Annotated in this window: 58 protein-coding genes and 1 tRNA gene (1 of these 59 cut by a window edge); 27 read left to right on the top strand and 32 right to left on the bottom strand. The window is 69.5% G+C overall.

What is annotated here, in order from left to right; all coding sequences use genetic code 11:
* The 3 genes in view from BLQ49_RS15530 to BLQ49_RS15520 are tightly spaced (at most 53 nt apart) and all read left to right on the top strand, a layout consistent with a single transcriptional unit that may run on beyond the window.
* Positions 1-959: the 3' portion of a phosphatase PAP2 family protein gene (locus BLQ49_RS15530; RefSeq protein ID WP_091717530.1), read on the top strand. It extends 73 nt beyond the left edge of the window; the window shows 959 of its 1,032 coding nt (coding positions 74-1,032); its start codon lies off the left edge, out of view; it ends in the stop codon at positions 957-959.
* Between the two features lie 53 nt (positions 960-1,012).
* Positions 1,013-1,942, top strand: a complete 930-nt coding sequence (locus BLQ49_RS15525; protein ID WP_091717161.1) for an oxidoreductase — start codon at positions 1,013-1,015, stop codon at positions 1,940-1,942.
* 52 nt (positions 1,943-1,994) lie between these two features.
* Positions 1,995-3,470: a protein adenylyltransferase SelO gene (locus tag BLQ49_RS15520; protein WP_091717159.1), complete on the top strand. Its 1,476-nt coding sequence runs from the start codon at positions 1,995-1,997 to the stop codon at positions 3,468-3,470.
* 16 nt (positions 3,471-3,486) lie between these two features.
* Here the strand turns inward: BLQ49_RS15520 and BLQ49_RS15515 are convergent, their stop codons facing one another.
* A complete protein-coding gene (locus tag BLQ49_RS15515; RefSeq protein WP_091717157.1) occupies positions 3,487-3,702 on the bottom strand; it encodes a hypothetical protein in 216 nt (71 codons plus the stop codon).
* Positions 3,703-3,951: 249 nt separating this feature from the next.
* Between BLQ49_RS15515 and osmF the strand changes: the two genes are divergently transcribed.
* From osmF to BLQ49_RS15480, 7 genes are all read left to right on the top strand, one after another.
* Positions 3,952-4,860: a glycine betaine ABC transporter substrate-binding protein OsmF gene (gene osmF / locus BLQ49_RS15510; protein ID WP_091717155.1), complete on the top strand. Its 909-nt coding sequence runs from the start codon at positions 3,952-3,954 to the stop codon at positions 4,858-4,860.
* 102 nt (positions 4,861-4,962) lie between these two features.
* Complete coding sequence (locus BLQ49_RS15505) at positions 4,963-6,186, top strand: ABC transporter permease (RefSeq protein WP_342028192.1); 1,224 nt, start codon at positions 4,963-4,965, stop codon at positions 6,184-6,186.
* 11 nt (positions 6,187-6,197) lie between these two features.
* A complete protein-coding gene (locus BLQ49_RS15500; RefSeq protein ID WP_091717526.1) occupies positions 6,198-7,130 on the top strand; it encodes an ABC transporter ATP-binding protein in 933 nt (310 codons plus the stop codon).
* Positions 7,127-7,870, top strand: a complete 744-nt coding sequence (locus BLQ49_RS15495; protein WP_091717154.1) for an ABC transporter permease — start codon at positions 7,127-7,129, stop codon at positions 7,868-7,870. Before BLQ49_RS15500 ends, BLQ49_RS15495 begins: the two co-directional genes overlap by 4 nt.
* Positions 7,871-8,127: 257 nt before the next feature.
* Positions 8,128-8,346 carry a hypothetical protein gene (locus BLQ49_RS15490; protein ID WP_143012265.1) on the top strand — a complete coding sequence of 73 codons (219 nt, stop codon included), beginning with the start codon at positions 8,128-8,130 and terminating at the stop codon, positions 8,344-8,346.
* Positions 8,347-8,794: 448 nt separating this feature from the next.
* Positions 8,795-9,361 (top strand): hypothetical protein, encoded by a 567-nt coding sequence (locus tag BLQ49_RS15485; RefSeq protein ID WP_244507613.1) that lies wholly within the window; start codon positions 8,795-8,797, stop codon positions 9,359-9,361.
* Between the two features lie 57 nt (positions 9,362-9,418).
* A complete protein-coding gene (locus BLQ49_RS15480; protein ID WP_091717151.1) occupies positions 9,419-9,868 on the top strand; it encodes a hypothetical protein in 450 nt (149 codons plus the stop codon).
* Positions 9,869-10,091: 223 nt separating this feature from the next.
* On the opposite strand, the gene pcaD is transcribed toward BLQ49_RS15480, so the two are convergent.
* Genes pcaD through BLQ49_RS15465 form a run of 3 tightly spaced genes read right to left on the bottom strand, consistent with a single transcriptional unit; the run spans position 10,092 to position 11,466 of the window.
* Positions 10,092-10,883 (bottom strand): 3-oxoadipate enol-lactonase, encoded by a 792-nt coding sequence (gene pcaD, locus BLQ49_RS15475; protein ID WP_091717149.1) that lies wholly within the window; start codon positions 10,881-10,883, stop codon positions 10,092-10,094.
* 22 nt (positions 10,884-10,905) lie between these two features.
* Positions 10,906-11,166: a YciI family protein gene (locus tag BLQ49_RS15470; RefSeq protein ID WP_280140981.1), complete on the bottom strand. Its 261-nt coding sequence runs from the start codon at positions 11,164-11,166 to the stop codon at positions 10,906-10,908.
* A 24-nt stretch (positions 11,167-11,190) separates the two neighbouring features.
* Entirely contained in the window at positions 11,191-11,466 is a 276-nt protein-coding gene (locus BLQ49_RS15465; RefSeq protein ID WP_091717145.1) for a muconolactone Delta-isomerase family protein, read from the bottom strand.
* Between the two features lie 222 nt (positions 11,467-11,688).
* On the opposite strand from BLQ49_RS15465, the gene BLQ49_RS15460 reads away from it, so the two are divergent.
* Positions 11,689-12,744: an enoyl-CoA hydratase/isomerase family protein gene (locus BLQ49_RS15460; protein ID WP_091717143.1), complete on the top strand. Its 1,056-nt coding sequence runs from the start codon at positions 11,689-11,691 to the stop codon at positions 12,742-12,744.
* 819 nt (positions 12,745-13,563) lie between these two features.
* Here BLQ49_RS15460 and BLQ49_RS15450 read toward each other — a convergent pair.
* Together BLQ49_RS15450 and BLQ49_RS15445 are read right to left on the bottom strand one after the other, a co-directional pair.
* Positions 13,564-13,824: a hypothetical protein gene (locus BLQ49_RS15450; RefSeq protein WP_091717141.1), complete on the bottom strand. Its 261-nt coding sequence runs from the start codon at positions 13,822-13,824 to the stop codon at positions 13,564-13,566.
* A 186-nt stretch (positions 13,825-14,010) separates the two neighbouring features.
* Positions 14,011-14,382: a hypothetical protein gene (locus BLQ49_RS15445; RefSeq protein ID WP_244507612.1), complete on the bottom strand. Its 372-nt coding sequence runs from the start codon at positions 14,380-14,382 to the stop codon at positions 14,011-14,013.
* 383 nt (positions 14,383-14,765) lie between these two features.
* On the opposite strand from BLQ49_RS15445, the gene BLQ49_RS15440 reads away from it, so the two are divergent.
* Positions 14,766-15,179, top strand: coding sequence for a Ros/MucR family transcriptional regulator (locus BLQ49_RS15440; RefSeq protein WP_244507611.1), 414 nt, complete (start codon positions 14,766-14,768; stop codon positions 15,177-15,179).
* 204 nt (positions 15,180-15,383) lie between these two features.
* Entirely contained in the window at positions 15,384-15,809 is a 426-nt protein-coding gene (locus BLQ49_RS15435) for a GFA family protein (RefSeq protein WP_091717137.1), read from the top strand.
* Positions 15,810-15,823: 14 nt separating this feature from the next.
* Here the strand turns inward: BLQ49_RS15435 and BLQ49_RS15430 are convergent, their stop codons facing one another.
* The 5 genes from BLQ49_RS15430 to BLQ49_RS15410 all read right to left on the bottom strand — a co-directional run bounded on the left by BLQ49_RS15430 (position 15,824) and on the right by BLQ49_RS15410 (position 19,704).
* Positions 15,824-16,900, bottom strand: coding sequence for a YeiH family protein (locus BLQ49_RS15430; RefSeq protein ID WP_425284008.1), 1,077 nt, complete (start codon positions 16,898-16,900; stop codon positions 15,824-15,826).
* Positions 16,901-16,952: 52 nt separating this feature from the next.
* Positions 16,953-17,273: a SorB family sulfite dehydrogenase c-type cytochrome subunit gene (gene sorB, locus BLQ49_RS15425; protein WP_091717133.1), complete on the bottom strand. Its 321-nt coding sequence runs from the start codon at positions 17,271-17,273 to the stop codon at positions 16,953-16,955.
* 12 nt (positions 17,274-17,285) lie between these two features.
* On the bottom strand, positions 17,286-18,488 hold the full coding sequence (gene sorA, locus BLQ49_RS15420) for a SorA family sulfite dehydrogenase catalytic subunit (RefSeq protein ID WP_091717131.1): 1,203 nt from the start codon (positions 18,486-18,488) through the stop codon (positions 17,286-17,288).
* A gap of 661 nt (positions 18,489-19,149) precedes the next feature.
* A tRNA-Arg gene (locus tag BLQ49_RS15415) sits at positions 19,150-19,226 on the bottom strand.
* A 103-nt stretch (positions 19,227-19,329) separates the two neighbouring features.
* Positions 19,330-19,704: a response regulator gene (locus BLQ49_RS15410; RefSeq protein WP_091717128.1), complete on the bottom strand. Its 375-nt coding sequence runs from the start codon at positions 19,702-19,704 to the stop codon at positions 19,330-19,332.
* 370 nt (positions 19,705-20,074) lie between these two features.
* On the opposite strand from BLQ49_RS15410, the gene BLQ49_RS30785 reads away from it, so the two are divergent.
* Positions 20,075-20,332, top strand: coding sequence for a response regulator (locus BLQ49_RS30785; RefSeq protein ID WP_342028191.1), 258 nt, complete (start codon positions 20,075-20,077; stop codon positions 20,330-20,332).
* Between the two features lie 68 nt (positions 20,333-20,400).
* On the opposite strand, the gene BLQ49_RS15400 is transcribed toward BLQ49_RS30785, so the two are convergent.
* Together BLQ49_RS15400 and BLQ49_RS15390 are read right to left on the bottom strand one after the other, a co-directional pair.
* Positions 20,401-20,730, bottom strand: a complete 330-nt coding sequence (locus BLQ49_RS15400) for a CsbD family protein (RefSeq protein ID WP_091717126.1) — start codon at positions 20,728-20,730, stop codon at positions 20,401-20,403.
* Between the two features lie 417 nt (positions 20,731-21,147).
* On the bottom strand, positions 21,148-21,735 hold the full coding sequence (locus BLQ49_RS15390; RefSeq protein ID WP_091717122.1) for a PAS domain-containing protein: 588 nt from the start codon (positions 21,733-21,735) through the stop codon (positions 21,148-21,150).
* A 193-nt stretch (positions 21,736-21,928) separates the two neighbouring features.
* Between BLQ49_RS15390 and BLQ49_RS15385 the strand changes: the two genes are divergently transcribed.
* On the top strand, positions 21,929-22,180 hold the full coding sequence (locus tag BLQ49_RS15385; RefSeq protein ID WP_143012264.1) for a hypothetical protein: 252 nt from the start codon (positions 21,929-21,931) through the stop codon (positions 22,178-22,180).
* 97 nt (positions 22,181-22,277) lie between these two features.
* Here BLQ49_RS15385 and BLQ49_RS15380 read toward each other — a convergent pair whose 3' ends face one another.
* A complete protein-coding gene (locus BLQ49_RS15380; RefSeq protein ID WP_143012263.1) occupies positions 22,278-23,567 on the bottom strand; it encodes a D-serine ammonia-lyase in 1,290 nt (429 codons plus the stop codon).
* Positions 23,568-23,650: 83 nt separating this feature from the next.
* Positions 23,651-24,016, bottom strand: coding sequence for a tautomerase family protein (locus BLQ49_RS15375; protein WP_091717118.1), 366 nt, complete (start codon positions 24,014-24,016; stop codon positions 23,651-23,653).
* A gap of 402 nt (positions 24,017-24,418) precedes the next feature.
* Between BLQ49_RS15375 and BLQ49_RS15370 the strand changes: the two genes are divergently transcribed.
* Positions 24,419-26,635 (top strand): TonB-dependent receptor, encoded by a 2,217-nt coding sequence (locus tag BLQ49_RS15370; protein ID WP_091717116.1) that lies wholly within the window; start codon positions 24,419-24,421, stop codon positions 26,633-26,635.
* Positions 26,636-26,654: 19 nt separating this feature from the next.
* On the opposite strand, the gene BLQ49_RS15365 is transcribed toward BLQ49_RS15370, so the two are convergent.
* From BLQ49_RS15365 to BLQ49_RS30305, 7 genes are all read right to left on the bottom strand, one after another.
* Positions 26,655-27,983: an LLM class flavin-dependent oxidoreductase gene (locus BLQ49_RS15365; protein WP_244507610.1), complete on the bottom strand. Its 1,329-nt coding sequence runs from the start codon at positions 27,981-27,983 to the stop codon at positions 26,655-26,657.
* A gap of 8 nt (positions 27,984-27,991) precedes the next feature.
* Entirely contained in the window at positions 27,992-29,317 is a 1,326-nt protein-coding gene (locus BLQ49_RS15360) for an MmgE/PrpD family protein (protein ID WP_091717114.1), read from the bottom strand.
* Positions 29,317-30,111: an amino acid ABC transporter ATP-binding protein gene (locus BLQ49_RS15355; protein ID WP_091717112.1), complete on the bottom strand. Its 795-nt coding sequence runs from the start codon at positions 30,109-30,111 to the stop codon at positions 29,317-29,319. Before BLQ49_RS15355 ends, BLQ49_RS15360 begins: the two co-directional genes overlap by 1 nt.
* A 12-nt stretch (positions 30,112-30,123) precedes the next feature.
* The gene (locus tag BLQ49_RS15350; protein ID WP_091717518.1) at positions 30,124-30,867 is read right to left on the bottom strand and encodes an amino acid ABC transporter permease; all 744 of its coding nucleotides are present in this window, start codon (positions 30,865-30,867) and stop codon (positions 30,124-30,126) included.
* Between the two features lie 29 nt (positions 30,868-30,896).
* Positions 30,897-31,640 carry an amino acid ABC transporter permease gene (locus BLQ49_RS15345; RefSeq protein WP_091717110.1) on the bottom strand — a complete coding sequence of 248 codons (744 nt, stop codon included), beginning with the start codon at positions 31,638-31,640 and terminating at the stop codon, positions 30,897-30,899.
* A 40-nt stretch (positions 31,641-31,680) separates the two neighbouring features.
* Positions 31,681-32,526 (bottom strand): transporter substrate-binding domain-containing protein, encoded by an 846-nt coding sequence (locus BLQ49_RS15340; RefSeq protein ID WP_091717108.1) that lies wholly within the window; start codon positions 32,524-32,526, stop codon positions 31,681-31,683.
* A gap of 141 nt (positions 32,527-32,667) precedes the next feature.
* Positions 32,668-32,916 (bottom strand): DUF333 domain-containing protein, encoded by a 249-nt coding sequence (locus BLQ49_RS30305; RefSeq protein WP_244507609.1) that lies wholly within the window; start codon positions 32,914-32,916, stop codon positions 32,668-32,670.
* 321 nt (positions 32,917-33,237) lie between these two features.
* Here BLQ49_RS30305 and BLQ49_RS30300 point away from each other — a divergent pair, with 321 nt between their 5' ends.
* The 4 genes from BLQ49_RS30300 (at position 33,238) to BLQ49_RS15315 (ending at position 35,764) form a co-directional block, all read left to right on the top strand.
* Positions 33,238-33,525: a GCG_CRPN prefix-to-repeats domain-containing protein gene (locus tag BLQ49_RS30300; RefSeq protein WP_091717104.1), complete on the top strand. Its 288-nt coding sequence runs from the start codon at positions 33,238-33,240 to the stop codon at positions 33,523-33,525.
* 128 nt (positions 33,526-33,653) lie between these two features.
* Complete coding sequence (locus BLQ49_RS15325) at positions 33,654-34,103, top strand: hypothetical protein (protein ID WP_143012262.1); 450 nt, start codon at positions 33,654-33,656, stop codon at positions 34,101-34,103.
* Between the two features lie 235 nt (positions 34,104-34,338).
* Complete coding sequence (locus BLQ49_RS15320; protein WP_425284005.1) at positions 34,339-35,259, top strand: alpha/beta hydrolase; 921 nt, start codon at positions 34,339-34,341, stop codon at positions 35,257-35,259.
* A gap of 235 nt (positions 35,260-35,494) precedes the next feature.
* The gene (locus tag BLQ49_RS15315; RefSeq protein ID WP_091717097.1) at positions 35,495-35,764 is read left to right on the top strand and encodes a LuxR C-terminal-related transcriptional regulator; all 270 of its coding nucleotides are present in this window, start codon (positions 35,495-35,497) and stop codon (positions 35,762-35,764) included.
* A gap of 85 nt (positions 35,765-35,849) precedes the next feature.
* On the opposite strand, the gene BLQ49_RS15310 is transcribed toward BLQ49_RS15315, so the two are convergent.
* The 10 genes from BLQ49_RS15310 to BLQ49_RS15260 form a co-directional block, all read right to left on the bottom strand.
* On the bottom strand, positions 35,850-36,779 hold the full coding sequence (locus tag BLQ49_RS15310; RefSeq protein WP_091717096.1) for a glycosyltransferase family 2 protein: 930 nt from the start codon (positions 36,777-36,779) through the stop codon (positions 35,850-35,852).
* Positions 36,780-37,118: 339 nt separating this feature from the next.
* The gene (locus tag BLQ49_RS15305) at positions 37,119-37,454 is read right to left on the bottom strand and encodes a hypothetical protein (RefSeq protein ID WP_091717094.1); all 336 of its coding nucleotides are present in this window, start codon (positions 37,452-37,454) and stop codon (positions 37,119-37,121) included.
* A 304-nt stretch (positions 37,455-37,758) separates the two neighbouring features.
* Positions 37,759-39,372, bottom strand: a complete 1,614-nt coding sequence (locus BLQ49_RS15295; protein ID WP_091717090.1) for an Ig-like domain-containing protein — start codon at positions 39,370-39,372, stop codon at positions 37,759-37,761.
* Between the two features lie 432 nt (positions 39,373-39,804).
* A complete protein-coding gene (locus tag BLQ49_RS15290; protein WP_091717088.1) occupies positions 39,805-40,284 on the bottom strand; it encodes a YidB family protein in 480 nt (159 codons plus the stop codon).
* A 219-nt stretch (positions 40,285-40,503) separates the two neighbouring features.
* Positions 40,504-40,887: a CsbD family protein gene (locus BLQ49_RS15285; RefSeq protein ID WP_091717086.1), complete on the bottom strand. Its 384-nt coding sequence runs from the start codon at positions 40,885-40,887 to the stop codon at positions 40,504-40,506.
* An 85-nt stretch (positions 40,888-40,972) separates the two neighbouring features.
* Entirely contained in the window at positions 40,973-41,176 is a 204-nt protein-coding gene (locus BLQ49_RS15280) for a CsbD family protein (RefSeq protein ID WP_010683100.1), read from the bottom strand.
* An 85-nt stretch (positions 41,177-41,261) separates the two neighbouring features.
* On the bottom strand, positions 41,262-42,179 hold the full coding sequence (locus BLQ49_RS15275) for a PhnA-like protein (RefSeq protein WP_244507630.1): 918 nt from the start codon (positions 42,177-42,179) through the stop codon (positions 41,262-41,264).
* A gap of 52 nt (positions 42,180-42,231) precedes the next feature.
* Positions 42,232-42,738, bottom strand: a complete 507-nt coding sequence (locus BLQ49_RS15270) for a CsbD family protein (protein WP_091717082.1) — start codon at positions 42,736-42,738, stop codon at positions 42,232-42,234.
* Positions 42,739-42,802: 64 nt separating this feature from the next.
* Complete coding sequence (locus tag BLQ49_RS15265; protein WP_091717080.1) at positions 42,803-42,976, bottom strand: CsbD family protein; 174 nt, start codon at positions 42,974-42,976, stop codon at positions 42,803-42,805.
* Between the two features lie 92 nt (positions 42,977-43,068).
* On the bottom strand, positions 43,069-44,532 hold the full coding sequence (locus BLQ49_RS15260; RefSeq protein WP_091717078.1) for a helix-turn-helix transcriptional regulator: 1,464 nt from the start codon (positions 44,530-44,532) through the stop codon (positions 43,069-43,071).
* Positions 44,533-44,885: 353 nt separating this feature from the next.
* On the opposite strand from BLQ49_RS15260, the gene BLQ49_RS15255 reads away from it, so the two are divergent.
* The 7 genes from BLQ49_RS15255 to BLQ49_RS29720 all read left to right on the top strand — a co-directional run.
* Complete coding sequence (locus tag BLQ49_RS15255) at positions 44,886-45,419, top strand: sigma-70 family RNA polymerase sigma factor (protein ID WP_244507608.1); 534 nt, start codon at positions 44,886-44,888, stop codon at positions 45,417-45,419.
* Between the two features lie 198 nt (positions 45,420-45,617).
* On the top strand, positions 45,618-47,657 hold the full coding sequence (locus BLQ49_RS15250; protein ID WP_167627715.1) for a YgiQ family radical SAM protein: 2,040 nt from the start codon (positions 45,618-45,620) through the stop codon (positions 47,655-47,657).
* Positions 47,658-48,079: 422 nt separating this feature from the next.
* Positions 48,080-50,155: a hypothetical protein gene (locus BLQ49_RS15245; protein WP_091717071.1), complete on the top strand. Its 2,076-nt coding sequence runs from the start codon at positions 48,080-48,082 to the stop codon at positions 50,153-50,155.
* A gap of 80 nt (positions 50,156-50,235) precedes the next feature.
* Positions 50,236-51,960 carry a type I secretion system permease/ATPase gene (locus BLQ49_RS15240; RefSeq protein ID WP_091717069.1) on the top strand — a complete coding sequence of 575 codons (1,725 nt, stop codon included), beginning with the start codon at positions 50,236-50,238 and terminating at the stop codon, positions 51,958-51,960.
* The gene (locus tag BLQ49_RS15235) at positions 51,957-53,285 is read left to right on the top strand and encodes an HlyD family type I secretion periplasmic adaptor subunit (protein WP_091717067.1); all 1,329 of its coding nucleotides are present in this window, start codon (positions 51,957-51,959) and stop codon (positions 53,283-53,285) included. Before BLQ49_RS15240 ends, BLQ49_RS15235 begins: the two co-directional genes overlap by 4 nt.
* Before the next feature lie 173 nt (positions 53,286-53,458).
* Positions 53,459-53,686 (top strand): sigma factor, encoded by a 228-nt coding sequence (locus tag BLQ49_RS30295; protein WP_244507607.1) that lies wholly within the window; start codon positions 53,459-53,461, stop codon positions 53,684-53,686.
* Positions 53,687-54,078: 392 nt separating this feature from the next.
* Positions 54,079-55,228, top strand: a 1,150-nt coding sequence (locus tag BLQ49_RS29720) for a polysaccharide pyruvyl transferase family protein (RefSeq protein ID WP_167627714.1), incomplete at its 3' end; no start/stop codon positions are given.

Raw genomic sequence — 55,228 nt, 5'->3', positions numbered from 1 at the left:
GCATCACGCTGGGGATCGCCGCCCCCGATCCTCGGCTCTGGGCCTTGAGCCTGGCCATCATCGGGATCGATGCAGCCTGGATGCGGGCCGCCGATATGGCGGTGGTGCCGATGGGTTTCGCGGTTGCGGCCGCGATCGTGGTCGTCCTGCTGGTTGCCGCCGCCTGCCTCTCCACGGTGAAGTCGGATCCGCCGCTGCGCGGGATGGCCCTGGCGAGCGCGTACTTGATCGCCTTCACGGTGCCGGTCGCGGTGCTGCACGTCCTCGCGGCGGGCCTGAGGCTGCCCTTCGTCGATGGCGCGCTCGCCCGGTTCGAGGCGGGACTCGGCTTCGACTGGACCGCCTACGTCGCCTTCCTGGCGCGGCATCCGACCCTATCGTGGTGGCTGGCGCTGGCCTACCATTCCAGCGGACCGCAGGTCGGGATCGTGGTGATCGCGCTGAGCGCCACCCGCCGGCTCGGGCGGCTCTGGGCCTATGCGCGGCTGTTTTCCGTCACGCTCCTATGCGTGATCGTCGTCGCCGCCCTGTTCCCGGCGCTCGGACCCTACGCCACCTACGCGCCGCGCGTCGTCCCGTCCGAACCGATCGAGACGGTCGGCGCCCTCTGGCACCTGAAGCCGGTGGCGCGACTGCGGGCCGGCACGATGGACTCGCTGGCCCTTGGCGCGTTGCGGGGGCTGGCCACCTTCCCGTCCTTCCACGTGTGCCTCGCGATCCTGACGGGCTGGGCGCTGGCGCCGCTTCCGGTTCTCGGCCCGCTTGCGATCCTCCTGAACGCGGCCGTGATCGTGGCGACGCTCGGCGCGGGCGGCCATTATCTGCCGGACCTGCTGGCCGGGGCTGTCCTGGCGGTCGCGGCACTGGCCATCCGGGAGCGGACGCGGCGACGCGCGCCGGCCCTCGCCCCAACCTGTCCGGTCCCCGGTGCAGGGGCAATCAGCCCGGCCGATGCCTGAACGAACCGCCTCACCGCCGGAGGATTAGCCGGAGAGCGGAGATTCGACAGACCATGCCTGAAACCCGGTGGACGAAGCGCGCCATGCGGAGCCAGACCGGGCGGCTGGCGATCGTCACCGGCGCCACGAGCGGGATCGGCTACGAGGCCGCCCTCGCCCTGGCGGGGGCGGGGGCCGAGGTGATCCTGGCCGCCCGGGATGCCGCGAAGGCGGAGCGCGCGATGGCGTCGATCCGCCGCCAGCACCCGGATGCCACGCTCACCGCGCAGCCCCTCGATACCGCGCGCCTCGCCTCCGTCCGGGCCTTCGGCGAACGATGGCGCTCCGGGGGTCGGCCGATCGACATCCTCCTGCTCAATGCCGGCATCGCCACCGTCCCGCGCCGCGAGGAGACCGTGGACGGGTTCGAGCGCCAGCTCGGCACGAACTATCTCGGCCATTTCGCTCTGACCGGGCTGCTCCTACCCTTCGTTGCACGCGGGCCCGCATCCCGGATCGTCGCGGTGGCGAGCCTCGCCCACCGGTCCGGGCGGATCCGGTTCGACGACCTGCAAGCCCGGCATTCCTACGGTCCGCAGCGGGCCTACCGGCAGTCGAAGCTCGCGATGCTGATGTTCGGACTGGAGCTCGACCGGCGATTGCGGGCAGCGAACTCACCGATCCGGTCGATCCCGGTCCATCCCGGCGCGGCCCGGACCGACGTCTTCCGCCGCGGGGACCGGGCGGGACCGGTCCAGCGGCTCGCCGGGCACGCGATCTTCTCGGTGATCGGCCAGTCCGCCGCACAGGGGGCGCTGCCCCTCCTCTACGCGTCCACGGCGCCGGACGCCGAGGGCGGCACCTATTACGGGCCGGACGGGCTCTGGGAACTCCGCGGCCATCCGACCCGCGCCGCCATCGCCGCCCAGGCCCGCGACAGGGCCGCCGCCGAACGGCTCTGGTCGGTCTCGGAGGCACTCACCGGCATTGCCTGCTCCGTCTGACCCCGGCGCGGCTCCGCTTGCCCGTCCGATCCCTCATTCATAGATCGCTCCGATGACGGCACTTCCCTTCGACAACAGCTACGCCCGCCTGCCCGAGCGCTTCTACGCGCGCCGCTCGCCCACGCCCGTGGCAGCACCCCGCCTGATCCGGCTGAACCGGGTGCTCGCGGCGGATCTGGGCCTCGACCCGGACTGGCTCGCCGGTCCGGCGGGCTTGGCGGCGCTGGCGGGGAACGCGATCCCGGAGGGCGCCGACCCGATCGCCACGGCCTATGCCGGGCACCAGTTCGGCCAGTTCGTGCCGCAGCTCGGCGACGGCCGGGCGATCCTGCTCGGCGAGGTGATCGACCGGGACGGACGCCGCCGCGACATCCAGCTGAAGGGCGCGGGGCCGACGCCGTTCTCCCGGCGCGGCGACGGCCGGGCGGCTTTGGGGCCGGTGCTGCGCGAGTACCTCGTCAGCGAGGCCATGGCGGCGCTCGGCATCCCGACCACCCGGGCGCTCGCCGCCATCGCCACCGGCGAGCCGGTGGCGCGCGAGACCCTGCTGCCCGGCGCGGTGCTGACCCGGGTGGCGGCGAGCCATATCCGGGTCGGCACCTTCCAGTTCTTCGCCGCAAGGGGCGATGTCGAGGGGTTGCGGGCCCTCGCCGACCACGTCGTGGCCCGGCACTATCCGGAGGCCGCGCAGGCCGCCAATCCCTACCGGGCGCTGCTCGAATCCGTGATCACCGCCCAGGCCGAACTGGTGGCGCGCTGGCTGCTCGTCGGCTTCGTCCACGGGGTGATGAACACCGACAACATGTCGGTGGCCGGCGAGACGATCGATTACGGCCCCTGCGCCTTCCTCGACGCCTACGATCCCCGCACGGTCTACAGTTCCATCGACCGGGCCGGACGCTACGCCTACGGCGAGCAGCCGCGCATCGCGCTCTGGAACCTGACCCGGCTCGCCGAGACCCTGTTGCCGCTGCTCGCAGAGGACGAGACCGAGGCGGTCGCCTCGGCCGAGGCGGCGCTCGCCGGCTACGCGCCGCGTTTCGAGGCCGCCTATCACGGCGGCCTCAACCGCAAGCTTGGGCTTGGCCCGGTTCGTGAGGGTGACCCCGCGCTGGCGGGCGACCTCCTGAAGCGGATGGCCGAGAACCAGGCCGACTTCACCCTGACCTTCCGGGCGCTCTGCGGGGCAGCGGAGCATCCGGAGGGCGGCGGGGCGGTGCGCGACCTGTTCGTCGATCCCACCGCCTATGACGGTTGGGCCGCCGGCTGGCGGACGCGGCTGGCGCAGGAGACGCGCGATCCGGCCGACATCGCTGCCGGAATGCGGGCCACGAACCCGGCCTTCACCCCGCGCAACCATCAGGTTGAGGCGATGATCGCGGCGGCCGTGGAGCGCGACGACTTCGCGCCGTTCGAGACTCTGCTCGCCGTCCTGGCACGGCCCTACGCCGACCAGCCGGAGCACGCCCGCTACGCGGAGGCCCCGGAGGACGGTGGGGTGGGCTACCGGACCTTCTGCGGCACCTGACGCGGCGGTCCCGCCCTCAGGCCTGCGGCCAGGTGTAGATCTCGTGCACCGAGCCTTCAGCCCGGAACCAGTGCACCCGCGTGGCCGGATTGAACCCGTGATCCCGGTACGAGGTGGCGATCACCGATACCAGGGAGGCGGCCATCGACCGGTCGTGAATATCGTAGGCCAGGAGTTGCGGCGCGCGCCCATCGTCGTGGGTGAGATCGCGGACGAAGATCGAATACGACATGTGTCCGACTCGGCTCCATCAGAAACAACCTGAGCGTGTATATATCCCATGGATCGCGGAGGTTCAGCGCAAGTTCGCGTCAAGGTTAAGTAGCCTTAACCGGATTTCGAAGACTTGATTCAGTCTTTGAAATCCGCGGGTTTCGGACCGCGGACGCAGTCGGCGCACCTGGGACCGGGTGGCGCCGCGGCTTGCCGCCGACGACCGTTTCGCGCACTGGAAACCGCGCAGGCAGGAGATCTCGGATCGATGGGCAAGCGGATCCTCGCGGGGCTCGTCGTGCTGTTCCTCGCCGTGACGTCCGTGCAGGCGGGGGGCGTCGTGGTCGCCTCCAAGCTCGACACCGAGGGCGGGGTTCTGGGAGCCATCATCCTGCAGGCGCTCGCGGCCCGGGGCATCGCGACGATCGACCGGACGCAGCTCGGGGCGACGGCGATCCTGCGCCAGGCCCTGCGCGAAGGGCAGATCGATCTCTATCCCGAATATACCGGCAACGCGGCGTTCTTCTTCGGGCAGCAGGCGCTTCCGGTCTGGAAGGACGCGCAGGCCGCCTACGCGACCGCCCGGACCCTCGACCTGAAGGCCAACGATCTCATCTGGCTCGCCCCCGCCTCGGCCAACAACACCTGGGCGATCGCCGTGCGGGCGGAGGTCGCCCGGGCTCACAGCCTGCGGACCATGAGTGATTTCGGCCGCTACGTGGCCGGCGGCGGCGCCATCAAGCTCGCCGCCTCCTCGGAATTCGTGACCGCACCGGCGGCGCTTCCGGCCTTCGGCCGGACCTACGGATTCACATTGAAACCGGAGCAGCTGGTCATCCTGGCTGGCGGAGACACCGCGGCCACGATCGCGGCAGCGGCGCGGGGGACATCCGGGACCAACGCCGCCATGGTGTTCGGTACCGATGGCAGCCTCGCCGCCGCCGGCCTCGTCGTGATGACGGACGACCGCGGCGTCCAGCCGGTCTACCAGCCGGCGCCGGTGGTGCGCGGGGCCGTCCTCCGGGCCCATCCGGAGATCGCGACGGCCCTCGATCCGATCTTCCGCAGGCTCGACCTCGCCACGCTGCGGGATCTGAACGGCCGGGTGCAGATCGGCGGCGAGCCCGCCTCCGCGGTTGCGGCGGATTTCCTCCGGCGGAACGGGTTCGTCCCCTGAGGCTGGGCCTGCTCGCGCGGCATGGTCGCCACATCGGCGGATCACGCGCTAAGTGCAGACCACGCGCGGCCCCGATCCTGCGGCCGCGCACGGAGCCTCGGGATGGGCGAACCCTTTGCGACCCGGATGCGTCCCGGCCCAGACGCCCGCCCGGCCGGCCGGATCCTCGCGGGTCTCGACCCGATGGGCACGGTCTTCGCCGGCCTGCTGAGCCTGAGCCTTCTCGCGCTGCCTCTGATGATCGAGCGGCCGAACCGGATCGCGGCGGGAACGTCGCTGATGGCGTGGTCGGCGCTGCCGGCCGCCGCGGCTCTGGCCGTCCTGGGTATCGTGGGCTTCGCGGCGGCGCTGCTGACCCTGCGGGTCGCCCCGTCCGTGCGGCTCGCCGCGGGGGCGTCCGCGCTGCTGCTCCTCGGCCTCGCCGCGGGATGGGCGGCCGATCACCTCACACCCCCGGGCGACCGCTACAGCCGGGTCTCGCCGGATGCGGGCTGGTGGCTGGCGTTCGTGGTGGCCGGCCTCGCCGCCGGTGACGGGCTGGCACGCCTGCGCCCCGGCCCCGGAACGCGGATCGCCGCGCTCGCAGCCGTCACCGTCCTGGCGGGGCTCGCGCTGCGTTCCGGCTTTTGGGACAACCTCTCGATCATGCGGGAATATGCCGGCCATTCGGACACGTTCGGCCGTGAGGTCCGGATCCATATCGGCCTCGCTTTGTCGTCGGTGACGGTCGCCGCCCTGATCGGGATCCCGGCCGCCATCCTGGCGCGGCCGGTTCCGGCCCTGCGCCGGACGCTGCTCGGATTCCTCAACATTCTCCAGACCATCCCCTCCATGGCGCTGTTCGGGATGCTGATCGCCCCGCTGGCCTGGATCGGCCGGTCGGTCCCCGGAGCGGCGGAACTCGGGATCGCGGGGATCGGGCCGGCACCGGCCCTCGTGGCCCTGTCCGCCTACGCGCTCCTGCCCGTGGCGGCCGCGACCGTGGCGGGCCTCGACGCCGTCCCCGGGCCGGTGCGCGATGCGGCGCAGGGCGTCGGCATGACCGGCCGCCAGCGCCTGTTTCAGGTGGACCTGCCGCTGGCACTGCCGGCGCTGCTCACCGGCATCCGCATCGTCCTCGTCCAGAATATCGGGCTGGCCGTGATCGCGGGGCTTGTGGGCGGTGGCGGGCTCGGGGTCTTCGTCTTCCAGGGCATCAGCCAGAATGCGGGCGATCTCGTCCTCCTCGGGGCGCTGCCGACCGTTGCGCTGGCGAGCGGCAGTGCGGTGCTGCTCGACGCCGCCATCGCGGTGAGCCGCGGGCGCGGGGCGGAGCGCGCGCCGTGACGGCGGATCCGATGATCGCGCTCACCGGGGTCAGCCGCGTCTTCGGCGCCCGCGCGGTCGTGTCCAACGTCAGCCTGAAGGTCGAGGCCGGGACGATCCTGACGATCGTCGGCACCTCGGGATCCGGCAAGACGACTCTGCTGCGGATGATCAACCGCCTCGTCGAGCCGAGTGCCGGCACGGTCCGAATCGCGGGCCGGGACATCCGGGACGTGCCGCCCCACATCCTGCGCCGCGGGATCGGCTATGCGATCCAGGGGCACGGCCTGTTCCCCCACCGAACCGTGGCGGAGAATATCGCGGTGGTGCCGCGGTTGCTGGGGTGGGATCGCCGCCGCATCGCCGCCCGGGTCGATGCCCTGCTCGCCCTGTTCCACCTCGATCCGGGTGCCTACCGGGATCGTTTCCCGGCTGCGCTCTCCGGTGGCGAGCAGCAGCGGATCGGGGTCGCCCGGGCGCTGGCCGCCGAGCCGCCGGTCCTGCTGATGGACGAGCCCTTCGGCGCCCTCGATCCGATCATCCGCGGCCAGGCCCAGGCAGATCTGCTGGCGATCCAGCGGCGCACCGGCACCACGGTCGTCCTGGTGACCCATGACATGGACGAGGCCCTGCATCTTGGCGACCGGATCGCCGTCATGGACCGGGGTCGCCTCGTGCAGGAGGCCGCCCCGGCGGCGCTGATCGGCGCCCCGGCGACAGATTTCGTCCGCGCGCTCCTCGGGCGCGGGGACCGGGCTTTCCAGCTCATGGCGCTCAGCGTCGTGGACGACCTCGTCGAGCCGGGCCCGGCGCCGGGCGAACCGATCCCGGCCGGCACCTCGGTGCGCGCGGCGCTGGCCGAGAGCCTCTGGTCGCAGCGCCCGGCCCTGCCGGTCAGCCGCGACGGCGTGCTGCTGGGCCGGGTGACGCGCACCGCCCTCGAGGCGCAGGGCGCCCGCCCGTGAGCCGGGCCACGCGGCTGGCGAAGCTCGCGCTGCTCGCCCTGCTGAGTGCGTTCCTGTTGACGCCTCAGAGCTTCGCGGACCTGTTCCGTCCCTTCGCCCCCGGAGACACGCCGCCGATCTACACGCAGACCCCGCTGCTCACACTCACGATCAACCAACTCCTGCTGGTCGCCGCCGCGACCGTGGCGGCGAGTGCTCTGGCCGTCGGCTTCGCGGTTGCGGCGACCCGGCCGGCCGGGCGCGACATCCTGCCCTTCGCCCGGGCTCTGGCCAATCTCGGCCAGACCTTCCCGCCCGTGGCGGTCCTGGCGCTGGCCGTGCCGATCTTCGGATTCGGTTCGGTGCCGACCCTCATCGCCCTCGTCCTGTACGGTCTGCTGCCGGTCTTCGAGACGACGCTCACCGGCCTTTCCGGTCTCGATCCGGCGTTGATGGAAGCGGCGCGCGGCATGGGCCTCACGGAACGCCAGCGCCTCATCCAGGTGGAGCTGCCGCTCGCCCTGCCGATGATCCTCTCCGGGATCCGGCTGACGGCCGTCATCGGCCTCGCGACGGCGACCATCGGTTCGACGGTGGCGGCCAGCACGCTCGGCGAGGTGATCATCTCCGGCCTGCTCACGGGCAACACGGCCTATGTCCTCCAGGGCGGGCTCGTCGTCTCGGCGCTGGCGATCCTGATCGACACGGCCTTCCACGCCCTCGAGCGTGCTGCGACGCAACGATCTGGATTTGGTTCCTAGAATCGACTAAAGATCCGGCGGGGTCGTACGCGCGGCCCTGGGGCGTGGAACCCCCTGTCTGATGGGTTGGTGCCGACCAGAACGGCACCTGCACCTTGGCCACGCGGTCGGGGAGCCTGCGGCGCATGTCCAGGCGTTCCGGCGCTAAAGGTCGTAGGGACCGTTCAGACACGGTTTTCCAACTCCCCGACTCGGGATGGTCGAAGGCGCGTTTGCGGGGGCGTACCGCAGACCAGAGCCAGCCGGGAGATTGGGCCGTGGGTTCCAGCGATCCCGAACTGCGGATGCGCCGGCTCGCCGAGCTGCGCGCGGCCTACGATGCCTGCCCAGGGATCCCGGGCGACCGCCGTGAGAGCTGCACGGCACGGCATTCGCGGGTCTTGCTGGGGCGGATCCTGGTCGCTCTGAACCCGGCGCAGGGCTGTACCTCCGTGACGGCGATGCGGCCGGACGGGAAGTCTCGCGCCGACGCTTGAGGCTTCCACCGTCGCGCCAACCCGCCTCCTTCCCGGTGCGGCACCCTCGCTCCCGGATGGCGTGATGTATAACCGACGTTTTGCAATCATCCGGCAGCGAAAAGGGCTTTTCCGGCGCAGCCCCACAGACATGATCCGCATCCGAACAACAAGATCAGTTCATATATTTCTGTTTTTATTATTATATCCAAATCTTGTTCTGCGGCAAAACGCGGACTTGCAATCTCGGCGGAGCGCCGTGCGCCCGCCCCGCCGTTTCGCCAACGTAGATCGCGACACGATCTTATTATGCCCAATCTTTATGGGCAAACGCAATACACATGTCATGCTCTTGAATGTAAATCGACATGAGATCAATATTCACTTGGCGCCGACGGTTCGGCCGGCCTGATCTGAACAATCCGTCCGGGGCCGGTCCGTCTTGCAGGCGCCAGACTGGGAGGTCGTCATGATGGGCAGTCAAATCGCATTCACGACACGCGCGGGATGTGCGGCGGCACTCGGCCTGCAGCTCCTCGCCCCCGCCACGGCCGGCGCCGAGGACATGCCGCGGCAGGGAGATTTCCGGATCACCTACACTTCGACCGTGCTGGCCGCGCCGAAGCCCGTGACCATCGGCGAGAACCGCGTAGCCTCGGCGACGATCAACATGATGACCGCGGTCAATGAATCCGGCGGCAAGCTCCTGCACAACATGGCCGGGCGCTGCACCTCCGCGCCGACGATCGACAACGGCGCGAAGACCCTGGAGAACCACGGCTATTGCGACTACGTCGATGCCGATGGCGACCACGTGTTCGAGAAATGGGACTACCCGCTCCAGCCGCTCGCAGCGGTGAACGAGGGGACCGGCCAGTGGATCGGCGGCACCGGAAAGTTCGCGGGCCTGTCGGGCACGATGACGATCCGCTCACGCCGGCTGAACACCCTGACGGACGGCGCCGTGCAGGTGGTTGGCGAGAAGCTCGGCAGCTACAGCTTCACCGACACGGTGGCGAGCGCCAAGCCCGACTGAGCGAGCCGGACCGAGAGCCGCCGGGACGGCGGCCCGTCGAGGCGCTATACGCGGCCCATGACGCCCGCCGATCGAGACCGGTTCGAGAAGTGCCTTGCGCTCGCCGCGCAGGGCGCGACGACGGGCGAGCGCGCGGCCGCGCGGGCCGCCGCCACGCGCATCGCGGCCGGTGCCGGCCTGACCTTCGCCGAAGCGATGCGCGCCGTCCGGCCCGTCCGGCCGGATCCTGCGCCGCGGCCGCCGCCCCGGCGCTCCTACCCCTGGGCTCAGCCGAAGGAACCGGTAGAACCCATCACGGTCGAAGAGTTGCTGCGCCAGAAGGCGGAGACTGAGGCGTGGCGCAAGCGGGCGGCCGCCCGGGCCAAGCGCCGGAGCCAGAAGGAGCAGCCCGACCAGGAGGCCTACGCGGCGGAGCAGCGGGCCCGGCAGGCCGAGCGTGACCGTGCCTGGGCGCAGGCCCGTGACCCATCCGACGGCGTGTCGGGCCGTGTTCGATCGGATCGCTGAACCATCTGCGGCGCGAGACTGACACGCTCGAACCGACCCGACAACCCACGCCCCCATTGTGCGGTGCCGGAATGGAGCGGAGGCCTCGAAGGAGCCCTCCGGCCAGCGGCCCGATCCCTGAAGCCCTCTTTCCGGGTCCGCTGGCTCAAGCACCTCAGGATGTGGCGATCGGTTGGACGGCCCTTCTCAGGATCGGCCTCCTGACTCGCACGTAGCCACGGCCCTACGACGCAGGCGCTTCGCCGAAGAACGCCAGCAACGCCTCGTTGAAGCGCGCGACATCCTCGAGATTCGTCAGATGCGCGCCGCTCAGCTCGCGATACTGCGCGCCGGGGATGTGATCGGCCAGGAAGCGGCCTGCCGCGGCCGGCGTCGCGGCATCGTGCGTCCCGGCGATCACGAGCGTCGGCACGGCGATCCGCGCGAGGTCGGCGCGGAAGTCGGCGTCGCGCACCGCCAGGCACGCCGCCGCGTAGCCCTCCGACGCGGTAGCGGCCAGCATCCGGCGCAAGGTCGCGGCCAGCTCAGGCTTGGCCGCCGCATAATCCGCCGTCAGCCAGCGGGCGGCCACCGTGTCGGCAATGCTGCCGACGCCGTCGGCGCGGACCGCCTCGGCCCGGCTGGTCCAGTTCTCGGGGGGGCCGATAGTGGCGGCCGTGTTGCACAGGGCGAGGCGACGCAGCCGCTCCGGATGGTTCAGGGCGAGCCATTGCCCCGTCAGGCCCCCCATCGACACGCCGGCGAAATGCGCTTGGCCGATGCCGAGATGATCCAGCAGGCCGATCACGTCCCGGCCGAGCTGGGCGATCGTGTAGGGCCCCGGCGGGACCGCCGATTGCCCGTGCCCGCGGGCGTCATAGCGGATCAGGCGGAAGCGGCGCGCCACGGGCTCGACCTGCGGCGCCCACATGTCCAGCGACGCGCCCAGCGAATTGGACAGCACGAGCGCGGCGTTCGCCGGGTCACCATCCGCCCTGTAGTGCAACCGGACCCCGTCGCATTCCGCGAAAGCCATCAGCGCGCCTCCTGTTTTGAAGTTAGCTTTTGCCGTCGAGATCGGCCTTGCGCCAGCGCCGGATCTCGACGCGCTCGAACAGATACGCCTGAGAGAACGGATCGGCCGCCGCGCGGATCTCGACAGCCACGATGGAGAGGCCGTCGCCCGCGTCGCTCCCGTCGTCGTTCAGCTTGGCGCCGCAGGCCAGGAGGCAGTCCTTGATCCGGTCGAGACAGGCCGGATGCTCGGCGCGATGCGCCTTGCGGATCCCGATGCTGCCCGGCTTGTCGAAGGTCTCGATGATGGAGGGCGTGGTTCCGGCCTGTCAGTTGGCCGCGATGGCCGAGGGATGCTGTGCCAGCAGCGTGACGTGGATCGTCACGTCCGGGTTGGGGGACAACGCCGTCAGGATACCGTGCCGTTCGTCGTTCCCGGCCACATCGAAGACGCTGTCCTTGGCGTATTGCCCGGCGATCCGCCACAGGTGCCGCCACGGGCCGTCTCGCTGAAGCTTTTGCGAGACGGCCCTCCCCTCGGTCTTCGGGCAATCCGCCCCTGTTCTCGGAAGGCCCGCCGGGATGTTGACCTGCCTGTGGAGCATCGTGGCTGTCGTCTGCTGACCGGATGTCCGTGCGGGCCGCGATGCGTATCGTCCCGGGACAGGCTGTCGATGCCGTCGCCGGCCAGGCCGCGCGCCTTACGCGCTGGATCGGGAACGGTCGGACCTGGTTGTCCCCAATGCCGCCCCGTTATTGCGGCGATCCGGATGCAAGACTATCCAGCCGCCCCATAAATCGAAGCTCACAGGGGGATGCGTCCGACGATGACGGGACAATCGACAGACGAGGTCGTGTTCGAGGCGCGCGGCTCCCTCGGCCTCATCACGCTCAGCCGGCCCAAGGCCCTGAACGCGCTGACGCTGGGCATGATCCAGGCGATGCAGGCGCAGCTTCAGGCCTGGGAGACCGACGACCGCGTGACCCGCGTGGCGGTGCAAGGCAGCGGCGGACGGGCCTTCTGCGCGGGCGGCGACGTCCGGCGCATCTACGAGGCCGCCAAGGCCGGACAGACCGCCGCGATGTTCGCGATCTGGCGTGGCGAGTACGCGCTCGTCGCCGCGATGGCGCGCTACCCGAAACCGATCGTGGCGCTGATCGACGGCATCGTCATGGGCGGCGGCGTCGGCATCTCGGTGCACGGGCCGTACCGGGTGGCATCCGAGTCCTACGCCTGGGCGATGCCCGAGGTCGGCATCGGCTTCATCCCGGATGTCGGCACAACAGCGCTCCTGCCGCGCCTGCCGGGACACGCCGGCTCCTACCTGGCGCTGACCGGATCCAAGATCGGGGCGGGTGATGCCCTGGCCGTGGGGCTCGCGACCCATGCGGCGCGCGCCGCCGATTTCCCGGCGATCCTCGATGCTCTGGCGGCGGGCGGCCCGATCGACGAGGCACTGGCCGCCCATGCCGCGCCAGCGCCGCCGCCGGGACCGGTGATCCGGGAGGCGGGCCGCATCGACACGTGCTTTTCCGCCAACAGCGTCCAAGCCATCCTGGACAGGCTCGATGCGGTTCAGGATTCGGACTTCGCCGCCGAGACGGCACGCACCATCCGCCTCCGTTCGCCGACGAGCCTCAGCCTCACTTATGAGCAGATGCGGCGTGGGGCCGGCATGACCGTGCTGGAGGCGATCCGGACGGAGTACCGGCTGGTGACCCGCATCATGCGGGGGCACGATTTCTACGAGGGCGTGCGCGCCGTGCTCATCGACAAGGATAACCGCCCGGCCTGGCAACCGGCGACGCTCGATGCCGTCGATCCGGACGCCATCCGGGCCGCTTTCGAGCCGGCAGAGGAGCCGGAGCCGAGCTTCACCTGAGGGGTCGCGTTCTGACACGCACCCTCCCTTCCCCCTCCGGTGGGGAAAGGTGGCCCCGGCGTCGGCAGGGGTCGGCTCGGGGCGAAGTCCCGCGAAGGGGGAACCCGGCTTCAGGATTGGACGCGGGCTTCAGGGAGGGCACAGACCCATTCCGTGCCGTCGCTCCCCTCGGCGGGCCCTGAAGTCGGTGCGCGGCAGGGTGTCGGGCACCACAGCTCAGCCTTCGCGCAGGCCCAGTATCGTCTGGAGCCGGCGGGAGGGAAAGACGCGGGTCCGGTTGCTCTTCGGGCCAGGCGGGATCGTCGCATCTGCCCGCCCGTGACCGATGCCCCCTACCCCCGATCCATCGCCCCGGACCGCGCGGACGGGCTCACGATCGGGTCGCGTGTGCGTGCCGCCAAGTGCGATGAGGCCGGCGATGAGGCCGGCGATGCGCGCGGGGCGGCGGCGCGACCTGCGGCTGTGCCACCGGGGACGGTGGGGCGGCGACCCCGTCATGGGCCGCGATGACGCGCCGGGCTTCCTCGACGCTCATGTCGCAGGCGCTCGTCATCCCCTGCAGGGCTCCGAGCGCGCGATTGTACTCGGGCAGATTGGTGCATCCGGGGACGCCCCATGCCCAGGCCGGGGCAGGCGCAAGGCCCAACAACAGTGTGAAACCGGCCAACCCCTTGCTGAGCGACACGTCCAGTCTCCCGCGGCGGCGACCCGAACCGCAGGATCCCGCGACGGGGCAACGCGACGCCCCCCGCCCTCGGTTCGCCAGCCCCAACCGGCATGCGGCGAATTTAGGCGCCGCCGGACCCGGCGACTGCCCATTCAGGCGGCCTTGAGCAGGACTCCCGGCTGGGAGAAGATGAACTCGCGCTTGTAGAAGTAGACGCCGCGGTCCCGCGTGGCCCGTTGGGCATCATCGACATCAAAGCCGAACGGCTTGTCCCGCGACGTGTCGATGCAATCGACGTAGTGCCACTGCACGCCGTCGATCATCGCCGGGATCGGCTGATCCTGGCGAACCGCGCAGAATTGTTGGGCGTCAGAGGCCTTGGCGAAGAGATAGAAGGTCTTCCGTGCGCACATCGCAACCTCCAGGAGACGCGGGGGTGTATCTACGACGCAACGGTCAAGCTATAAACCGGATTTACTCAAATAGTCAAGCTTCTGCCATATTCTCGCCGCGCATGGGGCAAGAACCCGCCCCTTTCCGTCGCGGTGAACCGATGCCTTCCCGGACCTGCCGTCCGGCGCCCTGCCCGGCAGCCCGTCCTAGAGGCAGCCGACCCGCCGCAGGGCGCCAATCAGCTTACGGCCGACACGGTAGCCATTGAGCGATTCGGATCCGAGGATGTGAACCGTCTCGGTCCCGGCGGTCCGATTGTAGAGGAACAGGTGGAAGCTCTGCTCCCGCTGCTCCGGCGAGGTCGCGCTCACCTGACCGCAGAACGCGACCGCGTCGCCGGTTTCACGCGCGATCGGCCTGATCTTGCGGAACCGGACGAGCGGCGCGCTGGGGAACTCGGCGGCGACCCTGGCCCGCATCTCAGACTCGGGCGGTGCGCCGAACACGAGCGGGTCCGGAGCAAGCAGGCCGAGTGCGTCCTGCCCCTCAACGACCTGCGGAGCGAGCAGAAGCGCCATGAGGGGCACAGCCCGTAGGCCAACGCCCGCCTTCCTTCCGAAAGCGCTGGTCGCGACCCCGCCTCCGGCCTCTCGACGCAAGGTGAGCGAACCCATTCCCTGAAGAATTCCCCGAGATGTGGGACCGTATTGGACCACGAAGATAGAGCGGATGAAAGCGGCACGGGCTGAAGACTTGGCTCCCGCCGCCCCGACCTCCTTCGACACTGTCACGGCCCCGCATCGACGGCCCGAGGGCGCAGCCTGCGCTGACCGCGTCATACGGTTGCGGGGCCTCGGCCGAAGGCGCTCGACCTATCGGCTTCCCGGCGTTGACACATCCTTTTGTAGGAGTATCTCCAATTGTATGGGTTTTGGTGGGGGTCGGTATGGGATCGGTCAATGTGAACAAATCTGAGGACGCTCTACAGCAGACAATGCACACCCTCGCGGTCCGTCTCGTCAAGGCGTACCTGTCGAACAATTCCATTCCGCCGGCCAGCGTGCCGCCCCTCCTGGCCGGCACCCACGCGACGCTCCTCGCTCTCATGAAGCCGCCGGCGGCGGACTCCACCCCTGTCCCGTTGCCGTCGCCGAGCGAGATTCGCAGGTCGGTTCAGCCAGACCGCATCGTGAGCTTCATCGACGGGCGGTCCCTGAAGACGCTGAAGCGTCACCTCGCCGCTCATGGCCTGACGCCGGACCAGTATCGGCGGCGCTACGGCCTGCCGCCCGATTACCCGATGACGGCGCCCGCCTATGCCACGCAGCGCTCGCAGATCGCCAAGGGGGTACGCCTCGAACGCGAGTCGAGCTGAGCTTCACCGCGCACGACCGGGCATCCGGCCCCCGTCGTGTCGTGTGCGCTGCGCTCACACGGCGCGTGACAAACTCTGAATTGTCCGGTCCGCACGGCGGCGATACGTTGATGTCGCAACGCTCTCAGCCGCAAGGGACACCGACTCGACGCAGGAACGCGCGTTGAAACCGGGACCGAGAGCCGAAGACGAGGTCCGGACGACATGGACGCCGACACCAGGCTGCGCACCGGCCAGTGCCATTGCGGCGCGGTGCGTTTCGACGTCGTGCTGGCCGACGGCTTCCGGACGATCCGGCGCTGCACCTGCTCCTACTGCCGCATGCGGGGCGCGGTCGTCGCGATGGCGGAGGCGGGTGGAATCCGGATCCGGCAGGGCGCGGATCTGCTGAGCAGCTACCGCTTCCACACCGGCACGGCGCAGCATTTCTTCTGCTCCCGCTGCGGGATCTACACGCACCACCAGCGCCGCTCGGACAGCACGCTATACGCCGTCAACGTCGCCTGCCTCGAGGGCGTCAGCCCGTTCGATTTCCCCGCCGTGCCGGTGATGGACGGCGTCAATCACACGAACGACACCGGGCAGCCGACGCGCCGCGCCGGGACGCTGCACTTCACGCCCGCCGACTGAGGATCGCCGCCCGCTCAGCCGATCCCGAGGCCGCGGATGAGCAGGACCGCGATGGCCAGGAGCACGAGCAGCGAGGCGGTGACCGCCAGCGTCACCCGGCCGCCAACCTGCGCCAGCACGCGCACATCGACGCCGAGCCCCAGAGCGGCCATCGACACGATCGTGAGGAAGCCGGCGATCCGGGCCAGAGGCGCCACCGCACCGTCCGGGATCAGCCCCAGCGAGCGCAGCGAGGCCAGCGCCAGGAAGCCCAGGATGAACCAAGGCACCAGCTTGAAGAAGCCGAGCCGCCCGGGCACGGCCTTGCCCGTCGCCCCCGCCGCCGGCAGGCGCGGGGCGATCAGCGACAGCGCCACCACCACGGGGCCGAGCATCAGCACCCGCACGAGCTTGACCAGCGTGCCCACCTGCGTGGCCAGCGCGCTCACCGGCACGGTGGCGGCCAGAACCTGCGGCACCGCGTAGACCGTCATCCCCGCCAGCACCCCGTACTGGTGCTCGCTGAAGCCGGCCAGCGGCACGAACAGCGGCAGGCCCAGCACCATCAGCACACCGAGCACCGCCGTGAACGCGATGGCCGCCGCCACGTCCCGGCTGTCGGCGCCGATCACGGGGGCCACGGCGGCGATCGCCGAGTTGCCGCAGATGGCGTTGCCGCAGGCGATCAGCAGCGCCATGCGCACCGGCAGGCCCAGCGCGCGGCAGAGGGCGCAGCTCGCCAGGATGGTCAGCGCCACCGCGCCGACGATGCCAGTCAGCAGCGCCGGCCCCGAGGCGACGATCGCCCCGAGGCTCACCGAAGCGCCGAGCAGCGTGACGGCCACCTCCAGCACCTGCTTGGCCGAGAAGGCGATCCCGGCCTTGAACCGCGCCCCCGGCACCCAGGCGGTGCGCACCGCCGTGCCCAGCAGGATCGCCAGCACCAGCGCCTCGACATAGGGATGCCCGGTGAGGCTCTCCTCGCCGGCCTGGAGCACTTGCGCCACCCCGGTGATGACGCCGCACAGGAGCAGGCCCGGCAGCAGGCGGCCCGCCGCCCCGGCCCAGACGGATCCGCGGGCGCGGTCCGCGGTGTCGGATCCCGCAGCCATACGGCCGGCGATTCTGGCGGTCATTGGGGGTCTCCCTGCCCGACGCCGGGCCTCAGTAGGTCGCGCCGAGATAGGCGGCGATGGCCTCGGCCTGCTGCGCCTCGATCGGGGCGTGATAGACCTTGATCATCTTGGTGACCTCCGCGCCCCAGAAGGCAGAGCCCTTCCGGGGTGGCTGCATGGCGACATAATCCGCCGAATGGCACGTCATGCAATTCTCCTGCACGGCCTGGAAGCCAAGCGCCTGGCCCGGGTCGGACGGCGCCCGGAACTGTGCGGTCGGCTCCGGCAGCGCGTAGGTCTCGGGCGCGGCGCGGGCGGCTGTCCCGATGAGTGCGGCCAAGGCGGCGGCCAGCTGGATGGACCTGATCATGCCTGATCTCCCTCAGGCCGCCCGGATGCGGGTGGTCTCGACCACGTTGCGCATGTAGCCGGGCGGGTTCCAGAGCGGCTCCATCGGCTGCGTGCCGCCGTCGTTGCCGGTCGCGCGGACGCGCAGGGCATGCGGACCCGGCGGCAGGTCGGCCTCGGCATTCCACACCCGGAAGGCGTAGCGGCCGAGATCATGGCCGAGCCGGGCCGGGTTCCAGGTCTTGCCGTCGTCGGTGGAGGTCTCCACCGCCCGAATACCCGAGCCGCCGTCGAACGCGATGCCGCGCAACGGCACGCGGCCGGCCTTCACCTGCGCGCCGTCCGCGAGGTTGGTCACGAAGGAGCGGACGTTGAACCGCCCGATCGGCACGGTCCTGTCGGGTGCCTTGCCGGGCTCGGTGCAGGCGCACGCGTTGGCGGGGATGCGGTAGGCGCTCGTCATCCAGAAACCGTCGAACGGCTTGTCGAGCACGGTGACGGCGTTGAGGTGCTTGACCCAGTAGGTGCCGTAGTAGCCCGGCACGACGAGGCGCAGGGGGAAACCGTTGAGCCAGGGCAGGTCCTGCCCGTTCATGCCCCAGGCCAGCAGGACCTCGCCGTCATTGGCGTGATCGAGGGGGAGCGCCTTGGCGAAGTCGGGCGTCTCCGGCAGGACCGGCCCGTCGAGCCCCCCGAACGAGACCTGCACGGCCCCGGCCTTCACGCCCGCCCGGTCGAGGACGCTCTTGAGCGGCACGCCGGTCCAGCGGGCGCAGCCCATGGCGCCGTTGGCGAGCTGGCCGCCGGCGATGCGGGGCTCGAAGAAGCCCCGGGAATTGCCCGAGCACTGGTTGACGGCGACGATCTCGGTCTGCCCCGGCAGGGCCTTGAGGTCGGCCAGCGACAGCTCCAGCGACTGCTCGACATGGCCCGTGACCGCGACGCGATAGGCTTGACGGTCGATCTGAGTGGGGATGTCGGCGAGGTGGTAGCGGACGAAGAAGGCGTCGTTGGGGGTGATGGCATCCTCGTCGAACACCGCGAACGGCGTCTCCAGCTGCGGCGGGCGGGCGGTCATCTGCAGGAGCGGGCGCTTGCCCGGATAGGCCACCAACGGCCGCGCGCCGTTGCCGAAGGGCAGGGTTACGGTCTCGCCCGCCTCGGTGCGAAGCGGCGCGAGGGCCCGGCCGCCGGCACCGAGGGCCATCGCCGCGAGAAGACTGCGCCTGTCCATCATCCTCAGCCTCTCTTGCCGCGGCGAACGTCACGATGAACACCACCCCCGTGCGGGGTGCGGTGCCGGATGGCACTGAGTCCCGCGTTCCGGTTCGGCGCGCAGGCGGCGATAGGGCTGCCGATCAGAACGGGAATACGCCAGTCCCGGGCGCGCATCCACTCCGCGAGCAGAGGCCGCGCAGGCTCCAGCGAAGCCGAGAGCAGCAGATCATGGTGGCCGGCCGCATCTGGCTGCGCTGGCATCGTCCTGGACGATATGGACGCCGCTCGCGGCCCCTGAGCGTCGGGCGGCGCCCTCAAGGCGGCTCCGCCCCTCGGGGGGGCTGAGCCACGCCCTGGCCTGCTCCAGGCTGCTGAAGCGCCGAAGGATGATTTGTGCCCCGCGGAACAGCCGGTTCGCGCCCGCATCGACGGGTGGCCCGAGGGCCTGCGCTCCGTCATCGCGATCATGCGATGCGGATCCGATCGCGCGCCGTCCGGCTCTCCTCGAACAGGAAACTTGATACCGGTGCCTGCCATGACCTGGCCCGGGGCGACTGTCGCGGAGGCCACAGCTGGCCCAGCAAGCGTATCTGTCGACAAGCGCGTTGCAGGTTTTGCATACGCTGCGCGGCCGACAGCGCTCAAAGGCAACCGCTCGATAGCTGACGCTCGAAGAACTCTGGCGACCCCGGTAGGGCTCGAACCTACGACCTGCCGCTTAGAAGGCGGCTGCTCTATCCAGCTGAGCTACGGAGTCTGGTGCCGAGTCGGGTCGTAGCAGCCGCTCCACTGCCTGTCATCCACCCGCGGGACAGCCGCAATTCCTGCCGGGCAATCGGAATCCGAGGTTGCAGCGGCGATCAGGGCGTCGCAATGAGCTTGGTCAGGACTCGGACCAGTTCAGATTCCACGAACGGCTTCTCGATCCAAGGCCGGTGACCGTACACGGAGGCATCGGCCAGGTGCAAATCCCCGGTGGCGAACAGGTACGGCACGCCGAGGATACCGAGCTTGTCGGCGATCGGATAGGCCGTGTCCCGGTCGCCGAGGTTCACATCGAGTACCGCGGCGTCGGGGCGGTGATCCGCGATCAGATCCAGCGCCCCATCCACGCTCGGAACCGGCCCGACCACGATCGCGCCCGCGGTCAGCAACCAGCGCTTGACCTCGCTGGCGATCAGATACTCGTCCTCGACCACGAGGATGTGGCGGCCGGTCAGGGGGGTGTCGGGCATGGTGTCTCCCGATACGCGGAGATACGGTGTCGGACCTCAGCACATCAACCCCGCCAGCCCTACGCTGTTCGCCCCGTCGGGGGATCGCGGCATCGCGATCCGGCTGCGCACGCCGTCTCGAGCTTCCACAGGGGCAACCCCGCCACCGACGCGGCGCTGGCCAGCCGGACGCTCGGCACGGGTGGCGCGGCGCTCGATATCCGTTGGATCGCTCACCGGTCGTCGTGTCCTGTTGGTCGAGGACGAGTACCTGATCGCCAGGGAACTCGCGCGCTGGCTGCAGGAGGCCGGCGCCGTGGTGATCGACCCGGGCCGCAGGCGTCGAGCGGGCGCTCGACCTGATCGAGGATGACGGCGCCCCGACGCAGCCGTGCTCGACATCAATCTCGGGGGCGAGATGGTCTACCCGGTCGCGGATCGCCTCGCGGCCCTGGACGTGCCGTTCCTGTTCGCGACCGGCGATGTCCAGGGCCGGGACAATCCGCGCTACGGCGCGCAGCCACGCTTGGAGAAGCCCGTCATCGCGCCGGAATTGCTGCGAGCGCTGGACGATCTCTTCGCGGCGATGCCACACGGTGCCCCCCGCATCCCTGACGCAGGCTCCGCGCAGGTCCGCGCAGGGGGATGAGCGGCCTGTCTGCACGAAGACCCGAGGACGCGCCGCCTGGCACGACGGCGTGGGACAGGCGGCGCGGTTCAGAACTTGCTGATCAGCAGGCCCAGGCCGAAGCCGACGAGCCCGGCGACGACCAGGGAGGCGTGAGGCCAGGCGACGGACTTCTGGTGGCCCTCCCATGCGTAGCGACGACCCTGATCGTAGGCATCGGCGGCATGGTCCGAGACCTCGTCGGCCGCGTGCCGGACGGCATCCTTGGCTTGACCGTAGAGGTTCTGCGCGGTGCCCTCCGCCTCCCGGATACGGCCCGCGACCGCGTCGCGATCCGAGCCGACGACGTCGCCGACCATCCCCTGTACCGTGCCGCCGAGTTCCCGCGCGGCACCGGTGATCCTGTCCGTGTCGACCATCTCGCGTCCCTGTCATCGTCTTCCGGGCGGGCACGATCGGCGGCCGGGGCATCCGGTCGCTCGCCCCCTCGGGCGACTGGGGCAACGGCGGTTTCCCGCAGGCGTTCCGGCATTGGATCCCGCACCGGGCGCCCGGCTCAGTCTTCTCGGCCCTCACGCGAGGCCTCGATGGACCGTTCCGTCACGACGGGTGACCGCCGAGCCGCGGCCACGGCTTGCGCGAGGATCGCGCCGCGGACAGCACCGGGCCGTCGCTCAGGCGCCGGCCAGGGCGGGCCCTTCGCCGATGGCGGCTCGGCGCAGGGCCGGATCACGCCGGTCTCCGGCCGCACGCGTGTGGTCGCGGGGTGCAGCAGAACCGCGGCGTCGGCGAGTCCCATCCGCACATGTATCGTGGCGCGGATGACCGCGCCGGGCTCACCGGATCCCGTTCCGGGCGAGGGCACGGCCCAATTCGAGCAACAACAGATCGGCGGCGACCCGGACCTCCCCCGGCATACCGTCGGTGAGCGTACGCTTGATGGCGATAGCGAGGTCGGCCGCGCGCTCTAACGGATCGCCGGCTGTCGGAGGCTCGGCGAGGACGTAGCGATCACCGCCGTCGCGGATCTCGGTGATGTCCATCAGGATACCGTGCGAACGCCGGGGTGTCCCATCCGCGTCGCGATGCGTCCGTCCGCGACTGAGCAGCCATCGAATCGTCCCATCCGCTCTGCAAACGCGGTACTCGGCCAGCACCAGACCGCCGGATTGCACCGCGCGGAGCATATGGTCCATGAGCCACGTCAGATCCTGCGGATGCACCGCGGCGAGAGCGATCGGACCGCTGATCGGATGGTCGGCGAGTTCCGCGTCGCCGGTCAGGAGGATCGCCGCGCCCTCATCGTACACGACCACGCCACGCCCGTGATCCCACTCCCAGGCTCCCACGACGCACGACGCTTCGAGGGCTGCACGAAGGCGCTCGACATCCTTCGCGTAGCCATCGAGGACCTTGATGCGCATGGTACCGGCTCCCCCTGGCCCGGTGTATCCGAGTGTCAGGATGCGTACCAATATCCCAACAGAATGACAAAGATTTCACTCGCGGTTAAGCTTGCAGTGAGGCACCTTTCGTTAGCCTCTGAATATCAACATTCGCCGATCGGGAGGTTCGACGAGCCCTATGCGTAGGGTTGAACCGGAGAGATCCTGCGCCATGAGCACGACCCGACAAAAAACGGAACCTTCCGAATTGCTCGGCCAGATCGCTCGCGTTTTGGGCGTTCCGGCTGAAGTCTTCTTCCAGCACGCCGCGCCGGCATCCACGGATGGGGATACATCGAGCAATCGCACCGCAACGTTGCTGGCGTTGATCAGGAGCCACCTCGACGGCCTCGGCCAGGGCGAACGCAGGCGCTTCGGCGAAGCGGTCGCCGAGATGATAAACCCGGCGGACGTGGCAAGATAAGACGTCTCCTATCAGACGCATTGTCCGGACGGGAGGCCCCCGCGTTGGACGGCCGACCCGTGCGCCCCGCCCTCCGGCTCACCCGACAAAGACCCGATCAGGCACGGGCCAGCGCCGCCTCGAACTCTTGGTCCGGCAGATGCGCGCCGCCCGTGGTCCAGACCACGTGGCTGGCCTGCGCCATCTCCGACGGAGGGACCCCGGCGAGGAAGCTGCCGAGGGCGGCGAAGCCGGAGGCCGCGGAGGGTTCCAGGCGCATCCCCGCCCCGTTCCAGAGAGCCTTCAGCCAGCGGAACAGCTCCGCGTCGGTGACGGTCACGACCGCATCGACCAGTTCGCCGACGGTTCGGGCGACCAGCATGGAGGCGCTCGCGACCGCCAGTCCATCGGCCGCGGTCCGGTTGTCGAGCCCGGCCTCGTACACGCTGACCGGACGGTCGAGTCCGGAAGCGAGCTGCACGAGCATGCAGGGCGAGGCCACGGGCTCGACGAAGACCGGGCGCACCGCATCGCCGAAGAGCAACGTCAGGCCGAAGGCCACGCCTCCCGGTGCGCCACCGACCCCGCAGGGCAGGTAGACGTAGAGCGGGTGCGCCGCATCGACGGCGATCCCGGCCGTGGCGAGCTGGCGCTGAAGGTCGAGCGCCGCCGCCGCGTAGCCGAGGAACAGGTCGACCGAATTCTCGTCGTCGACGAAATGGGCGTCGGTGCGGTTGCTGAAGGCCGCGCGCGCCGCGGCCACCGCGAGCCCGTAATCCCCCGGATGCTCGACGACGTGCGCGCCGAGCGCACGCAGGCGCTGCTTCTTCCAGGCCTTGGCGTCGTGGGACATGTGCACCTCGACCTGGAAGCCGAGGGCACGCGCCATCACGCCGACGCTGAAGCCAAGATTGCCGGTGCTGCCGACCGCAACGACGTGTCGGGCAAAGAGATCGCGGAAGGGGCCGGACGCGAACGCTGCGTAGGACAGGCCGGGCCGCAGAAAGCCCGCCGCCCCGGCGAGCATCTCGGCATAGGCCAGCACCTCGTAGACGCCGCCGCGCGCCTTGATGCAGCCGGTGACCGGCAGGTCGTGATCGGCCTTGACCCAGACGGAGCCGGGCGCATCGCCGAGGATGCTCCCGGCAAGGTCGGATGGGACGGGCAACAGCGGCGAGTCGATCCGGCCATCCTGCGTCCCCTCGAACAGCTGCGCCAGCAGCGGATCGAAGCGGCGCCAGCGCGCTTCCGCACGCCGCATGTCGGCCGCCGAGAAGGCCGATGCGGCCAGCACGGACGCCGCATCCCTGCGGTGCGGATTACGCCAGACGATCGGCTCGGCCCGGCGAACCGGGGCGGGAATCGCCTGTTCACGGGAGGTCGCGTTCGGCCGGGCAGTGACGTCCATGGCATCCTCGTGGGCGCTCGTCGTTGGAACGCGGCCGGCCCATTCGCAATCCAGACGGCTGCGGCGGTTGCGACCGTCGAAGCTCACTCTGCATCGTCCTCGGCGTAGGATGCCAGTCCCTTGCCGAAGGACCACGCGTCGCGTGCATTCGGCAAGGGGACGATGGGCACGTCTTCCGGGCGCGCACCCGGGTTTCCGACCACGGTGTCGATGATTGCCCTGTCGAGGGCCTGCTTCCCCGGCATATCCCGCCGGTTCCCGACGACGATGATGTCGTCGGTCCGATGGATGCCCCGGAAATCCGCATCGTCGATCAGTTCGTCAGGCTGGTGTTGGTGCACGCGATGGACGGCACAGCTCGTTGCGATGACGCTCGAGGGTGATCGCGACATCGCTCGGGTCCGGGGCGACCGGTCGTGGCGCCCCGCACGCGAGACGCGCCGCCGCATTGCCGATCCGGCGATCGGGCAGCCCGACTGGCCAGGCTTGGCGAGCCTCGGCAAGGAGCCCGCCCCCTTCGCGGGTTTCGCGCCGGCCTGTCCGCTCCGGTCCGCGGCCGTCTCGACCCGGATGGGGGCGGTCTGCCGTGGCGGCCGGTCTCCAGGGTGTCATTCTCGGGATCGGAACTGGGACGATGCAGCAACGCCGTCGCCGGCTGCGATGTGACCTGTCGCCTTGACGGTCTGCCCGACGTTGCGCGGGGCATCCTTCATCCCGGTCTTCGGTCGAGAGCGCTCACGCTGTTGTAATATTGTTACATCGGCCAGCAACCCGGAAGCCTGGCGCGTCGGCGGCTTGTCGGGACCTGAGCGACCTGGGCATTTGCAACGCTATAACAATAGGCTCTGGTCATGAAATTTCCCTCTCTCCGGGTGGCCTTACTAACCGGCCCGATCGCGGCGGCAGCCCTCTACGGCCTCACGGTCAACCATGCCCTGGCGCAGGGCGCGGCGAATGTGAATCTGGGCGAGATCAGCGTGACCGCGCCGCGCGACACGGCCTCCGCGCCCGGACATGCGGCACAGGGCAATCCGACGCCTGTGACGGCTTCCGAAGCCGACAATCCCGCCGCGGTCGAGGAGCGTCGCTTCGGCGAGGCGCGCGACCGGATCTTCACCAGGGCCGGCGCGACCGTCACCACGCTGAACCGCAGCGCGATCGAGGCTCAGCCGCAGGGCGACAACCAGCCATTCAACCAGCTGCTGCTGCAGTTTCCGGGTGTGACTCAGGACAACGCCGCGAACGGCGGCTTTCACATTCGGAACGAGCACGGCAACATCCAGTACCGCATCAACGGCGTGCAGATCCCCGACGGCATCTCGGGGTTCAATCAGTTTCTCGATCCTGCCTTCATCGGCAGCGCCTCGCTGATCGTCGGTGCCCTGCCGGCCCAATACGGCCTGCGCACGGCGGGCGTCCTCGACATCGAGACCCGGACCGGTGCGTTCGCGGGCGGCAGCGTGAGCCTCTATGGCGGCGTGCGCGGCACGATCACGCCGACCTTCGTCTACGGCGGTCACGACGGTGCCACCGACTACTTCTTCACCGGCCGCTACTTCCGATCCAATCTGGGCATCGAGAACACGACGTCGAGCTATAACCCCGTCCACGACCATACGGCCCAGGGGCGCGAATTCTCTTACGTCTCGACCCAGATCGACCCGGATACCCGGCTGACCTATATCGGCGGCACGTTCATCGGACGTTACCAGATCCCGAACACGCCCGGCGTGGCGCCCTCGTTCACCGCCTTCGGTCAGAGCGACTTGGACTCGGCCCGCATCGACCAGCGGCAGAACGAGTTCACCAACTTCAACGTCGTGGCCGTCCAGCGGTCGGCCGGCGATGTCGACAGCCAGCTCTCATACTTCCAGCGCTACAGCACCGTGCACGCCAAACCCGATGGGCTCGGCAACCTGCTGTTCAACGGCGTTGCCTCGGACGTGTACCGCGCCTCGCTGGTGAACGGCGTCCAGAGCGACAATGCGTGGCGGATCAACCCGAGTCACACCCTGCGCTTCGGCTTCGCGGCCAGCGCCGAGCAGACGCTCAACAACAACAACAACATCGTCCTGCCGATCGACGGGTTCGGCAATCCGATCGACGCGCCGTTCAACCAGAATGACCGGGTGAGCAAGACGGGCGGCCTGGTCAGCCTCTACGCGCAGGATGCGTGGAAGATCACCGATCGGGTGATCGTCAACGCCGGACTGCGGTTCGACCAGATGTACCAGTTCATCAGCGCCAACCAAGTCAGCCCGCGGGCCAGCGTGACGTGGACCCCCTTCGACGGCACCGTATTCCACGCCGGCTACGCCCGCTACTTCACGCCGCCGCAGCAGGTGCTCTCAGCGCCGGTCAACCCCGGCCTGACGGTCGGTACCACCAACCAGGCCGAGATCCTGTCGGCCTCGCCCGTGCAGCCGGAACGTGCGGATTACTACGATATCGGCGTCACGCAGCGGGTCGCCCCGGGCTTCGATATCGGCGTGGATGCCTATTACAAGCGCGCCCGCAATCTGCTCGATGACGGCCAGTTCGGCCAAGCCTACGTGCTGACCGAGTTCAACTACGCCCGTGCCTACAACCAGGGCGTGGAGATCAAGGCCGCCTATACCGAGGGCAATTTCTCCGCCTACGGCAACCTCGCGCTGGCGCAGCAGAAGGCGCGACTCATCGATTCGGGCCAGTATCTCTTCGGCGCAGACGAACTCAACTACATCGCCACGCACTACATCTACACCGACCACGCGCAGAACACGACCGCCTCTGCCGGCTTCTCGTATCTGTGGCAGGGGACGCGCTTCAGCATGGACGGGATCTTCGGCAGCGGCCTGCGATCCGGCTTCGCCAACACGAGCCATCTGCCCGCCTATTACCAGATCAATCTCGGCGTGACGCGCGAGGTGCAACTGGTCGAAGGATGGAAGCCGGCGCAGCTGCGGCTGGATGTCGTCAACCTGACCGACAAGATCTACCAGATCCGCGACGGCACCGGGCTCGGCGTCTTCGCCGCGCAGTATGGCCCGCGCCGCGGGGTGTTCGCCGGGATCGCCCAGGCGTTCTGACCGGCCGAGCGCGAGCGGGTCACACCGGCTGCGCAGGCCCCGGGCGCGCGAGGCCGAGATGGTCCCGCAGGGTTTCGCCCGCATAGTCCGTCCGGAACAGGCCACGCTCCTGCAGCAGCGGCACGACCTCGCGCACGAAGTCGTCCAGCCCCTCCGGGAAGAAGGGCGGCATCACGTTGAAGCCGTCCGCCGCGCCGCCCTCGAACCAAGCCTGCATGCGGTCGGCCACGTCCGCGGCCGTGCCGATGATCATGTGGTGCCCGCGCCCCGCCGCCACCCGCAGGGCGAGCTGACGGATGGTCAGGCCCTCCCGGCGTGCCAGGGCGGTGAGGAGCTCGGCCCGGCTGCGGAGCTGGTCCGAGACCGGCAGGTCGGGCAGAGGCCCATCGAGGTCGTAGGATGCGAGCGAGTGGCCGAGGCGCTCCTCCAGGAGCGGCATCGCGCTGGCGATGGGGGTCCATTGGTCGAGCTCGATCAGCTTCGCGCTCGCCTCCGCCAGCGTGCGGCCGATCACCGGCAGGAAGCCCGGCATCACCGCCACCGAGTCCGGATCGCGCCCGAAGCCGGCGACCCGCTGCTTGAGGCTCGCGTAGAAGCCCTGCGCCTCCGCGATATCCTGCTGCGCGGTGAACACCACGTCGGCCCGGCGCGCCGCGAGGTCCTGCCCGGGGCCCGACGAGCCGGCCTGGATCAGGATCGGATGGCCCTGCGGCGCGCGCGGGATGTTGAGCGGCCCCTTCACGGTGAAGTAGCGGCCGGCATGGTCCAGGATCCGCACCTTGGCGGGGTCGGCGTAGACCCCGCGGGCCTTGTCCTTCACGAAGGCGTCGTCGTCCCAGCTGTCCCAGAGGCCGCAGACCACGTCCACGAACTCCTCGGCGACCGCGTAGCGCTCGTCGTGCGCCGGGTGCGCCTTGGAGAAGTTGTTGGCGGTGCGGGCGTAGGAGGTTGTGACGATGTTCCAGGCCGCCCGGCCGCCGCTCAGATGATCGAGCGACGCGAAGGCCCGGGCCACGTGGTAGGGCTCGCCGTAGGTGGTCGAGGCGGTCGCCGCGAGGCCGATCCGCTCCGTCACCATGGCGAGGGCGCTGAGCAGCGTCAGCGGCTCGAACCGGGCGATCATGGACGGGTGGGCGTCCACCGCGCTGGTGAGCCCATCCGCCAGGAAGACCATGTCGAACTTGGCGGCCTCGGCCATCTGGGTGACCCGGCGCAGGAGATCGAAATTCTCGCTGCCGGCCTCCGCGTTCGGATGGCGCCAGCCCGAGACGTGGTGACCGGCCCCCTGGAGGAACAGGCCGAGATGCATCTGGCGCGGCATGGCGGGCATGGTCCGATCGGTCGTCATAGGGCGGCTCACGGCTGGGCGAGGAGTTGGAGGAGGCGCGCGAGGTCGCCGGGATCGCGCATGCTGCGTACGAGATCCGGCACCGCCTGGAAGGCGCCGGAGCCCGCGGTGGCATCCCGGAACTTGGCATCGGCGTCGTCGAGCCCGGGCAGGCCGTCGATGCGCCGGCGCACGGTGCGGCCCTGCGCGTCGGCGAGCTCCACCACCACGAACCGCGTGCCCGGATCGGAGGACAGGCGCGGTGCGGCCGTGTCGTGCCGGCGCTCGACCCGTTCGGCGATCGCCGCGAGGTCGGGGCGGACCGGCCGTTCGTCGAAGTGATCGAGGCGCACCGCGCCGTCCACCAGGGAAGCGGCCAGGATGTATTCCGGGCTGAAGCGCGCCTCGATCCCGGTGCCCGGCGCGCGGACCACCAGGGCCGCGTCGCCACCCGGCGGGAACGTGATGGTCGCCCGCGCCAGATCCCGCCAGCCGTCGCGATGGAAGGCGAGGCCGGCGACCGCCACCGGATGGGCCGCCGTGCAACACGGGAACGCCTTGAGCGTCAGGCCGGGGCGGAGGATCTGCCAAGGGGCGCCCCACGCTTCCAGGACGCGCTCGGGCTTCGCTTCACCGAAGCCGTAAACCGCAAGAAGACCGTTCGCGCCGTCGAGGCTCTCGGGAGCGCCCGACAGGCCGGCCTCGGCGAGGCGGGCCGCGATCAGACCGTTGCGGGCGGCGAGCCCGGCATGGAGCGGCTTGGCATCGAACCCGAACTGCAGCCGCAGCCCGGCGGCCTGCGTGGCGCCGAGGCCGAGGGCGACCGCGGTGGCGGCGGCTGGAAGGCCGCGCAGATGCGCGATCGCGGCGGCGGCTCCGAGCGGACCCAGCGTCGCGGTGGCATGGAAGCCGCGCTCGTAATGGGCGGGGCCGATGGCGCGGCCGAGATGCGCCATCGTCTCCAGGCCGACCAGATAGGCGGCGAGGAACGCCTCGGCGGAGGGCGGCGCCGCCGGATCGAGGGCCGCCAGGAGCGCCGGCACGATCACCGTGGTGGGATGCCCGCGCACGCTCGCATGGACGTCGTCATAGTCGAGCACGTGCCCGGCATAGCCGTTGATCAGGGCAGCGAGTTGCGGCTCCGCGGGCCGTCCGGAGCCGATCACCGTGGCGCGGCCGGGCATGTCGCCCAGCGCGGTCCGCACGGTCGCCACCGTGCGGTCGCGGCTGCCCGCGAGGGCGCAGGCGAGAAAGTCGACCAGGGCGAGGCGCGCCGCCGCCATTGCGGCAGCATCCGCTTCGGGATGGGCCGACACGATGGCCTCGGCCAGGGCGGCGGTGAGTGAAACCGGCATCAGATCCCCTCCCGATCCTGCACCGCGTCGCGAAACCCCTGGAAGCCGCCGATGAACTGGCGGATGCGCGGGTTTCCCGATTTGTAGAACAGCTCCGCGGGCGGCGCCTGCGCGACGATGCGACCGTTCTCGGTGAACGCGATCGTATCGCTGATCTCCTCGGCGAAGCGCATCTCGTGGGTGACCAGGATACTGGTAAGCCCCTCGCGGACGAGCGCGCGGATCACGGCCAGCACCTCGCCGACCATCTCGGGATCGAGGGCCGAGGTCACCTCGTCGAACAGCACGAGTTCCGGCCGCATGGCGAGCGCCCGGGCGATGGCGACCCGCTGCTGCTGGCCGCCCGAGAGCTCGCCCGGATAGGCTGAGACCTTGTCGGCGAGGCGAACCCGGGCGAGCAGGTCCCGCGCGTGGCCCTCCGCCTCGGCGCGCGGCACCTTGAGGATCCGGACCGGCGCCAGGGTGATGTTCTGCAGCACCGTGAGGTGCGGGAACAGGTTGTATTGCTGGAACACCACCCCGATGCGCTTGCGCAGGGCAATTCGCTCGGCCTCGCTGCGCAGGGCATCGACGCGCACGCCCGCCACGGTGATCCGGCCGGCCTGCGGCTGCGCCAGCCCGTTGATGCAGCGCAGGATGGTCGATTTGCCCGATCCGGACGGACCGATGATCGAGACCGCATCGCCCTTCGCCACGGTCAGATCGATGCCCTTGAGCACCTCGACCGCCCCGAAGGACAGGTGGACATCCTGGAGATTCACCAGGGTCGGCCGGTCTGCGGAATCTTGAGCCATAGGGTCCGGCTGTCAGCGGCGTCCGAGGCGGCGTTCGAGCCGCCGCGTCAGGCGCGAGATCGGGTAGCAGAACAGGAAGAACGCCAGCAGCACCGTCAGGTAGATCGCGACGGTGAAGTCGTCGCGCCGCACGGCGGTGCTGGCATCCGTCGCGGCGTGGAGCAGCTCGTGGACGCCGACCAGCGAGGCCAGCGCCGTGCTCATGGTGATCGAGGCGGAGAGGTTCATCCAGGGCGGCAGCGCCCGGCGCAGGCACTGGGGCAGGATGATCCAGCGCAGGGTCTGGCTGCGCGACAGGCCGATGCCCTTGGCCGCGTCCCACTGCGTCGTCGGGACCGACAAAATCGCGCCCCGGGCGATCTCAGCCACGTAGGCGGCGGCGGGGATGGCGAGGCCGAGCACCGCCTTCAGCCAGTCGGGGAACGGCAGGTAGTTGCCGGCCACCACAATCTCGAAGGGGAAGATGTAGGTGGTGGCGAAGATCAGCACGAGGTGCGGCGCGTTGCGGAACACCTGCACGTAGGCCACGGCCGGGGCGCGCACGAGCCGCGCGGCCGAGAGCTCCATCGCGCCGAGCACGATTCCGCCGAGCGTGCCCAGCGTCATGGCGAGCACGCTGATCAGGACGTTCATGGCGAAGCCCGAGGCCAGATAGGGCAGCCAATCCAGCAGGTCGTGCGTCAGCCGCGCATCGAGGAGCCACCACAGCAGGATGGCGCCGCAGGCGGCGGCGAGCCACGGCCAAGCCGCGCGCATGGCCCCGCGGGCGGGAAGCGCGGCGGCGCTCACACGCCGTATCCCGGCACCGCGAGGCGGCGCTCGATCAGGCGGCCGATCCGCGACACGGTGAGGTTGATGAGCCCGAAGAACAGCAGGATCCCGATCATCAGCTCGAGGACGTTGTCGCGCTGGGTCCAGATCATGATCGACGCGTAGGTCACCTCGCTCACGGCGATTGCCGAGCCGATGGTGGTGAGCTTCACGAGGTTGACAAGGTTGTTTACCAGCGCCGGCAGGGCCGTGCGCAGCGCCAGCGGGAGCGTCACGAAGCGCAGGATCTCCAGGTCCGAGAATCCGGTCGCCTGCGCGGCTTCGACCAGGGGCGCCGGAACCGCCTCGATCCCGCCGCGCAGGGCCTCCGCGTGGAAGGCCGCGACGTGCAGGCCCGTCACCGCCACCACCCAGAAGAGCGGCGAGAACGGGTTGTTGGCCGCGCCGCCCAGGGCCCGGGACAGGAGCATGTTGAGGGCGAAGAACGCGAACATGAGCTGCACCAGCGTTGGTGTGTTGCGCGTCAGCTCGACATAGGCCCGCACCGGCCCGGCGAGCCACGGCCGGCCGGAGGTCAGGGCCGCCGCGAAGGCGATCCCGGCCGCGAGGCTCAGCGGGATCGCCAGGACGACGAGCAGCAGCGTCGTACCCATCCCGGCGAGCCACGACCGGACCTCGGTGCCGCTCAGCAGGAAGTCGTAGTGCAGGCCAAGCGCGGCCGCGCCGGCGATGAAGTGCTGCAGGGCGGCGTCGATCATGCGGTCCGCGACTGGCTCACGGCATGCGTCTCGGCTTGCGTCACGGCTTGGCCTGGGCGGCGAACTTGCGCCGCTCCTCCTCCAGGAAGGTCGGGTCGACCAACCGGTTGGCCTTGGCCATGTCCAGCATGGCCCCGGAGCCGTGCAGGTCGCGCACGGCCGCGTCGAGGGCCGCCGCGGTGTCGCGCTCGCCCTTGCGCAGCCAGATCACGGAATCGGCCGGGTCCAGCTCGGTAGGGATGACGATGGCGTAGTCCTTCCAGTCGTCCGGGCGGTCGGCGAGCAGGAGCTTGAGCGTCGGCGCGACGTGTACCGCCACCACGCAGTTGCCGCCCTGAAGCGCCAGCATCGATTCGGGCTGGCTCGGGATCCCCTTCACCACGGCCCCGTAGGTGTCGGCGAGCGGCTGCGCGTAGTTCGAGCCCTGCGAGATGCAGACCGGCTTACCCTTGAGATCGGTCCAGTCGTGGATGCCGCTGTCCTTGCGGCCGAGCGCAGCGCCCCCGGCGCGGTCGTAAGGGGTCGGCACGTGGTCGAGAATCTTCGCGCGGTCCTCCGTGTACTGCATGTTTGCGATCAGGATATCGACCTTGCCCTGCTGCAGGAACTGCACGCGGTTGGGCGGCGTGACGGTGACGAGTTCGACCTTGACGCCGAGCTTGTCCGCCAGCGCCCGGGCGAGGTCGATGTTGAAGCCCTTCTCGGCACGAGTCTGCGGATCGATGTAGCCGAACGGCGCCCCCGACAGGATGATGCCGACCGTGAGCTTCTGCCGGCCCTTGATCCGGTCGAGGGTCGCGTCCGCCCGGGCCGCCGTGCCCGCGACCAGGGTCAGGAGCGCCAGCGCGGCGCGGATGGGGAACGTGAGCGATGTGGTGCGCGCCATGGGGGCTCCGGTGCGATGCGCGGGGCGAGCGCTCTCCTTAAGCGGCGGCGCGGCACGCGGGAAGCCGGCCCGGGGCGTGGCGGTCGGGACCGCCCCCGCCGGCGCGTCCAGCGCGCGGAGTCACAACAGCGACGGGATGGGCTACCGGAACGGATTGTCGTTCGGCGCCGGCTTGGCGCCCTGGAGCATCCGGTACAGCGTCCAGGCCTCGACGATCTTCCTGCCCGGAAGATCGCAGAGCCCGACCTCGCCCCCGTCGGGCAGCTTTGCTTGGACGGACCGTCCGCCCATCGTTGCGCAGAAGACTGAGGCCGGGTTTCCGATCGCGTGGGCGGCATTGGGGAGCGCGAGACCGGCGCCAACCGCAAGCAGGACGAGAGGCTTCACCACGTGGGCCGTCCCCGGTTCACAGCTGCCGCAGCGCTGGCAGGCAAGCTCTGCGACGGAGCCGCCGCGGCCTCGGCGATCTGCGCCAGATCCACCGGGCGCCCGGCGACGCCGAGCCGGCCTGCGCACCGAACCATGGATGAAGACTTCAGCTCGCGCTTGCGCGAAACCGGCAAGATCATCATCGTCGTTACCTGCTGTTACTTGCTGATACATTTGCCCCAAAAGCGTCAATTTTAGTTCAGCCAGCGCTCATCCGCAGGGGCGCAGCTTGGTCATTGCCCGGCCGGTCTTCGCACCGTCCGATAGCGATGGAGTCTTGTCATGACGCACATTCGAGCGTTCGCAGTGGCTGCTGTAATGGCCAGCGGCCTTGGACTTGCCACCGCGGCGACCGCCGCTCCGCTGGCCCCCGCACCCCTGGTCGGGAATGCGACCGTGCAACAGGTCGCGTTCGGGTGTGGGCCCGGCTTTTACCCCAATCCGTGGGGCATCTGCCGCCCGAACTGGGGCTGGGGTCGCCCGCGCGTCTACGGTCCCCGCTGGGGCTACTACCGGCCGCGCCCCTATTACCGGCCATACGGGTTCTATGGCCCACGCCGCTACTGGTGAGCGCCACCGCATGAACGGCCGGTGCCGGGTCGCTCACCGAAGCGTGTCCGGCCCGGGCCCGGTCTGCAACCATCGCTTTACCACCCCGGGTGCCATCTTCGCGCAGTCCTACAGCCCTGGAGGCTTCCATGCGTGTCCCACCGTTGCGCTCCGGCACGGCGCTGGTTGGCCTTGCCGCGCTCGCCCTCTGTTCGAGCGTCCCCACCGCGCAAGCGCGCGATGGGGTCAACGCCGCGATCATCGGCGGCGCGGCGGCCGGTGTGATCGGCGGTGTCGTGGCCGGTGCCCTGCTCAACGAAGCCCGCCCGGCGCCAAGTTACGCGCCGCCTCCGCCCCCTCCGCCCCCGGTGTATGTGCAGGCGCATCCCGTCGTGCGGGAGGTGATCGAGGAGCGTCCGTCGGTCCGGGAGGTCGTGGTCCATGACGAGGCCGGCGAGCGCGCCTTCCACCTGCACGAGGGCTGCGACGCGGGGGACCGGCGGGCCTGCGTGAAGCTCGGCATCCTGATCGGACAGCATCAGGAGCAGCGGGCCGCGTGGCAGCACGCGCATCCCGAGATGTTCTCGTGGGATCGCTGACCGGACACGGCACCGGCCGGGTTGCCCCGCGGCCGGGCCTTTGCCGGCCGCGGGGGGCCACGGCTTCAGGTCCGTTGGTCGGCGACGTGTGACGCCAGCGCCATGTCGCTCCTCGCGCGCCTGCTGTTGATCGTGGTCTTCGCCAGTCTGGCCGTGCACGCGGTCCGCGCGGCGGCGCCCCCAGGCCCCGTGACGACCTCGCAGCATCGCCAACCGCGCTCGGTTCCCCATGCCGGTGACACGTAGATCCCTCCTGCTCGCCACGGCGGCGCTCGCCGCTCCCCGCGTCCAGGCGGCTGCGGGCGACCGGCCGACCCTTCCCCTCTGGCCCGGCGATCCACCAGGTGGGGGCGGCCCCGGGGGACCCGTGACGATCGACGGCCACGGCGCGATCAGCACCATCGCCACGCCGAGCTTGGAGGTGTTCGTCCCCGCCCGGCCGAACGGTGCGGCGATGGTCGTGGCCGGCGGCGGGGGATACAGACGCATCGAGGTCGAGCGGGAGGCCCGTCCGGCCGCCCGATGGCTCGCCGCCCGCGGCATCACCGCCTTCGTGCTCGCCTATCGACTCCCGGGCGAGGGCTGGGGCGCCGGCCCGCTGGCCCCGCTCCAGGATGCCCAGCGGGCCCTGCGCGTGATCCGGGCGGTGGCCGGGCGCTACGGCTTGAACCCGGACCGCGTGGGCGCGCTCGGCTTCTCAGCCGGCGGCCATCTGATGGGTCTGGCTGCCACGCGCTCCGCCTTCGCGTCCTATGCGCCGGTCGATGCGGCGGACACGCTGTCCGTCCGTCCCGCCGAGGCGGCCCTGATCTACCCGGTGATCACGCTGGAGCCGCCCTACAACCGCACCTCGACCCGCGTGCAACTCGTCGGGCATCACCCGGATCCGGCGGCGAGCGCGGAATGGTCGGTCGAGGATCATGTCCGATCGCGCTGCCCGCCGATCTTCCTCGTTCAGGCGGAAGACGACCGGATCGCCGACGTGGCGAACAGCCGGATCATGGCGGCGGCGTGCGAACGTGCCGGCGTACCGGTGGATCTGCACATCGTCGCCGATGGCGGCCACGGCTTCGCCATGGGTCGCCCCGATACGGCCAGTGCCGCCTGGCCGAAATGGTACGCGGCATGGCTGAAAGCCAACGGCGCTCTGACATGAGGCCGTCACCCGGACGACGCTCCGCGTGACCGCCCGGAGCCGGTGGCCCCCGGCCCGGGAACAACCGAGCCGCGCTTCGTTTCCGCTGTGAGGAGCCTCGGCCGCTCGGAGTGGCGGGTGCGATCCTGCGGCGTCTGCGGCGTCGCTTGGGAGGAACACCAGCTTCGTCGCGCTGACCGCCTTCGCGGGCCGGGAGAACCGGATCGAGACCCGGCGGCCCGGCTGCGACGCCTTCATGCCGAAGCCGATCGCCTTCGACCTGCTGGTGGCCGTTCTGCGCAACGTGCTGCAGCGAAGCGGCGCGGCTGCCTCCGACCGGGCCGAAGGCTCTCTGCCCACAGAGCGCGCGACGGAGATCGTCACCTGGATCGCCCGGGGCAAACCCTCGGCCGGCATCGTGGCCATTGGCGAGCGGGCCGTGACCTTTCACATCGACCGGGTGATGCGCAAGCTGCAGGTGGCGCCCCGGATGCAGGCACCATCGCCTGCGTCAGGCTCGGCCTGATCGAGCCGCAAGGAGGACAGGCGCAACGCGTCGCTCATGGTGTAGCTCCGGCAGAGCCGACCACGAGAGACGGTAAACCGGCGCTTCAGGCGGCAAGGTTCGTCGCGTCGAAGCCGCGGCCGATGAGGCGGCTCCAGACACGGGCCGCAGCTGCCCGGGCACGAAGCGGGCCGCGCGGCCGGGAGAGGACCGTCCATCGCTCGCGCATAGCCGCGTGGAACAGCGAGGCCGACCGGTCCTCGACTTCATTGCGGTCGAGCAGGCTGTAGCGGAGCGCCATATCGTTGAGGCGTGGACCCCGTGGGTTCCCGGCACTCGGCAGGTGCATCCGAGCCATGAATTCGACCCGGGTCTTGCACTGGTAGTGATTGAGCTGGATGCCGTCATAGGCGATCCGATCCGCCATCCCGGTCGCATCGGCTGCGACATCCGTAAAGTCCGAGAGCGTGCGTCGTCCGGCGGTGAGAATAACCTCGTGGACTTGCACGGCATGGACATGCTCGGAACGGGCGAGAGTCTTGTAGTGGGTCTGATAGGCCCAGTCGGGCGGGGCGCAGCGCGTGAACGCCTCGGTCACGAAGGCGTAGCCGGGAGTGGCCAGGCCGGACGATCCGAAGGAGCGCCAGTTGATGTGCACGGCCGAGACATCCTCGGGCACCCGGGCGAGGTAGTTCGACAGCGAACCGTCCCGCCAGGGCACCAGGAACTCGTCGACGTCGAGGAAGGCCACCCAAGGCGTGCGCACCAGGGCCATGCCAGCGGTGTAGGCGGCGATCTGCGGCGACGCTTCGAGCAGGATCGGTATGGCGTGCAAGGAAATGGCCGGATCGGCTGCGGCCGCCCGGGCGACCAGCACGGGCGTGTCATCGGTGCTCCCGTGATCGAAGACGAGGATCCGGCTGAACCCCACCGCGCGGTGAAAGGCCAACCATTCGATAATATAGGGCGCCTCATCGCGTGCAATTACAATGAGCGTGCAGTCGAAACGACTCGATTCCGTGCGTCTGTAAAACATACCATGCGTACTCGATCGCTAGATCCAATCCCGACAGCCAAGTATTTTATGGGTATCGGCAGAACTTTGAATTTTTTGATGTCATTTCAAACCGCCACATCGAGCGATCCGGCTAGATCTTGGAAGATTCCATGGTGAACGCCGAACGTGAAACGTTAGTTAAACCGTTTACCAAGCTGCACCATCGTGAGCAATGCTGTCGGATCCTGCGCCAATCCGAACAGGAGCGGACGTCATACGCAGTTCTTCGAGGCCTGAACTCGGCTCGAACGCGGTTGCGCGGCGTGCTTGGATTGATAGTGGCCGTTCGGCCGGTCCAGATCCGCCATCGATTGCGGACTAATAGGTGTCGATCAGATTGCGCATCCTGCGCCGGTGGGTGGAGGCATGGGCGCGTTGCTTGGCCAGGAACGCGTCGCAGTCCGGCCCCAGCACGCCTATGCGGTCGGCACGCTGCACAAGGAGGACATCCGGCGTCCCGTTCATCTCCACGATGACCGCGCCTTCGGCCGTGCAGGCGATGTCCCAGCCGATGAGCGGAGCATGCCGCATCGGGCGTGCGCCTTCGCGCGCCCGCGCGCAGGTCGAGACCATGCACCCAGGCATCCCGTCGCGGTCGATCTGACCGAGCAGGTTCCCGCCGCGCCAGTCATTGGCGGCGGCGTTGATGCCCACCGGAAGCTACCAGGCAGCCCGGACGACAAGCGGGCCATGGCGGTTCGCCAGCGTCAGGATGCGGTTGGCCCTGCGACCTCGGCCCCGACCTGTCCCGCGGCTTCCGGGCGCTGAAGGTCTGGGTGACGCTGAAGGTCCACGGCACCGAGGCTCTGGGCCGGCGGCATGATCGGCGCTCGTCCGCCTTGTGTCCGGACCGGGCATCAGTGTCTTCACCGGGACCTGACGGCGTGCAGACGGATGTCGGAGGCCGCAAGAGCACGGAAACGGGGCGGCCCTCTGCCGTCACCACGGACCCTGCCCGTCAGTCGCGCTTTCCGGCGCTCTCCGTACCAAAGGCATCCGGGCTCGGTAGCACGAGGATCTGTCCGGGGTAGATGAGGTCCGGGTCGCGGATCTGATCGTGGTTGGCGTCGTAGATCAGCGTATAGCGCTCGCCTTCGCCGTATGTGCGCCGGCTGATCGTCCACAGGTTGTCACCCCGCACGATGCGCGCCGTCGCGATCCCGGGAACAGAGACCTCGGGTGAGCCCGCCTCGGCCTGAGGCAGAACGTTCCCGGCCAAGCTGCCGGTGCTGGAGGAATCCGACGGGGCCGCAGGAGGTTCGCGACGCACCTCTGTGTCCCCGGACGCGGACGGCCCCGAAGCGTCCGGCCGGGCGGCCTCGCGCGGCTGCTTCTGCCGCAGGTTGGAGGTTCGGACCTCGCGATCGGGAAGGGAGAACGGGACCTCCGCGCGCGCTTGAACCGTGCCGGTCGCAGGATCGACCAAGTCGAGCCGGACCCTGTAGGCTCCCGGCCTCACACCTCGGCCGATGGCGAACGTCACGGTCCCGTCGCGGCCCACGGTGGCCGGGGCGATCAGCGTGTCGTTCAGATAAAGTCGGAGACTGGCCCCGGAGCCCGCCCGCGCCGTGACGAACAGCCCTCCACCGTCCCGTGCGTCGATGCTGACGACTCGGGGCGGCGTGGCGGGGCTGGCTGCCGCGCCCCCCGGTCCGCTCCCGCCAGCCCGGGCGTCCGTCGCCGGGTTGCCGCCCTCGGAGCCACCCGGGAGATTTCCCGGCTTCGGCACATCGAGGCCCGGAGCCCGCGCGGCCCCCCGCACCGGCCCCGCTCCGAGGGGCGCCGGCTTGACCGGCTCGATGACGGAACGGGGGCGGCGCGCGGCCGGTCGATCCGGCTGCGACAGGACCACGGTCGGCGTATTGGGCGCCGTAAGGGCGACGAGCGGCCTCGTATCCCGGGAAGGCGCGACCACGACGGCGACCTTGGCCGCGGACTCATGCGCCGTGCCCGCCGCATTCGCGGCTCGAAGCCCGATCTCGCTGGCCCCGGCCGGAACGGGCGGCGGCGTGACGGCGAACTGGCCATCGGCGCCGGCCCTGACGCTGGCCACGGGTCTGCCATCGACGAGCACCGCAACTGTGGAGCCGGGCGCCGCCCGCCCCGCGATGACGGCATCCCCACTGGGCTCGATACGCACGATGTCGAAGCTCGGCACGGTCGAGCCGGAACGGTCCGAAGGAGCGGGACCCTCCGGCCCGGTCACCGGATCGGACCCGGTCGGCGTTTCCCGGTGCGGCGCCAGGGCGCGGCCTGTATCGGTGATGGGGGAGGACAGGGCAGCCAACGGGTTCCGGTCGCCGTCGGTCGGGGGCGGCTTGGGCGCGCGGGGCCGATCGGTCGGCCCGACGACGATTCCGGTCAGCCCGATCAGGAGCAGCAGGATTGCGAGGCCCCATCCGCGCGTCGCCTTGCCGGCTGCGGGCGACGGATCGGCTATCGGAACAAGCTCTTCGACAGATCCGGCCCCCTGTTTCCGCGGCCGTCGGCCGAGCAGTGCCAGGATCACGCCGATGCCGACGAAGGCGCTGAGCAGCGCCGTGACGAGAATGCGCCGCAAGCCGGTCAACATGCCGTGCCGATCCCCTTGAGGCGCGTAAAGGGATCGGCGGCGCCGGCCCTCGGTGTTGTGCGGCCGCTGCGCTTGAGGCGCTTTCCGGCGAAGTGGAGACCGGTTCGGCGCATGAGAGCGCGTCAGGACGAGGTCTAGGAGCAATGCGCGCTTGCGACGCGATCGGGACCTGCCCTGAGCAGGCTTCGTGGACACGGCGGCCGGCCCTTCGACACAACCGCGATACAGCCGAGGCTGGACCCGAAGGTCCGTTGCCTTGCCCACGATGCGCGACAGGGATGCCCTCTGCCTCGCACGGGTCGCGGGCCCCTCCCCTCAGCGGAAGCGCGCGCGCTGCGGTTCTCGGGAACAGCGTTTCCTCACTGTCGCGTCCCGTCTGGCCTGCCAACGCAAGTCCGTGCAAGCGCTGGCGAGGGTGCGGGCCGCCTGCCGTCAGGCGAAGCGGCGTCCGTCGATCGCGTAGCGGTCGATGGCCGAGGGCAGGTCGCGCGACAGGCGCGCGAGAACCTCCGAACGGCTGAGGCCGGTCTGCTGGGTGAGATGGTCGAGGGTCTCGGGTCCGATGGCGCGCTCCAAGTCCCCCTCGGTGATGGCCTTATTGTCACCCTGATTGACCCAGGATTTCGCGGTTTCGCCGTGGCCGCCCGTGGTGAAGTGCTCGACGAGTTCGGCAAGCCCGCTCGCGAGCAGGCTGCCGACCCCGGCCGAGCCGACGCCGCCGAGCACGCGCTCCAGGTTGGACGGTAACGCCGACCCGCCCACCGGGGGCGTCCGCGCCTCGGGCGGCACGACCGCCCCATGGGCATCCCGGGCGGGGGTGCCGAGCCACTCGGCGATCTTGTCCCTGTGCTGGTAGCCCGCCACCGCGAGCAGACCCAGCAGGGCCGTCATCGAGGGATATCCCTTGCTCATGTCGCGTCCTTCTTCGGGTGGATCGGCGGAAGCCGTCAGAATCGTGGGGCGGGCTTGAGGGTCGCCTCGGGCAGGCCGGCGCGTCCCGATCCGGTCAGTGTCCCCGGCGCGGCGCGGCTGCGCGGCCATTGAACCGGCGCGCGAGGAAGGCGATCACCCTCGGCAGCAGGAAGGCGGTGAGAAGCTTGCGGATCATCGGGTTCTCCTGAATCTTTGCGCTCAGCGCGCGGAACGGGCGAGCCAGCCCAGAGCGAACGCGACGCCGGCGAAGGCCAGCAGCGTCGTGGTGCGGTTGGCATCCGCATAACGGATCGCCCGGCGACCTTGCGTTTGGGCCCGGCGGCGGGCCTCTTCGGCGTAGTGCCGCCCGTCCTCGATGAGGTCGTCGGCCCGCTCCCGTGCCTCATGGGCCAAGTGTCGGCCCTCCTCGACGAGATCCTCCGCCCGGTCGCGGGCGTGGCCGTAGGCGTACTGGGCACCGCCCGCCACTTGGTCCACGGCGCCGCGCACCTGGCGGGCCGGATCGCCGGTCAGGCCGCCGAGGGCGGTCTCGGCGCGACCCTTGAGGTGACGGGACGCGCCACGGATCTGGTCGCGGTTCATGGGATCGTCTCCTGTTCTGTGGGCAAGGAGCCCCGTTCGGGGCAGGAGGCGGCGGCGGCCGGGTGAGCCGACGCCGCCTGGGCGATCAGTGCTTGCCGGTGATCTTGTCGGCGAGATTCTTGGCGCCGTCCTTGACGTCGCCGACGGTCTTCTGCGCCTCGCCCTTCAGTTCCTGCGCCTTGCCTTCGGCGACGAGCTTGTCGTTGCCGGTGGCCTTGCCAGCCGCCTGCTTGACATTGCCGACGGCCTCGTTGGCCAGACCCTTGAGCTTGTCGGTGGTGCTGCTCATCGTATGCGCTCCTGCTTCGTGTGGTGGGGCCGGTCATCCCGGCTGGTGAGACCCCCGCCGGTGCGGCGGGGGTCGGTGAAGGGGTTCAGACGCGCCGGGACTCGTAGGTACCGAGCAGCGTGGTCGGCTTCGGGGCGCCGAGGCGACCACCGAAGAAGGCGGCGAGTGCACCGAGGACGAGGGCGATGGCGGCATAGAACGCACCCTGCGTGGCCGCCGACTTGGCCGTCACGGCCGCAGCCTCGGCCTTCTGCTTGGCGGTGGCGACCGCCTGGTCGTACTGCTTCTCGTAGTCCTGGACCTGCTGGCGAGCCTGATCGACCGGGATGTTCTGTGCCTTGGCCAGCGCATCGGCCGCGCGGCTCTCGGCCTGCTGCTTCTGCGAGGCGTCACCCGTGAATAGGGCGCGGATGGCCGCGACCGCCGCATCCTTGGCCGCCTGCGGGTCCTGCCCGGCTGACTGCTGCCGGACCTTGTCCTCGATGCCGTCGAGGGGGTTCGAGACCTTCGCGAGCGACGGCGCCGCAGCCTGCGCGGCCGTCTGGATGGTGCCGCCCACGAGGTTGCCCGCGCCGCCGAGCGCGCCCGAGACGGTGCTCAGCGTTCCGCCGACGAGACCGCTCGCTGCCGACGTCAGCAGGTAGAGCACGACGAGCGTCGTGACCGCCCAGGAGACGAGACCGTGCAGGGCCGCAACGCCCGGCAGCGGCTTGCCCGAGAGCCGGCCGGCGATCAGGCCGCCAGCCAGCGAGGCGACGATGCCCGAGGCCACGAACCAGATGCCGGCGCCCATCGACATGCTCGAGGCGGAGGGGTTGTCGGCGGCGGTGGTGCCCACCGAGGCCAGGCCGACCCCGACGCCCACGAGGTTCACGATGACCTGGGTCACGAGGGCCGTGACGGCGCCGGCGAAGATGGCCCCCCAGGACACCTCGTTGAGCAGCACGGTGCGGCCATCGGCCGGCGCCGCCGTGGTGGCGAGGGGGGATGTGGTGGTCTGGATCGTGGTCACGCTTTCACTCCGGGTCGTTGGTCGTTCGGTGTCGTGTGTCGGTTCAGTCGCGGGTGGCGCTGACGAGCAGGCCGAGGCCGAAGCCGACGGCGCCGGCGATGAGGAGCGAGGCGAGCGGGTATTCGGCCACCTGGTGGCTCACCTCACGCGTGCCCCGGCGCAGGGAATGGCCGCTGCGCTCGTAGGCGTCCTCGGCGTAATCTGAGGCGTCGTCGGCGACGCGACGCACGGAGCGCTGTGCGCGGTCGAAGTGCTCTCCGGCGGCGCCCTGGGCACGGCGTGCGCGATCCTCGATGTCGTCCGACCCGACGATGCCGCCGACCGTGTCGCGGATCCGGCCACCGATGTCGCGGGCGGCGTCGGCGACATGGTCGGCCGCGTCGCGGACCGTGTCCTTGGCTTGGCCGTACAGGCTCTCGGCCTGCCCGGCCGCCTCGCGGGCGCGGCCCTCGACCGAGTCCCGCCGCGAGCCGGCGAGGTCGCCCACGGCGCCCTGCACCTTGCCGCCGAGCTCCTTGGCGGCGCCCGTGATCCGATCCGTATCGACCATATCGTTCTTCCTGTGTTGTGGGTTGGGGATTGCGCCTCGCGTCCAGGCGCTTCTTGACGTCGCGTCAGTCCCGGACGGGACCGTCGGACTTCGCTCCAGCGGCCGTTGCGGCGCTGGCCTCACGCTTCTGCAGCCGACCCTCGGCCTCGACCCGGGTGTCGCCGGTGAGCTTGCCGAGGGCTTCCTTGACGGAAGCCTTGAGGTGCTTGGCAGAAGTGGAATTCTTGTCTTCGGTCATGGGCACTCCATCCTGTCGAGAAAACCCTGGACCGCCTGGGAGATGATGGGCCACCTCTCATCTTCAATGAGCAATTTATACCGGTAGAGTAGTTATTTCGCTCCGGTCGATGACAACGGAAATCCGTTCTCTCGACCCCAAACGACTGCCTCGCTGCGCTTGTGAATACCGAGCTTGCGATAGAGGGCGGCGCCGTGATTGCGCACGGTGTTGCGCGACAGGTCGAGCTTGCGCGCGATGGCCTCGTCGTCGAGGCCCGAGCAGATCAAGTTGAGGATCTGCCGCTCACGCACCGTCAGGTTGAGGGCGGCGGCATCCACGCTCCCGATCTCCGGCCTGCGCAGGTTGGCGAGCTTCTCGATGAGGCCGCGGCTGAACCAAGAGGTGTCGGCCATTACCGTCTCGATGGCGTCGAACAACTCGCGCTCCGTGTGCTTGCGATCCGTGATGTCCTGCATCACCAGCAGCACGAAGGGATCATCCTCGATCTCGATGCGCTCGGCCGAGACGAGGCAATCGAGATTGGCCCCACTCTCGTGGCGCAGGCATACTTCGGCACCCAGCACGCAGCCATGGCGCTCCAGGGCCGCCTCGACATCCGTGCGCTGCTTGTCGTTCACCCACAAACCGGCCGCGCCGAGGCTGCGCCCGACGACCCGATCCTCGCCGAGGCCGAAGACGCGGGTGAAGGCCTCGTTGATGCCCGTCACGCGGAAGTCATGGCCCCGGGCCAGCACGGTCGGCACCGGGGTCAGCCGGAACGCCTTGGCGAAGCGCGCCTCGCTCTGGCGCAGAGCCGCCTCGGCCTTCCGGCGCAGTTCGAGATCGGCGAAGGTGAACAGCATGCAGGGCTCGTCGCCCACCTCGATCGGCTGACCGGCCACGATGACGAAGCGGCTGCCGCCATCCGGGAGGCGCAGACACGCCTCCATCTGCGGGATCGTGCCGCCCGCCTTGAGGCGGGAGATCGCGAGGTCGCGGTTGCGTGCCTCGGCCAGCACGTCGAGTTCGTAGACGCTGCGTCCGAGCACGCCGTCGCGGGTGAAGCCGGTCATCTCCAGGAAGCCGTGATTGACCTTGACGTGGCGCAGGTCGGACAGGCGGGTGATGACGGCGGGCGCGGGATTGGCGTTGAAGGTCGTCTCGAACCGGTTCTCGGCCTCGAATTGATCGGTCACGTCCTTGAGGATCAGCGCGAGGCAGCTCGGCTTGCCCTGGTGGTCCGTGGCCACGAGGCTGCGCAGCGAGTGCACGAAATCCTGTTCCGGCCTGTCGGTACGCCGGACCTCGACGATGACGTCGTGGAAGCGCTCGCCAGCCACGACGCGCTCAATCGGGTAGTGGTTCGGGGTGACATGGTTACGGTAGCGCAGGCAGAAGCGCTCGCGATAGGCATCGACCGTGGGGCCTAGCTCATCCAGGCTGCCGGCGCCGTGCATGGCGAGCGCAGCTTCGTTGGCGTAGGCGATGGTCTGATCGGGCTCGACCAGGATCACGCCCTCGCTCAGGCCGGCGATGATCTGCCGGAGCTCATGCCTGTCGACGCCCGCAGTCAAAGCTCGCCCCGCCCCTTCGTGCCGCCGCCGCCCGTTCGGCAGCGAGGCACAAACCGGTTGCGCGCAAGCTGGTTCCCACGATCAAGTTATTTTCCTGGTATACCCGCATCATTGACGCGGCTCGTAGAGACCAGAGATTAATGCTCGCCGCGCTTGGCAAGCCGCTCGACAAGAAACGCGGCGATCCCGACCACCCATGAGCATTCCGCGCCGTGCCTCACATTGACGAACTGCTGGAACCTGCCCCGGAACCCGATCCCGTGCTCTCGCCAACGCAGCGCGCCCTGGGAGATGGGCTGCGCATATATTATTCAGAAGTTGTGGAGTTAAATGACGGATCACCCCTCAGGCGTGTGCTTGAGCGGCTCTCGGCGGCCCTCGACGCCGCCGAACGCGACCGGCAGGTGGCGGCCGGCTTCAAGACCGACCTGATCGCCGCGGTGCCGCACCTGCGCCGTTACGCGCTGTCGCTGACGCGCGATACGGTCGAGAGCGATGACCTCGTACAGTTCACCTTGTTGAGGGCCTGGGAGCACCGGGCGAGGTTCGAGCCCGGAACACGGCTGAAGGCTTGGCTCTTCACAATCCTGCGCAACGGCTACCTCAACGGTCGGATCAAGCGCCGCTGGGAGGTTCCCGACCCGGACGGCGCGCATGCGGCCCGCCTCTCCAGGCCGGCCGAGCAGGACGGCAAGATGGACGTGCGGGATCTGCAGGTCGCCCTCGACCGGCTCGACGCCGCTCAGCGCGAGGCGCTGCTGCTCATCGCGGTCGACGACCTGTCCTACGAGGAGGCCGCGGCCGTCCTCGGCTGCCCGCCCGGCACGGTGAAGAGCCGGGTTTGCCGCGCGCGCGACCGGCTCGCCCGCGCGCTCAATGAGGTCTGACGCGCTAGACGAGCGGGGCGTCCGCGGCACTCCGCCTCCGGGTACCGGCGGCGGCGTGAACGACTGCCCGGGGCGCGAGGGAATGGCCGCGTCCGGCCCAGGCTGACAACCAAGCTCAGCCGCCCCGATACAGGTGCGACGCCCGCCCCCGTTGCGATTCGTTGAGCTCGGGGTCTGGGCAGACTATGCATGGATCCCATGGAAATCCGAGATTCCGCCGAACGACCCCCGGCTCCCCGCGCCTGCAAGCCCCTGCAGCCCAGACAGGCGGCGCCGTTCCTGCCCATGAGCCGCGCCGAGATGGCGGCCCTCGGGTGGGATTCCTGCGACGTCGTTCTGGTGACGGGCGATGCCTACGTGGATCATCCGAGCTTCGGCATGGCCATCATAGGGCGGCTGCTCGAGGCGCAGGGCTTCCGAGTCGGCATCATCGCCCAGCCCGACTGGCACTCGGCGGAGCCGTTCACGGCGCTCGGCAAGCCGAACCTGTTCTTCGGCGTCACAGGCGGCAACCTCGATTCGATGGTGAACCGCTACACGGCGGACCGACGGTTGCGCCACGACGACGCCTATACGGCTGGCGGTGAGGGTGGCCGGCGGCCGGACCGCTGCACCATCGTCTATACGCAGCGCTGCCGCGAGGCCTTCAAGGACGTGCCCATCGTGCTCGGCGGCATCGAGGCGTCGTTGCGGCGCATCGCGCATTACGATTACTGGTCGGACAAGGTGCGCCGCTCGATCCTGGCGGACGCCAAGGCGGATCTGCTTCTCTACGGCAACGCCGAGCGCGCCGTGGTCGAGGTGGCGAACCGCCTCGCGGCCGGCGAGGCACCGCACCAGCTCGATTCGATCCGGGGCGTCGCCCTGTTCCGCCGCGTGCCCGGCCACTACACCGAGCTGCCCGCCGACGATCTCGACTCGGCCGATGAGGCCGCCACCCGCCGGCCTGGCGAGACCGTGATCCGGCTGCCCGCCTACGAGCAGGTCAAGGACGACAAGGAGGCCTATGCTCGCGCCTCGCGCGTGCTGCACCGGGAAGCCAATCCCGGCAACGCGCGCCCGCTCGTCCAGCGCCACGGCGACCGCGACCTGTGGCTCAACCCGCCGCCGATCCCGCTGACCAGCGACGAGATGGATGCGGTCTACGACCTGCCCTACGCCCGGGCGCCCCACCCGTTCTATGGCGACGCGAAGATTCCCGCCTGGGACATGATCAAGTTCTCGGTGACGATCATGCGCGGCTGCTTCGGCGGCTGCACCTTCTGCTCGATCACGGAGCACGAGGGCCGCGTCATCCAGAACCGCTCGGAGGGCTCGATCCTGCGCGAGATCGAGCGGATCCGCGACAAGACCCCGGGCTTCACGGGCGTGATCTCGGATGTCGGCGGCCCGACCGCCAACATGTACCGGATGGCCTGCAAGGACCCGAAGATCGAGGCGGCCTGCCGGCTGCCGTCCTGCGTCTTCCCAGACATTTGCCCGAACCTGAACACCTCGCACGACGACCTGATCCGGCTCTATCGGAAGGTCCGCGAGGTGAAGGGCGTCAAGAAGGTGATGGTCGCCTCCGGCGTGCGCTACGACCTCGCGGTCAGGAGCCCGGAATACGTCAAGGAGCTCGTCACCCATCACGTGGGCGGCCGCCTGAAGATCGCGCCCGAGCACACCGAGCGCGGCCCCCTCGACAAGATGATGAAGCCGGGGATCGGCACCTACGACCGGTTCAAGGAGATGTTCGACGCCGCCGCCAAGGAGGCGGGCAAGAAGTACTACCTGATCCCGTATTTCATCGCGGCGCATCCGGGCACGACCGACGAGGACATGATGCACCTTGCGCTCTGGCTCAAGAAGAACAACTATCGCGCCGACCAGGTCCAGACGTTCCTGCCCTCTCCGATGGCGACCGCCACGGCCATGTATCACACTGAGGTCAACACCCTGCGGGGCGTGCGCCGCGGCGGGAGCGAGCCGGTCGAGGCGATCAAGGGCCTCCGGCAGAGGCGGCTGCACAAGGCGTTCCTGCGCTACCACGACCCCGAGAACTGGCCCCTGCTGCGCGAGGCGCTACGGGAAATGGGCCGCGCGGATCTCATCGGGCCGCGACCGGACCAGCTCGTGCCATTCTCGCAGCCGCCGGGAACCGGCGTGGGGGCGGCCCGGGCGGGCGGCCAGCCGCGACCCGTCTACCGTCCGGGCGGCCAGCGCTTCACCACGAAGGGCGTGCCGCTGCGCAAGTGACGCTCCCGCGCGCCCGATCGACGGATGTTCCAACCTGGAATCGTGGGGCGCGGCCCGGAATAACCGGCCGAGACGATAGGTATCGGCCTATCGGTGCATCAGCCGTTCCCCGGCGCTGACGTCCTGCGTCCAACCGAATGCGATCCCCGCGCCGCAGCCCGGGCGGCTCGTCGGCGCCTGGATGTGGCCAAATCGAGAGGCCCGGCAGCCGCTACGTCATAGATATTCCCACGCGGGAGGCCAAAGTTCGTACGACGCGGGAATAACGTTCGCTATGTCGCTGACAGGCGGCACAAAAAACACATCAGCAGACAAACATAAGTGCAAAGGACGCGAATACACTTATCGAGCATTAACCACGGACACAGGAGGCCGCAACCGACGATTGCATATGCAGTTACGCATTAAAATCGGAGGTTTTCATGTCGTCATCCCCACTCGCCGCGCTCAGCCCAGCCTCGCGGTCGCTCGAATGGATTGTCGGTTCGGGGGCGTTACTCTCGTCCACTGCGCTCTCGACGGGCCAGCTCGCGAGCCTCGGCCCGATCGCCTCGCTCATAGAGGGGGCTGTCGGTACCGATTCCGCCAGCAACAGCGGCTCGCTCCTTCCCGAATCCCTGGCCGATACGGCCAACACGACCGTTCTCGATACGCATGCGCAGCTCGAAACGGTCGGCCACGAAGTGGCGCCGCTGAACGGACCGCTGCATGGCCTGACGAACCTCGGCGAGACGATTGGGCTGGGCCATATCGGCGAATCCGGCAACCTGATCACCGACCTGTCGGGCACCATCGCGAATCCCGATGGCATTGGCGCCGCCGCGCCGCTCCTGACCGATGCCGGCCATGTCACCGACGCGGCCGGGACCCTGCTGGATACGGTGGCGGCCGTGCCGGCGACCGGCAACGGCCTCGTCGGATCCGGCAGCATCCTCACGCCGGTGACCGACATTCTCAATCAGGCGATCCTCGATCTCCATACGACGCTGGAGGATGTCGGCCATTCGGTCCCGGTGCTCAACGCGCCGATCCACGCGCTGACGGGCCTCGGCGAGACCACCGGCCTCGGCTATCTGGGCGAGCCCGGCAATCTGTTGACCGACACCCTCGCGGTTCCCGGATCCCTCCTGAACGGTGGCGGCCTCGCTTCGGCGGATCCCGTCCTGTCCGACCTCGGCCATGTCCTCGGCGCGACCGGCACATTGCTCACCACCACCACCGGTGTCGCGAATGCCGGCGGCCTGCTCGGGTCGGGGGGGCTGCTCGCCCCGGTCACGAACCTCGCCAACACGGGCGTCCTCGACCTCCACATGACCCTCGAGAATCTCGGCCATGAGATTCCCCTGCTGAACGATACCCTTCACGGCCTGACCAACCTCGGTGAGACCGTCGGCCTCGGTCATATCGGAGAGAGCGGGAATCTCCTGACCGATGTCGCGGCCCTGCCCGGCGACATTCTGGGCGGCCAGGGACTCGGGGCGGTGTCACCGATCCTGGGCGATCTCGGCGCCGTGACGAATGCCGCCGGCGGCCTCGTCGATGGCGCGACCGGCATCGTCGGTGGGCTCGGTCATGGCGAGTCCGGAATTCCGGTCGTCGGGAGCCTCCTCACCCCGGTCACCGCCCCGGTGGATGGCCTGCTCGGCGACGCGACCGGCGGGGGCCAGAATGGAACCGGCGCCCTCCTCGGAGCCGGAGCCCCGCCGGTGGGCGATGCCGCCAACGGCCTGCTCGACACGGTCCATTCCGTCGTCACCCTCGGAAACACGGCGGGCCTAGGCCAGCTCGGTGATGGGAGCAACCTCGTCACCGACACCGTCAACCTGCCCGGCGCCGTGCTGGCCGGGAACGGGACGCCGGCCCTGGGTCAGATCGTGACCGATCCCGGCCATGTCGTGGATGCGGTGAGCGGCGTCCTGGGCTCTACAACCGGCGCCCTGCCCACGGGCGGAGACGGCGGCCAGGGATCCGCTACGGGGCTCGACGGCGTGCTGACCCCCGTGACCACGGCGCTGGGCTCGGTCGTGTCCGGGGCGGCAGGAGACGCGACCGGTACACTGCTTGGCAGCCTCACCGGCGGCACGCCCGGCGAGGCCGGCGCCGGCACGCACCCGCTGGTCGAGGTGGGGGCGGGCCCGACGACTGCGACGCCGGTGGCCGACGCCGCGATCCTGACGCCCACCCCCGATTCGGCCCATACCGTCCAGGTGAGCGCGGTCTCGGTGCCCGCCGATCAGCCGAGCCTCGCCACGGCGAATCTGCTGACCGGCGACAGCATCCAGCTCCCGCAGACCAGCGGCGGCGCGGATTCCCTGGTCGGCCACCTGGCCGACGCCATCCCGGTGACGTCGGCAGCCCCGGCCGATGCCGGGGCATCGCAAGGCACCAGCGTCGATCTCGGGATCGCTACGATCGATCTCGGCGGCCACGCCGATGTCCAGCATGTCGATCCGACCCCGCACACGGCCACGAGCGGGCTGCACCTGCTCGGGCTGTGAGGCCGAGAGCCCCCGCCGCACCCGCGGCGGGGGCCGCCTTCGACGTCGCCGCGCCACACCGAGTAACCGGGGAAGAACCTGTGACCGACGAGCGCGTGTTGCGTGTTGCGAGGCGTCGCGAATTCTGGGCCGCCGCCCGCGCCGGGCGCGCCTGCCTGATCACGGTGATGCTCGTGAGCGGCCTCATCAACCTGCTGATGCTGACCGCCCCGATCTTCATGCTGCAGGTCTACGACCGGGTGCTGCCGAGCCGCAGCATCGCGACGCTGGTGGGTTTGGCCGGCATCACGCTGATGCTGCTCGTCATCCAGGGCATCCTCGAGATCTTCCGCGCGCGGATCCTGTCGCGGTTCGGCCGGCTCATCGACGAGCGCCTCGGGCATCGGATCTTCCGCACCCTGCTCGCCCGCGGCTCTGAGATGCCGCGCAGCGACGAGGGACCCCAGGCCCTGCGCGACCTCGATACCGTACGCGGCTTCGTGTCGAGCATGGCGGTGAGCGCCTTCTTCGATCTGCCCTGGGTGCCGCTCTACGTCGCGGTCTGCTTCCTGTTCCATCCCTGGCTCGGGGCGGCGATCGCCGGGGGCGCCCTGTTCCTCTGCGTGCTGACGATCCTGACTGATTGGGCCTCGGCCGCCACGACGCGGGAGGCCGTCCGGGCCGCCGGGGATCGTCGCTCCCTCACCGACATGGCGCACCGGACCGCGCCCTTGCTTTCGGCGCTCGGGATGCGCTCCCGTATCGCCGCCCTCTGGCAGGTCCGGGCCCGTCGGAACCTGGACGTGGCGACCTACGGCAACGACCTCGCCATCGGTTTCGGCACGACCGCGCGTCTCCTGCGCACGATGTTGCAATCCGGTATCCTCGGCCTGGGGGCCTTCCTCGTCGTGCGCGAGGAGGCGACCGCCGGCGTCATGCTCGCCGCCACGATCCTGTCGGCCCGGGCGCTGGCGCCGGTCGATCTCGCCATCGCCAACTGGAAATCGTTCACGGCCGCCCGGCAGGCCTGGGGCCGCCTCGTCGCCTTCCTGCCCCTGCGCGAGCCGGCCGCCCCGACCCCGCTGCCGGCCCCGCGCGAGAGCCTGCGCGTGACCGCCCTGTCGGTCGCCATACCGGGCACCGACACGCTCGTGCTGCACGACGTGAACGTCGCCCTCGCCCCCGGCAGCGCGCTCGGCGTGATCGGCGCCAGCGGCTCGGGCAAGTCCACCTTCGCCCGCGCCCTGGTGGGGCTGGCGCGGGCGAGCCGCGGCGTGATCCGTCTCGACGGGGCCGCCCTGGACCAGTGGGAGCCCGATGCCCTCGGGCGCGCCGTCGGTTACCTGCCGCAGGATACCGAGATGTTCGACGGCACGATCAGTGAAAACATCACCCGCTTCGATCCCGCGCCCGATCCCAAGGCCCTGCTGGCGGCCGCCAAAGCCGCCGGTGTCCACGAGGTCGTGCTCCGGTTGCCCGGCGGATACGATGCGCGGATCGGTGCGGGCGGGCTCGGGCTCTCGGGCGGCCAGCGTCAGCGGATCGCCCTGGCGCGGGCGCTGTACGGCGACCCCTTCCTGGTCGTCCTCGATGAGCCGAACTCCAACCTCGACGTCGATGGCGACCGGGCCCTGTCGGCGGCCGTCCAGGGCGTGCGCGCCCGCGGCGGCATCGTGGTGGTGATCGCACACCGCCCCAGCGCCCTGGCGGCGGTCGACCGGATCCTGGTGCTCGGCGACGGGCGCGTGCAGCTGCACGGGCCGCGCGACGAGGTCCTGGCGAAGCTTGGCGCCCTGACCCGGCAGACACCCACGAGGGTCGCATGACCGAGGGACACGATCCCGCCGTGCCGGACGCCGACCCGACCGCGGGGACGCGCCGCTCCCTGCAGCGGCACATCGCCGGCGTCGCCGCCGTGATCGCCGTAGCCCTCGGCGTGGGCGCCTGGACGGCGGCGACGGAACTGTCGGGTGCCATCATCGCGAGCGGCTCGCTCGTCGTCGAAAGCAACATCAAGAAGGTCCAGCATCCCACCGGCGGCGTCGTGGCCGAATTGCCGATCCAGGAGGGTGACCGCGTCCGGGCCGGCGATCTGCTGGTGCGCCTGGATGCGACGGCGGCGCGCGCCACCTACGACAGCGTCACCAAGAGCCTGTGGGAGATCGCCGCCCGCAACGCCCGCCTGGAGGCGGAGCGCGACGGCCGCCCGGATCTCGCGATTCCGGCTGACCTCAACGCGGCCGGGCCGGAGGTCGGGCGGATCCTCGACGGGGAGCGCAAGCTGTTCCGCTTCCGCCGCGAGGCGCTCCAAGGCCAGAAGGCGCAGCTGCGCGAGCGGATCGGCCAGCTCAACGAGGAGATCAAGGGCTTGGTCGAGCAGGCCGCCGCGAAGGAGCAGGAGACCGCGATCATCGGCCGGGAATATGCCGGCGTCGAGGAACTCTGGAAGAAGAACCTGATCCAGCTGACGCGGCTCACCAGCCTCCAGCGCGACATGTCCCGACTCAAGGGCGAGCGCGGCGTCCTCGTGGCCAGCATCGCCCAGACACGGGGCAAGGTCTCCGAGACCGAATTGCAGATCATCCAGCTCGAACAGAACCTGCGCAGCGAGGTCGGGAAGGAATTGGCCGAGAACCGCGCCAAAACCGCGACCCTGATGGAGCAGAAGATCACCGCCTTCGACCAGCTCCAGCGCATCGAGATCCACGCGCCGCAGACCGGCTACGTGCACGAGCTCGCAGTTCACACCCGGGGCGGCGTGATCGCCCCGGGCGAGCCGATCATGCTCATCGTGCCGACCGCGGATTCCCTCGTGGTCGAGGTGCGCGTCGCCCCCCAGGACATCGACCGGCTCCAGACCGGCCAAGCCGCGGGCCTGCGCTTCCCGAGTTTCGACCAGCGGACGACGCCGGAACTGAACGGCCGCGTCACGCGCATCGCCGCCGACGTCAGCGAGGACAAGCGGACCGGCAGCTTCTACTATCTCGTCCGACTCGGGGTCTCGAAGGACGAACTCGCCAAGCTCGACGGGGCCAAGCTGATGCCCGGTATGCCCGTGGAGGCGTTCATCCGGACGGCAGACCGGACGGTCCTGTCGTATCTCACGAAGCCCCTCGTCGATCAGGCGCGACGGGCGTTCCGCGAGAAGTAGCCTGCATCGATGGGGCTGGTTGCGCCGCCTCGACTGGTGGAAAAGGCTTTCCTCAACACCCGGACGCCTGCGCTGTCGCCCCTGAGGTATCGTCACGCTCGCACAGCTGGGTCTAAAGCGGCACCCGGGTGGGCGCCCAGCAGAAGGCATCACGGAGTTTGCGGGGAGCTATCTTGGCCGACGACGCCACGCTGCGCCGGCTGGTGGCTGGAATTGCCCGCGGAGAGGCGGACCGGCGTGCCGAATTGTACGATCTCACCAGCCCGAAACTTTACGGGCTGATTGTGCGTATCCGGCGCGACCGGGCCTTGGCCGAGGACGTGCTCCAAGACGTCTTCCTGCGAATCTGGCAGGCGGCAGCACCTATCGGCCGGAAGCCGGGCCGCCCCGGCCCTGGCTGATCACCATCGCACGCCATCGCGCGATCGACAGCGGGCACCGGAAGACCGAGGTGCAGGGGCGCTCGCCAGCAGGATCAAAATCGGCCCCCCCCATCCCGGTTTTCCAGGGGGCCGGCAGCAGGCCATGCCTTCTCTCACGGTTGGGCCCTGAGAGGGCTGATTGTACAGATAGTCGGGCTATAATCGAAGCTCACATCGCCTACGATTCGGGCAATATTCAAATATAAAATTAGATAAACAGAATATAATTCACATACAATATTGCAGTCTATGTGACTAATTACTATTATTATTTGGCCTTGATTCGGAAAAAAGCTTGAATTATAGGTAGATCTACCACGTCTAGATTGCCGGTCGTCGTTTCTGGCTGTCAAATTTCAGATATACAATCCATGAAGTCTCGCATTAAGTACTGGACGAAGGACGAAAACGTCAGAAACTTCGGAGATTCTCTTTCAGAATTTTTAGCGTCGGAATTGTTTTTGGACATCGAAGACAACGGTCCTGACGTTCACTTGATCGGGAGCGTCATATCAGACGGGTTCGTGCCACCCCCACGCCTTGACCAGGACGGACGCGAGATCGAGGGCCCCCGTGTTACATTCTGGGGCTGCGGGATCCGCCAACCAGAGAGCCTCACGCTTCAGAACTACGAAAACGTCGAGCTGTTGGCCGTGCGTGGTCCTGTCTCCGCGTCCGACCTCCGGCTCGGCGCCTCAGTCCCAACCGGTGATCCGGCACTATTGCTGCCGGCGCTTTACGAGCCCCGTATGGTGCAGCGGTTCGCCGGCCGCCGCATCTGTATACCGCACTTTCACGAGAAACGATCCGACCGTGAGCTGCTCGACCTGTGTGGGTGCGAACTCGTCTTACGTCCAAACATTGCGCCCGGGAACGACGCGATCAAGTCCTTTATCGACGCTTTATGTTCGGCGTCGTTTGTCCTGACGGCATCCCTCCACGGCGCCATCACCGCCGCCGCCTACGGGCGCCCGTTCGCATTTTGGAACATCGGATGGCTCGATCTACCAACAAAATGGCAGGACACCGCGGCGCTACTCAACATCCCCTTTCAATTGTGCACGACAGTCGAAGAGGCTGAAACCTTTTTCAGGGAAGAGGTGGTGCAGAACTACCGGCGACCGCCGACGTGGCAGCTCTTGAGCCGCGCGCCGTTCCCACTAAAACCAGTCGCGCTTCTCAAAGTGCTAGACTACGAGCTGCGCGCCGAGGCGTGCGGCTCTGAGAAGGTCGGCGAGTTTCTGAGCCTCTTCACCGAGCTGAGCAGCCATTTCGATCGCCTCGCGGTTGGCATCAATGAGCGCCGCGCGCGTCGCTGGGCGTCTCTCGGCCGTGATGTCGATCGAGCTCGAGGTGAAGCCGAGCATGCCCGCGACGAGTCGGTCGCGCTTCGCTCGCAAGTGGATAATTTGTCCGCTGAACTCGAGGCAGCGCGAACGGAGGCGGCCGCCCTCCACGAGCGGCTGAGGGCTCATGTGGCGCAGTCCGAGCAGGCGGCGGCTGAGGCCGCGTCTCGGACCG

The sequence above is a fragment of the Methylobacterium phyllostachyos genome, assembly GCF_900103445.1.
In the GTDB taxonomy this organism is placed as follows: domain Bacteria; phylum Pseudomonadota; class Alphaproteobacteria; order Rhizobiales; family Beijerinckiaceae; genus Methylobacterium; species Methylobacterium phyllostachyos.
Note: the sequence above shows the minus strand (reverse complement) of the source record. Positions and strands in the feature narration are given on the sequence as shown.

Bases quoted from the DNA above. Each gene is read 5' to 3' on its own strand.
- BLQ49_RS15280 (WP_010683100.1), bottom strand. From the start codon at position 41,176: ATGAGCAGCACCACCGACAAGCTCAAGGGTCTGGCCAACGAGGCCGTC.
- BLQ49_RS15480 (WP_091717151.1), top strand. From the start codon at position 9,419: ATGACGCCCGCCGATCGAGACCGGTTCGAGAAGTGCCTTGCGCTCGCC.
- BLQ49_RS15355 (WP_091717112.1), bottom strand. From the start codon at position 30,111: ATGGCTCAAGATTCCGCAGACCGGCCGACCCTGGTGAATCTCCAGGAT.
- BLQ49_RS30300 (WP_091717104.1), top strand. From the start codon at position 33,238: ATGACGCACATTCGAGCGTTCGCAGTGGCTGCTGTAATGGCCAGCGGC.
- BLQ49_RS15340 (WP_091717108.1), bottom strand. From the start codon at position 32,526: ATGGCGCGCACCACATCGCTCACGTTCCCCATCCGCGCCGCGCTGGCG.
- BLQ49_RS15400 (WP_091717126.1), bottom strand. From the start codon at position 20,730: ATGGTCGACACGGACAGGATCACCGGTGCCGCGCGGGAACTCGGCGGC.
- osmF (WP_091717155.1), top strand. From the start codon at position 3,952: ATGGGCAAGCGGATCCTCGCGGGGCTCGTCGTGCTGTTCCTCGCCGTG.
- BLQ49_RS15270 (WP_091717082.1), bottom strand. From the start codon at position 42,738: ATGGTCGATACGGATCGGATCACGGGCGCCGCCAAGGAGCTCGGCGGC.
- BLQ49_RS15295 (WP_091717090.1), bottom strand. From the start codon at position 39,372: ATGTTGACCGGCTTGCGGCGCATTCTCGTCACGGCGCTGCTCAGCGCC.
- BLQ49_RS15390 (WP_091717122.1), bottom strand. From the start codon at position 21,735: ATGCGCATCAAGGTCCTCGATGGCTACGCGAAGGATGTCGAGCGCCTT.
- BLQ49_RS15410 (WP_091717128.1), bottom strand. From the start codon at position 19,704: ATGCCCGACACCCCCCTGACCGGCCGCCACATCCTCGTGGTCGAGGAC.
- BLQ49_RS15520 (WP_091717159.1), top strand. From the start codon at position 1,995: ATGACGGCACTTCCCTTCGACAACAGCTACGCCCGCCTGCCCGAGCGC.
- BLQ49_RS15285 (WP_091717086.1), bottom strand. From the start codon at position 40,887: ATGAACCGCGACCAGATCCGTGGCGCGTCCCGTCACCTCAAGGGTCGC.
- sorA (WP_091717131.1), bottom strand. From the start codon at position 18,488: ATGATGGACAGGCGCAGTCTTCTCGCGGCGATGGCCCTCGGTGCCGGC.
- BLQ49_RS15365 (WP_244507610.1), bottom strand. From the start codon at position 27,983: ATGACGACCGATCGGACCATGCCCGCCATGCCGCGCCAGATGCATCTC.
- BLQ49_RS15375 (WP_091717118.1), bottom strand. From the start codon at position 24,016: ATGCGGCGGCGCGTCTCGCGTGCGGGGCGCCACGACCGGTCGCCCCGG.
- BLQ49_RS15515 (WP_091717157.1), bottom strand. From the start codon at position 3,702: ATGTCGTATTCGATCTTCGTCCGCGATCTCACCCACGACGATGGGCGC.
- BLQ49_RS15525 (WP_091717161.1), top strand. From the start codon at position 1,013: ATGCCTGAAACCCGGTGGACGAAGCGCGCCATGCGGAGCCAGACCGGG.
- BLQ49_RS15350 (WP_091717518.1), bottom strand. From the start codon at position 30,867: ATGCGCGCGGCTTGGCCGTGGCTCGCCGCCGCCTGCGGCGCCATCCTG.
- BLQ49_RS15505 (WP_342028192.1), top strand. From the start codon at position 4,963: ATGGGCGAACCCTTTGCGACCCGGATGCGTCCCGGCCCAGACGCCCGC.
- BLQ49_RS15485 (WP_244507613.1), top strand. From the start codon at position 8,795: ATGATGGGCAGTCAAATCGCATTCACGACACGCGCGGGATGTGCGGCG.
- BLQ49_RS15315 (WP_091717097.1), top strand. From the start codon at position 35,495: ATGCCGAAGCCGATCGCCTTCGACCTGCTGGTGGCCGTTCTGCGCAAC.
- BLQ49_RS15385 (WP_143012264.1), top strand. From the start codon at position 21,929: ATGAGCACGACCCGACAAAAAACGGAACCTTCCGAATTGCTCGGCCAG.
- BLQ49_RS15245 (WP_091717071.1), top strand. From the start codon at position 48,080: ATGTCGTCATCCCCACTCGCCGCGCTCAGCCCAGCCTCGCGGTCGCTC.
- BLQ49_RS15500 (WP_091717526.1), top strand. From the start codon at position 6,198: ATGATCGCGCTCACCGGGGTCAGCCGCGTCTTCGGCGCCCGCGCGGTC.
- BLQ49_RS15360 (WP_091717114.1), bottom strand. From the start codon at position 29,317: ATGCCGGTTTCACTCACCGCCGCCCTGGCCGAGGCCATCGTGTCGGCC.
- BLQ49_RS15465 (WP_091717145.1), bottom strand. From the start codon at position 11,466: ATGCTCCACAGGCAGGTCAACATCCCGGCGGGCCTTCCGAGAACAGGG.
- BLQ49_RS15235 (WP_091717067.1), top strand. From the start codon at position 51,957: ATGACCGAGGGACACGATCCCGCCGTGCCGGACGCCGACCCGACCGCG.
- BLQ49_RS15380 (WP_143012263.1), bottom strand. From the start codon at position 23,567: ATGGACGTCACTGCCCGGCCGAACGCGACCTCCCGTGAACAGGCGATT.
- BLQ49_RS15450 (WP_091717141.1), bottom strand. From the start codon at position 13,824: ATGTGCGCACGGAAGACCTTCTATCTCTTCGCCAAGGCCTCTGACGCC.
- BLQ49_RS15435 (WP_091717137.1), top strand. From the start codon at position 15,384: ATGGACGCCGACACCAGGCTGCGCACCGGCCAGTGCCATTGCGGCGCG.
- BLQ49_RS15310 (WP_091717096.1), bottom strand. From the start codon at position 36,779: ATGTTTTACAGACGCACGGAATCGAGTCGTTTCGACTGCACGCTCATT.
- BLQ49_RS15460 (WP_091717143.1), top strand. From the start codon at position 11,689: ATGACGGGACAATCGACAGACGAGGTCGTGTTCGAGGCGCGCGGCTCC.
- BLQ49_RS15370 (WP_091717116.1), top strand. From the start codon at position 24,419: ATGAAATTTCCCTCTCTCCGGGTGGCCTTACTAACCGGCCCGATCGCG.
- BLQ49_RS15430 (WP_425284008.1), bottom strand. From the start codon at position 16,900: ATGGCTGCGGGATCCGACACCGCGGACCGCGCCCGCGGATCCGTCTGG.
- pcaD (WP_091717149.1), bottom strand. From the start codon at position 10,883: ATGGCTTTCGCGGAATGCGACGGGGTCCGGTTGCACTACAGGGCGGAT.
- BLQ49_RS15250 (WP_167627715.1), top strand. From the start codon at position 45,618: ATGGAAATCCGAGATTCCGCCGAACGACCCCCGGCTCCCCGCGCCTGC.
- BLQ49_RS15345 (WP_091717110.1), bottom strand. From the start codon at position 31,640: ATGATCGACGCCGCCCTGCAGCACTTCATCGCCGGCGCGGCCGCGCTT.
- BLQ49_RS15445 (WP_244507612.1), bottom strand. From the start codon at position 14,382: ATGGCGCTTCTGCTCGCTCCGCAGGTCGTTGAGGGGCAGGACGCACTC.
- BLQ49_RS15265 (WP_091717080.1), bottom strand. From the start codon at position 42,976: ATGACCGAAGACAAGAATTCCACTTCTGCCAAGCACCTCAAGGCTTCC.
- sorB (WP_091717133.1), bottom strand. From the start codon at position 17,273: ATGATCAGGTCCATCCAGCTGGCCGCCGCCTTGGCCGCACTCATCGGG.
- BLQ49_RS15325 (WP_143012262.1), top strand. From the start codon at position 33,654: ATGCGTGTCCCACCGTTGCGCTCCGGCACGGCGCTGGTTGGCCTTGCC.
- BLQ49_RS15290 (WP_091717088.1), bottom strand. From the start codon at position 40,284: ATGAGCAAGGGATATCCCTCGATGACGGCCCTGCTGGGTCTGCTCGCG.